The following is a 57,671-nucleotide window of genomic DNA, read 5'->3' as shown; positions in this document are numbered from 1 at the left end:
GCCATGCCCCGCGCGGCCAGCCATTGGCGGCAGACGTCAAACAGCTCGTTGGCCGCCGCCTGGTCGTCGATGCACTCAAAAAAGCCCATGCCGCCCACCGGCTGGGTGGGGTCGGTTTGGGGCGTGTGGCGGTTGATGAACGCCGCCACCCGGCCGATAACCGTACCGGCCGCATCGGTCAGCACCCACCTGATGGCCTCGCCGTGGGCAAAGTTAGGGTTCTTCTTTGGGTCGAACACTGCCTCAATTTCGTGGTCGAGGGGTGAAATCCACTGGAGTTGATTCTGGTAGAGGCGGGCAGGCAGGTCCAGAAACTGCCGGACCAGCGCGGGGGAAGTTACTTCGAGCAGGGGCATGAGGCTGAGTATCAGAAAGGCGGAACAAGAGCCGCTCAGGCCGGAAAAGAAAAGGCTAGCCGTGGCGGCCAGCGTTACCGCGTGGGCCGGCGTAGCACCGACAGCAAGGTAAGGCCATTTACCCGCCGAAAGTACACGGGCCGGCCCACAGAGTCGGGGTAGGGGCCGGGGTGCCAGCGGTAGGTGGTGAGGAAATACCGGGCCTGGGCCACCGGCACCATGCGCAAGCGGGCCCGCTCGGTGGGAGGCAGCAGCAGTTGGGCGTTGTGCAGCATCAGGGCGGTGCGGGGCTCGGTAGCCACCGGCACCACGGCGCTGGAGTCGTGGGCCAGTATCCACTCCACTCCCTCCCGCCCCGACAGGCCCCAGTAGTCGCGCTCAAACAGGCGCTCCGCCACCGGGCCCGGTAGAAAGCTGAAATACACGTTCTGGTAGGGGTGGTCGAGCACCATGCGCAGCAGCGTGTGGCCCAGGCCCAGAGCAAGCACCGCCACGGCCCCGTAGCCCCCCCGGCGCAGGGCCGGGCGCGAGGTAGCATGCCAGCCGCGCCACAACGCCTGTGCGCCCCGGCCAGCCAGCAGCAGCAGCGCCGGATACACGAAGTACACGTGTCGCCACCCATCGTACACCACTGAGCGCAGCACCACAATGGCTACCAGCGGCCCCAGCAGCCACGCCAGCACCAGGGCATCCTGCCGGCCGGCGGTAGTGTGCAGCCAGGTGCTCAGGCCCCGCATGGCCTGCCGGCCCACCACGGCCAGCCCGGCCAGCAGCAGGGCTACGTAGGGCAGGGGCGTCGTGACCAGCATCCACACGGGCAGGTAGTGCCAGGGCAGGTCCCGCACCGATAGTTCCTGGCCCATGTATACCGTCAGCATATCGGCCCGGTAGCGGCTGAAGCTGGTAAAGGCGGCTACGAAGTGCTGCACCGGGGCTTCCCACAGATACGGCCACCCCATCACGATAACCACCGCCAGCACCGACACCAGCAGCAGAAAGCTACCGAACAGTTGCCGCCGGATGGCGGGCCGGGCCCAGCCTTCCAGCACGGCAAATCCCACCGTGAAGCCCACCAGCAGCACCGCCATAGTACGTACATCAATGGCCGCCCCCACGACGGCACCGTGCACGGCGGCCCGCCCCCAGCCCGGCCGCCGCAGCCACCACCACAGCGTGCCAATGCCCAACGCGAAAAACCCGATGAACACCAGGTCCTTATAGTTGTAGAACGACTCAGCAAACAGCCTCGGCGACAGGACCAGCGCCCCGGCCACCAGCAGCCCCCAGGGCCGGCTGCCTAGGTAGCGGGCCGCCACCCGGTACACCACGTAGGTGCCCGCCACGCAGGTAAGCCAGATAACCAGGTGCCGAAAAAAGTACACGTCCCGCGAGTCCTCCACGCCCACCACCTTCTCCAGCACCACCAGCGGCAACTGATACAGCACCCCGTGGTCGGCGTCCTGGTTGTCGCGCATGTCGGGTATCTGGGCGAAGGTAGCCTGACGGCGGGCCAGCTCGGGGGCTAGCTGCAGGGCTACGTACTTGGCGTTGATGATGCCGTTGAGCCGGTCCAGCTGCTCATCCCAGCCTACGCCGTAGTCGCGGTACAGGGCCACGCCCAGCAGCGTCAGCAATCCAAAAAATGCGCCCACCACCCAGCTGAACCGGCGGGGGCGCCACAAGGTGGGGAAAAAGCTCATCGGCGTCGTATGCTCAGGAAACGCCGCTAAATTCGGCAATTCATCCGCAACCTTATCCCGCTGCTCGTGCTGCGCTCCATTCCTCGATACGTATGGCCGGTGGCCGCTTTGCTGCTGGTGCTTCGGCTGGCGCTCAATTTGGGCCTGAATCCCGGCCTGGAGTGGAACTACGATGAGCGCCGCAACGGCCGCATTGCCGATAACTACCTGGCCGGCCGCGGCTACGTGAGCTTGGACCCCGAGCGCCAGCAACTCCGGCCCGATGCCTTCCACGCCAGCTTCCCGGTGTTCGTGTACGTGGGCTGGAGCCGGGCCGGGCTGCCGCGGCACTACCTTACGCTGCTGGTGTACGCCGCCGCCGCGGGGCTGTATCTGGTGGGCGGGCTGTACGTGCAGCGCACCTTGCAGTACCTGGGGCTGCGGTTGGAGGTGGGCTGGCTGGGGGCGTTGCTCTGGGCCGTGTCGCCGGGGGTAGTGTACTACATCGGGGCGTTCTGGTGGTTTGAAAACCTAGCCCTGCCCCTGTTGATTCTGGTGGTGTACAAGCTGTTACGCCTGCACGGTGGCCGGCCCTTGCGCTGGCCCGATGCCCTGCTTATTACCGGGGCTGTGGTACTCTCGTGCCTGTTGCGGGGGTATCTGCTGGCGGTGTACGGGCTGCTATTTGCCGTGTGGCTGGGGTTGATGACGCGGCAGCCGGCCCGGTCCCGGCTAACAGCCTGGGCCCTCAGCCTGGGGCTGCTGCTGGCCCTGGTAGCGGCGCACACGCCCATCTTCCTGAAAAACCACCGCATGTTTGGGGCCTACACGCTCAGCAACCAGGCCGGGTTTGAGCTGCTGCAGGGCCACAACGGCGTTACCCAAGGGCGGTTTATGTTCGACTGGGACGACCGGCAGGGCCCGTTCGACCGGTTTGTGCGCCGGCATATTCCGCAGCTCGATTCCCTGAACCAGTACCAGGAAAGCCAGGCCCGGGCCCGGCTGGCCCGGCAGTGGGTGGCCGGGCACCCCGGAGCGGAAGCCCGGCTGATGCTGCGCAAAACCCTGCTGTTCTTCTCCCCCGAAAACTTCATTGCCGATGCCCCCCGCACCCCGTGGAACCCCTTCACGGCCCTCACGCTGCTGGCCTTCGGCATGGCCCTGCTGCTGACGGTGGTGGGCTACCGGGGCCTGCGCTTTCAGTCGGCCGATTGGCTACTGCTCACGCCGCTGGTGGCCGTGTGGCTGCTGAGCCTGGTGTTTTTTGTGGGGTTCCGGTGGCGGTTCTTCGCCGAGCCAGCCCTGCTGCTGTTCCCGCTGGTAGTGGTTGGGCGGCTGGGCTGGCTACCCGGCCACCACCGGGCGCGGCAGTAGCTGAAAAACAAAAAAGGACTGCCACTTGTGGCAGTCCTTTAATTGGTGGGAGATACTGGGTTCGAACCAGTGACCCTCTGCTTGTAAGGCAGATGCTCTGAACCAGCTGAGCTAATCTCCCGAGGGGGTAAGCGTACTCTAAAAAAGTGGGAGATACTGGGTTCGAACCAGTGACCCTCTGCTTGTAAGGCAGATGCTCTGAACCAGCTGAGCTAATCTCCCAATGGGCGTGTCCTGTTTGGGATGGCAAATATGGGGGGCTGTTTTCGAAAACGCAACTCTTTCCCCCATCTTTGGCTGAAGATTTTTTGCAGTTGTTCGTTTGCTTATCGGCAACTAACTGCCAATCAGAAATTTCAGCAGAAGGAAAAGCGTGCGTCGGTTTCTGAAAATTTTCAGTTTTTCGTTATTGGCTGTGGTTGGGGTAGCCTGGCTGGGGTTGCTGGTGGGGCAGGATGCAGTAATCCGTCTATTCGTAAATGGCCTCAACCGTTACCTGTGTGTGCCGGTCCACGCCCGCCGGCTGGAGGTATCGGCGCTGGATCAGTTTCCGCGGCTTTCCGTAACGCTGCACGATGTAACGGTGCAAGGTTCGTTGCCCACGGATACCGTGCGGCTGGCCCAGGCTCGGCGGCTGTATTGCGCCTTCAATGCCTGGGATGTGGTGAGCGGGCACTATCGTATTCGGGAAATTACCCTGTCGGATGCGCGGGTGCGGGTGCGGCGCAACCAGCAGGGCGTAGGCAATTACCACGTCATCTGCCCCGATACGGCCATGCCCCGGTCTGGCGAAGCCCCTTTCGAATTGGCCCTGGAAGGCATTCGGCTGGAGCGCGTGCGGGTAGAGTACGAAGATGCCGGCCGGCAGCAGAAGGTAGCCTTTTTCGCGCCGAATCTGCAGGCGCAGGTAAGTATTGCCGGGCCGATAGTGACCCTAGCGGCCACCGGCGCTGCCGAGGTACAAGCCGTGCGCCTGGGTTCCGACGACTACTTTCAGCAGAAACAAGTGCAGCTGCGGGCTGCCGTCCGTATTAACCGGGCGCGGCAGCAGCTGACCATTCAGCCTTCCTCTATTGGTATCGGGCTAGCTCGCTATGAACTGGCCGGCACCATTGCGTACCAGACCGCACCAGTATTGCAGCTACGGTACCGGGCTACCGGGGCCGATGTACAATCGGTGCTGGCGCTGTTGCCGCCGCGCCTTTCGCGCCCGTTGGCGGGCTACCGCAGCCGGGGGCAGGTGTATTTCGGGGGTACGGTGCGCGGCGAGTGGTCGGGGCAGCGGCAGCCGGGGGTGCAGGTGGAGTTTGGGTGCCGGGACGCTTCCTTTTTTCACCCGAAATACCGGCAGACGCTGGACCACGTAAGCCTGACCGGCACGTTCAGCAACGGCCCGGCTCACGCGGCCCGCTCGGCGGTACTCACGCTCCGCAATGTGCAAGGGCAGCTGGCGGGGCGTAAGCTGGCCGGTGAGCTGCGCCTGGAAAACTTCGAAAATCCCCGGCTGAAGGCGCACGTGCAGGCGGCGGTAGACGTAAGCCGAGCCCTGCAGTTTTTTCCGGTGTCGGCCGTACGCGCGGGCCAGGGCGAGGCACAGCTGAATTTGCACCTGGATGGGCCGTGGCAGGCAATCCGGCAGCGGCCCACCGCCCGGCAGGCAACGGGGGAGCTCACGTTCCGCAACGTGAGTCTGCACCTGCGCGACTTCCGGCAGTCATTCACTAGGCTGAGCGGCCAACTGCAGCTGCGTGGGGCCGATGTGGCCCTGCAAAACGTGCGTGGCCGGCTGGGTAGCTCTGATTTTCAGGCCAACGGCACACTGCGCAACGTGGCTGGCTGGGCCACCCGCGCCGGTCAGCCGCTCAGCGTAGAGGCTGCCATAACCTCGAACCTGCTTGAGTTCAACCAACTGTTATATGTGTATCAGCCTGCGGGCAAGCCGGCGCCCGGCGCGGCTGCGGGTGCTAAGGAGCCGGGCCTGCACGTGCCGGCTACCGTGGCCCTGAATCTGCAGGTTCAGGCGCGGCACGTGCGGTTCCGGCGGCTGCAGGGCCGGGAGCTGCGTGGCAATCTGCAGCTGCGTAACCAGGTATTCAGCTCGTCGGGCGTGGCATTGCGGGCGGCCGGGGGGCTGGTAAGCGTGCGGGGTAAGGTAGATGCTCGTCGGAGCAATTTGCTGAAGGCCAGTACGGTGGCCAGTTGCCAGCAGCTGCCGCTGGATAGTTTGTTTTACGTGTTTGAGGACTTTGGCCAGCACTTTCTCACCGCCCGCCACTTGCGCGGCCACCTTACCGCCACGGCCGAGTCGGATACGTATTTTGATGGGCACCTGACCCCGCTGACGGAGCGGCTGGAGGCCGAGGTGCACGCCACCATCCACGACGGGCAACTACTCAACTTTGAGCCCCTGCAGCGGCTGAGCCTAGTGGCCGACCGGGCTACGCTCCGGCACTTGCGCTTTGCGGAGCTGCGCAATAGCCTGTACGTGCAGAGCCGCACCGTTTACATTCCGCAGATGGAAATCCGTTCCAATGTGCGGGCGGCCTCGCTTATCCGAGTGACGGGCACGCACACCTTCGACCAGCAAATGGACTACCACGTGCAGATTCCGCTGCTGCCCGGCCTGTTGCCCCGGGCCGCCGCCCGCGCCGACGGGCCGGGTCTGCGCCTGGCTATTCAGGGCACCGAGGACCGGTTTACGGTGCGCTACGAATCGGGGACTACTCCGGAGCGAACCGCCGCAGGACCGGCCGTCACTGCGCCAGCCCACGTGCCGCCCGCCAATGCAGGACCCCGGCCAGCCTCCAAGCCTTCCTTTGAGCTGAAAAAGCCGACAAAGCAGCCAGCCCTGCCCCAGCCCGGCGAGTACTTCGAATTTTAGGTGAAGAGGGGCCGCTTTGCTCCAACCTCAGCCGCTGCCCCTGCGTTAAGACCCGAGAGTGCATTCCTTTTCTCTTTTCTCCTCTCGCCATGAACGATACGCAGTTACTTCAGAATTACTCTGACCAGGAAAAAGCCGCTTACCTTAGCGTTATTGCCAGCCTGGCCTCCGCCGACCGGGAAGCTTCGGCCGCCGAAATAGAGTTTCTGCAGCAGCTGGCCCACCAGGCCGGCCTGAGCGGTGGAGCCACCCAGCAGGTACTGGCTTCCGCCAAAGATGCTACTAACGAAAGCATCAAAGCCAACTTGGATGCGCTGAAGGGCAGCGACCTGCGCTTTTCGTTGGTAACCGACCTGATCAGCTTCGCCCGCGCCGATGGAGCGTATGCCAACGACGAAGAGGCCATGGTAAATAAAATTGCCTCCTACCTCGGCATCACGCCCCAGCAAACCCAAACCCTGAACCAGGTAGTGGACCAGGCTGCTCAGGTGCCCCACTCGGCCAGCGACCCGGCCAAGCAGGGCTTTTTCAGCGGTATCTCCGACAAGCTCGATAACGCTGGCATTCCCAAAGGTGCTCTGATGGCCGGTCTGCTGGGCGTGGTGGCCCCCATGGTTATCTCGAAGGTGATGGGCGGCCGGGGTCAAAGCTCCGGTATGGGTGGCGGCATGATGGGTGGCTCCATGGGTGGCCTATTAGGAGGCGCCGCCAATAGCGGCATGGGTGGCTTGCTCGGTGGTCTGCTGGGCGGCGGCTTGCTCAGCGGTGTGCTGGGTGGCGGTCAGCAGCAGTCTACTGATACCTATGGCAACTATCCGCAGCAGGGCTCGCACGTGGGCAGCGGCGGGCTAGGCTCCCTGATGTCTATTTTGGGCGGTCTGGGTGGTCAGCCTAACTCCCAGCCCCGCAGCAACGGCGGCGGCGGCCTCGGCGGCCTCATGAACGGCGGCATGGGCGGCCTGCTGGGTGGCTTGTTCGGCGGGCGGTAAACTATAGTGCCGCAGCCGGTGTAAACAGCGAACTGGCTGCACATCACAGAAAGGCAAAAGCCCCTGACGTTCAGCGCAACGTCAGGGGCTTTTTGTGTGTAGCTTCAGGGTAAGGTTTCTTAACTCGGCAAGCCGTTCACCTGCACAATGGTGGTGCCGGTGCTGGCGAAGGTGCCGCCGGCCTGCTCCACAGTTTCCACCAAGCGGTAATTCAGCTCTTCTTTCACCTCCAGGTACTCGTCGTAATTGGTGGTTTCCACAAAGTACTGTACCGTAACCTCCTTGGCGGCGGGTGTGAGGGCTGAGAACTGCATCTGTACTTCTTTGGTTACTAAAGGGTTGTCCTCAATCAGGCGCTTGCCCTCCTGCACAATGCGGTGGAGCTGCTGGCTGGTGGTGGCGTGGCTTAGGGCCAGGGTGAAGTTCACGCGCCGGGCCGTGCGCAGGCTCAGGTTGTCCAGCGGCTTGTCAATCATGCTTTTATTGGGCACCGTTACGTAGCTTTTCTCGGCGGTGCGCAGGCGGGTGCTGCGGAAGCCCACTTTTTCCACGGTGCCCGTCACGCCGCCCACTTCCACCAAATCACCCACGGCAAAGGGCCGGTCGAGGAAGATGGTAAACGAGGCAATCAGGTTTTCCAGGCTTTCCTTGGCGGCGAAGGCCACGGCCAGCCCCCCGATACCCAGGCCGCCGATAAGGGCCGTTACGTTTACCCCAAACACTTTGCTTAGCATCACCAGAAATGTGATGGTAAGCACCAGCACCTTCAGTAAATCCTTGGCGAAGGGAATAAGTTGGTTGCTGAGGCGGGAATGGCTGCTTTCGGAGCGGCGCTGGAACACCAGCACCAGAAAATCAATAATGCGCAGCCACACCCAGCCAATACCCCAGATAACGGCCATCTGAAACAGCCGGAATAATAAGCGTTTCGCCCAGGGCTCGTTATGCTCAAGCTCGGAGCTGCGCACCGGATAATCCAGCACCTGAAACGCGAAGTAGGCCGTAATCAGGAAGATAACCACGGACAGCGGCTGAATCAGCAACGCCTGAAACTGCTGCTCCGATACGCCCTCGGTCCGCTTGCGAATAAACCGGAACACCAGCTTTGAGAGCAGTCGGGAAAGCAGCGTTTTGAAGATGTATCCAAATAGCAAAATGCCCGCGCACCACAGGTACGCCGCCACGTTATTGCCCAGGAAGCGGTAATTAAGGATTTCCTGAAGGGTCATGAATGAGGGACTTAGGAGACTCAGGGACTTAGTTTACGGTTAGATGGTCACTAGCACATGGGTGCACCAGCAGAACATCAACCAAGTCCCTGAGTCCCGATTATACCAACTGCCGCAACGCCATTTCAAACGACTTCTGGGCAATGCCACTGGTGGCGTCGCTTTGGTGGCGGGTGCGCTCCAGGGCCGCCCGAATCACGCGGGAGGTATCCTGGAAAATGGCCTGGTCGGTAATTTCGGCGTTGGATTCCATCAGGTAGGCAAATACCCGGGCCATGCCGCAGTTGGCAATAAAATCGGGGATAACGCTGGTATGCTCGTCGGCAAACTCGCCGGTGGGGCCGAAGAAGATTTCCGGGTCTTGGAACGGTACGTTGGCTCCGCAGCTAATCACCTCCAGACCACCCGCCACAAGCTGCTCCACCTGCTGGCGCGTAACCAACCGGGAAGCCGCCGCCGGAATGAAAATCTCAGCGCCCGACGACCAGATGCGCTGGTTTACCTCGTCAAACGACAGCAGATTGTCGGCCGTAAGCGCGTTGCCTTCGCGGCGCAGAAACAGCTCCCGAATTTCCTCCAGCGTAAAGCCATCTTCCTTGATCAGGCCGCCGGCCCGGTCGATAATGCCGGTGATGCGCGCGCCCTGGCTGGCCAGGTAGTAGGCGGCTGCCGCGCCCACGTTGCCCCAGCCCTGCACAATGGCCCGCTTGCCTTGTACCGTGCGGCCGCCCCACAGCTCATAATAATGGCGCACGGCCTCGGCCACGCCGTAGCCGGTAATCAGGTCGGCCACGGTGTATTTGCGGCTCAGGTCGGGCGTGAACGTGGCGTCTTCCAGCACCTTCACCACGCCCTGGCGCAACTGGCCTAGCTTCTGAATCTTCTGGGGCTCGGTGGCGCGGTAGTGGCCGTTCACAATGCCCTCCTGCGGGTGCCACAGGCCGTAATCCTCCGTAATCGGAATCACGTCGTGAATTTCGTCCACGTTCAGGTCGCCGCCAGTGCCGTAGTAGTTCTTGAGCAGCGGAATAACGGCTTTGTACCAACGCTCTAGCACGCCGCGTTTGCGCGGGTCCTGGGGGTCGAAGTTGATGCCTGATTTCGCGCCGCCAATGGCCGGCCCCGACACGGTGAACTTCACCTCCATGGTTTTGGCCAGGCTTTCTACCTCCCGCTTATCCAGGCCCTTGCGCATGCGGGTGCCGCCGCCGGCCGCCCCGCCCCGCAAGGAGTTGATTACCACCCAGCCCTCGGCTTCGGTTTCGGCGTCTTTCCATTCAAATACAATTTCGGGGCGCTTGTTCTCAAACTTGGCCAGCAGGTCTTTCATCGGGGGTAGTAGATGGGGTGGGGTGGAACTCAGTGCCGCAAAGGTAAGCAGCCCCGGCGGCCAAGACGCATTCATTCGGCTACCTCGCTGAGTGGTAATTCGTATAGAATAAATTATATGCTTAATAGAATCATCATGCCCCATGTTGCCATTGCGCAGCCTTGCCGGTCCAGGCTCGTCTGTAGGTAACCGAGAGCCGTAAGAGGGCCTGCGGGTACAATTTCGGCACTTTTATAACTTTTTTTTGCCCCTGGTACGTTGGGAGGAACTTTGCGGGGTTCGAATATCGTATTACCCATATTCCTGCATATCCACCCACTGGTACCACCACCGTTGTAACGACATATGAAACCTTTGCTTTCCCGAGTAGAATCCAAAAAAGTAGATAAGGCCGCCGCTATGCTGAAAGTGCTGGCCCACCCCAAGCGGCTGGCCATTGTGGACCTGCTGGGCAAGGAGGAAAAAATGACCGTCACGGAAATTTACCGTTCTCTGGATTTGCCACAAGCCATTGCTTCCCAGCACCTTATCACGCTGAAAGACCGGGGCATTCTGTCGTCGTTCAAAGTGGGTACCAAAATCTACTACTCCCTGTCCATCCCCAAACTTCTCGACGTCATTGACTCACTGGAGGACTGCTGCGACACGATTTAATAGCTGCGCGGCCTTCACCAGCGCCATAGCTCAGAAAAGCCGAAGCCCGATCCTACTAGTAGGATCGGGCTTCGGCTTTTCTGTATCAGAAGTGAATGGTTACGCCACGTTGGGCTGGCGCTCCAAATCGAATAAGTCGGTGAGTACGTCGATGAGCTGATCGGCCTCGCCGCGCTTGCAGGCGGCTTTCAGCTGCAGCACCGGCTGCTTGAGGATTTTCTGCATCAGGGAGCGGGTAATGTCGTCCATGCGCTTGATTTCCTCGGGGCTCATCTTCTTCTGGTAGCGGTCCATTTCTTCCAGCCGAATCTGCTCCAGGGCATTCTTCAGCTTCTGAATGGTGGGCGACACCAGCATTTCCTTGCTCCAGTCCTGCAGGCCCACCATACTTTCCTCGATGATGGCGCGCACCTGCGGCACGGCGGCTAAGCGGCGCTCCAACGCCGCCGAAGCTTTACTCTGAATGGCGTCGATGTTGTAGATCAGCACGCCGGGCACCTGCTCCACATCGGTGGCAATGCTGCGCGGCACGGAAAGGTCGATAAAGAACTTGTAGCTCAGCACCTCCAGCCGCTCCACCATGTCGCGGGTGAAGAACGGGTCTTGGCGGGAGATGCTGCTGATGATGACATCAGCGTCCTTCATGCCCTGCACCAGGTTCTCGAAATCCAGTACCTGCAGGCCACATTCCTCGGCCAGTTCATCGGCCTTAGAGCGGGTGCGGTTGCAAATAGTTACGTCGCTGAACACCTTGCTGTCGCCGAGGTGGCGGCAAACGTCGGCCCCGATTTCGCCCAGGCCTACTACCAGCACGCGCGGGTTGGCTACGTCGGCGGTGAGTTCCTCCACCAACTCCAGCGCGGCGTAAGAGGTAGAAGCGGCGCCGTCGCGGAAGGAGGTTTCCTGTTGTACGCGCTTGTTGGTGAAGAACACCGTGTGCAGCAAGCGGTGCAGGAAAGGGCCAGCGGCGTCCTCATCGGCCGACCATTGGTAGGCCTGTTTTACCTGGTTGCTAATCTGCAGGTCGCCCACTACCTGGGCATCAAGGCCCATGGCCACTTCAAACAGGTGGCGCACGGCTTCCGTCTGGTCGTCCAGTACATCGAAGTACGGGAAGTATTCGGTTACCTCGGGCAGGTTTTTCAACTGACCCAGGGCTTCGATGATGGCCGGGCTCTGGTCTCGGTCGGCGGAGTAATAGACCTCCGTGCGGTTACAGGTACTGAGCACCAGCAGGTCGGAGAGGCCCAGCTCGTGGTGCAAGGTGTGCAGGAAACGCCGGCAGGCAGCCTCATCCAGGGCAATCAGCTCCCGTATTTCGAGGGGAGCTTTTTTGAAGGACAGACTTAGGGCCTTGAAAGGTTGAAGCATAGCGGTTGCTAGTGCGGAAATCAGGGGGCAAAAATACGTTACAAATTGCTAGGTAAAAACAGCTGGAACGTGCTTGGGGTTCGGAGGTAGCCGAAATTGGGACAGAAACCGGGTTTAAACCGGCTAATACACGATTATTCCGGCTGAAACTGACGAAAATCATTCGGCCGGCGTTGCTGGCCCGGTCCTGGCGGAGGCCGGAAACGTATCTTCGCCGGGGCGGCGGCCGTATCCGGCCCTGCTGACTTCCGAATTTTTGTGCCCGTGCTGCCCATTCCCATCTACGACCAAAAGTCCCGCATCAAGCTCGTTATTGTGGCCGTGGCCCTGCTGATTGGGGCGGCCACCGTTATCTACACCAACGTGCTGGTACAGCGCCTCTCGGAGCGGGAACAGGAGCAGATTGACCTGTACGCCAAAACCCAGCGCTACATCATCAACACCGAGGAAACCTCCAATCTGTCGTTTCTGATGGATGAGATTATCGGGGCCAACACTACTATTCCGGTAATTGTGACGGATGGGGAGGGCAATATTGTGGATGCCCGCAATGTGAACGTGCCCAAGGGCGCCTCCGAGCAAGCCTCCATTAAGCTGCTGCGCAAGGAAATTGAGCTGATGAAGGAACAGCACCCGCCCATCATCATCGAAATCGGGGCCGGGCTACGCAACTACATCTATTATAAGGAGTCGGATTTGCTTACGCAGCTGCGGCTGTACCCGTTGGTGCAGCTGGCCATTATCGGGTGCCTGGGGGTTATTGCTTACTTCGCCTTCAGCTACTCCCGCCGGGCCGAGCAGAACCGCGTGTGGGTGGGCCTGGCCAAGGAAACGGCCCACCAGCTAGGTACGCCGCTCAGCAGCCTAGTGGGCTGGCAGGCCTACCTGCGGGAGTCGGAGCGGTTCCGGGACGAGCCCATTGTGGAGGAGCTGGGCAAGGACATCCGGCGGCTGGAAATCATTACCGAGCGGTTCAGCAACATTGGTTCGGTGCCGGTGCTCAAGGACGAAAATATCCTGCGGGTAACCCAGAATGCCATTGCCTACCTGCAAAGCCGGGTTTCCCGGAAAGTAACCTTCGAGGTGAAAACCGACCTGCCTACCGATACGCCCGCCCAGGTGAACATTCCGCTGTTCGACTGGGTGATTGAAAACATCTGCAAAAACGCGGTGGACGCCATGGACGGCAAGGGCAGCATTACCATTCACCTGCGCCGCCCCATCCGCAACAAGTCGCAGATTGCCATTGATATAACGGATACCGGCAAGGGCATTTCCAAGAGCAAAATGGAGCGGGTGTTTCAGCCGGGCTTCACCACCAAAAAGCGGGGGTGGGGCCTGGGCCTAGCTCTGGCCAAGCGCATCATCGAAAACTACCACAAGGGTAAGCTTTTCGTGAAATGGAGCGAAGTAGGCCGCGGCACCACCTTCCGGGTAATTCTGAACGGGTAGTAGCGCGAAGCGGAGCTACGCGCTACTTGCCCCGGTTGGTTAGCTCTACGTAGCTGTTGCCCTGCACGGGGCGGCCGTGGTGGGTGCCTTCTACCCGGCACATGCCTTCCCAGTAGTGCATCTTGATGCCCGCGAAGAGCTTGAGCGTCAGCTCCTGGTCGGCTACCAGCGGGGTGATGGTGAGGTCGTACTCCTGGCTGGGGATGCGTAGGCGCCACTTGCTGGGGTAGCGCAGTTTAGAATGCGGGCTGGTCCAATAGTCGAGAACTTCGAGCTGGAAATCCTGGGCTTTGAGGTCTACGTTCTGGGTGGGGGCGCTGTAGGTGCCGCCGCTCACGCTCCGGTCGGAGTTTCGGTCGAACAGTAGGTACGTCATAATATCGTGGCGGGTGGGCGCTGCGGCGCCGGGTGCGGGTTCGTTCAGCTGCAGGGAAAACCAGTCCCAGCCGATGCCTTTGTTGGTGACGCTGTTGCAGTTCCATTGCCGGTCGTACCATAACTCACCTTCCACCTCGTGCACCTGGCCGTTCACTTCCAGCGTGCCGGAAGCTGTGAGGCGGGGGTAGCTGTAATAGCCGGCTTTGGCCACGTCGCCGTAGTTTTCGTAGCCGGTGCTGCTGTGCAGCAGCACGGGCTTGGCGGGGGTGGTACGCAGGTCGAGGGCGTGGCCCTGGCGGGCGGCCATGCGGCCCTGCAAGTGGTAGCGACCTTCCTGCCCGTCCAGGGTCCAGGTTTGATCCTTCTTCTTGGTCTGCAGGCTGATGGGTAGCTGTGGCTCCAGCAATTGCGGCAGGCGCTCCACCTTGTAGTCGTAGTGGAACTGCCGGGCTTGCGGATCGGTGAGGGCGAAGTTGACCATCTGCCAATCCCGCTTGCCGTTCAGGTTGAAATGGAAAAACACGTACTCCACCCCGAACTGCTCACCGGTTTTCACGTCGCGCAGGTGGCCGGTGAAGTACCACCACTCCAGGGAATTCTGCTTGTGCACGGCTTCCTCCTGCGGCAGCTGGGCCCGCTCCGTGAACACGTCGTACTTGTTGGTCGGCTTCAGCGCGCAGCCCGCCGCCGCAAACAGCAAAAAGATAGCCAGCAGGTAGTTCTTCATACTGCCGGAATAAGCCGTTTTAAGGCCGAAAGGTTTATTCCTTGTCAAACCTTTCGGCCCTAGCGCGGCAGCACCGGGCGCACCCCCAGCAGCGCCAGACCCAGCCCGAATACCGCTACCACGCTCAGCAGCAGCTTCAGCAAGCCGCGTTGGGCGGTGGCCAGTTCGGGTTGGCTGGTAAAGGAATGCTGGGGCTCCCGGGCAAAATCGGCGTGGGTGAAGGCGACTCTGCGGAACAGGAACGGGTAGTAGAAGGCCCGCAGCGCATCGTGGTAGCGGGTGGCGCTGCGCTGGAACGCCAGGTGAGTGGGCAGGTCGGAGCCGGCCAGGGCGTTGAAGCTGGTTTGGGCGTTGACGGCCGGGGACAACAGGTTGAAGCTTTCGGCCAGGTTGTGGCGCGCCTGCAAACCGGTGGCGTAGGCGGCCGCCTGCGGGGCCACGGCCAGGTCGCCGAGGTGCTGGAAGGCGTAGTACCAGCGCCACACAAACCGCTCCCGGATGGTGGCCGTGTCGCGGAACTGCGGGTAGAGGGCGAAGAAGCGGCTCATGGTTTCCATTTTGGGCCGGTCCCAGCCCCCGTGGATTTCCTCGCGCTGCCTGATGGTCAGCTCGATGCCCTGGGGCAACGGACGGGCCGCGGCTACGCCCAGGCTCAGCAGGCTGGGCACCAGCACCACCAGCAAAAGCCACACGCCCAGCAAGGCCACGGCATTCACCGCCGAAGTGCGCTGCAAAGCCGTGACCACCAGCACCACCCCAAACCAGAACAAACAATACAGGGTGCTCAGCGCCAGCCAGCTCAGCACGCGGCCATCCGGCGGTACCCCGGCCCACACCATCCCCACCCCCGACAGCAGCCCCACCAGCCCGAACACCAGGGCCATCCGAAAGGCGAGCTTGGCCCCGATAACCGTGGCCGGCCGGATGGGCTGGGCCAGTAGCAGGGGCAAAATGCCTTCTTCCCGCTCACTGGATAGCAAGTTGAAGCTCAGGGCAATGATGAGCAGCGGCAGCAAATACACCAGCACAAAGGCCAGGTCGAAGTTGCCGCTGAGCAGCTTCAGGGGGTTGGTATTATCGGTGGCGTAGAGCTGGTTTTGCAGGCCCAGCAGGCGCAGCTTCACGTAGCTGGGGTTCACGTCGCGCAAGCCTAGGGAGAGGGCCGCCCACGCATCGGGGTGGTGGACGGCGAAGGTGGAGTGAAAATAGCCGATGTCGCCGGCGTCGGCCGGGCCGGGAAACTTCTCCTTCATTTCCGCCACGTTGCGGCGGGTCAGCTCGGGCAGCGCGGCCAGCTGCTGGCGCTGCCGGGCTATTTCGGTGGTGCCGTAGTAGATGCCGTAGAGGCCGGTGGCCAGCAGCAGGCTGCAGAGCAATACCAGCCCTTTAGCGGCCCGGAAGTGACGCCACTCGGCGGCAAACAGTATTGAGAATATGCGCATTAGCTCAGGAAACAGACGTGTTAGAAATCAGCCGCAGCCCCAGCCAGCACAACCATACGGCCCACAGCAGCAGCGCCGCTACTGGCAGTAACAGGCGCGGCAGCGCCCAGCCCAGCGGCGGGGCCTGATAAGAAAATACCGGCAGCTTCCGCCAGGTGCTGGCATCCAGGCGCCGCTCTTTGTCGCCGTAGCCCATGCTGGCCTGCAGGCCGTTCAGGCGTTGCACCAGCCCGTAGCGGTAGGTTTCGGCGGCCTGCTGGAAGTGCACGTAGTGGGCAAAATCAGAGCCGGCCAGTCCCATTGACAGCGGCCGGATGGCCTGGTAGGGATTCAGCAAGCCGGCCCACTCCGACAGGCGGTTCTGCTGCTCGTAGGTGGCATTCAGCGCGGCGAAATGCCGCTGATACACTTTGGCCGAATACTCCTCCCCGGCCGCCATCTGCACCCCGGCCAGACTCACCGGCAGCTTCTCCTCGGAGTCAACCCCGTACTTTTTCAACAGGTCGGCTTTCAGAGCTGCGGCGCGCTGGTCGTGCGGGTCGTGGCCGTTGATGCCGTGCTGGGCCTCGTCGTGCACCTCGGCGTCTAGCTGGGCTTTGGTAATGGTGGGGTAGAGTGTGGCGCCCAGGTTGGCCGTGGCTTTGGGCAAGATGATGCAGCCCAGAATCCAGAGGCCCAGCAGCGTAACCAAGGCCGCGCGGGAGCTGGCCTGCCAGGCCGATACCACCACCGCGCCCACTACAAACAGGAAAAAGTACACCGCGTAGCTCACTACGAACAGTACCAGCCGGACTGCCAGATCAAGGCCGCCGGCAAACTCCTCACCCGTAAACAGCAACGCCGCCGCTAGGGCCAGGGCCGGTGCTACCACCAGCGCCACGGCCTGGCTATAGCCCCGAATCTTGCCCCAGGCTACCTGCCGCAGCGTGAGGCCCTGGCTGAGCAACAGCTTGAGCGTGCCCGTAGCGCGCTCCTCCGAGAAGGCCCCGAAGCACAGGAAAATGATGAGCAGCGGTACTAGCAGCTGCAGCACGAAGGCTACGGTCATCTCCCCGAACCGGATAAGGGAGCCGGCCTGCTGGGCCTGGCTGAAGTTGATGCTGTTCTGCTGGTGGGCTTCCAGGTACACGGCGCTGCCCGTAAACGAGTCCACGCCGCCGTCCAGCAAGCTCAGCCCCGATTTCGGCCGGAACGCAAACGAGCCGTAGTGGGCCACGCGGTGCGGGTGCCGGGCCGGCTGGTTCCGAAACTTATCATTGACGGTTTGCTGGGCCAGTTGCCGCTCCTGCTGCAGGGTGCGGAACGAGGCCCGGCCCACCAGCGTGGCGGCCAGCAACAGTAGTAGTACCAGGCCGCTGAGCACCGCAAAGCGCCGGTCGCGCAGGGTGCTGATAAATTCTTTTCGGGCAATGCTCCGGATCATCGGCTAGTGCATGTAGGTGAGGTAGAGCTGCTCCAGCTCCTGGGCGTTGAGGGCGGCAGTGGGGCGCACGTCCACCAGCTCGCCCTCGCGCATGATGCCCACGCGGGTGCCCACTTCCTTGGCCCGGAAGATGTCGTGGGTGGCCATGAGCACGGCCGTGCCCTGCCCGCTGAGCCGCCGCAGCAGCTCCGAAAACTCGTTGCTGGCCTTGGGGTCGAGGCCGGAGGTGGGCTCATCGAGCAGCAGCACCGTGGCGTGCTTGGCCACCGCAATGGCAATACCCACCTTCTGGCGCATGCCCTTGGAGTAGGTGCCCACCCGTCGCCGCACGGCCTCCGCCGGCAGCCCGGCCTCGGTGAGGTAGTTTAGCAATTCGCTTTCCGAATACTTGAAGCCCGCCAAGCTGCTGAACAGCGCCAGGTTTTCCAGCCCCGACAAGTGCGGGTAGAGCAGCACGTTTTCCGGGATGTAGGCCAGGTGTTTCTTGATTTCGAGCGGATTGGCGGCCACTTCCAGCCCGTTCACGAAGGCTGCGCCCGAGGTAGGCGCCACAAAGCCCAGAAACAGGTTGATGGTGGTGCTTTTGCCGGCCCCGTTCTGGCCCAGCAAACAGAAAATTTCGCCGGGCGCAATCTGCAGGTTCAGCCCGCGCAGGGCCAGCTTATCGGCGTACTGCTTGCGTAGCTCCCGGGCTTCGAGAAGGTAGGTCATGTAGTTAGGGTAGGAGGGTAAGAAGGTGGGCGGGTAAGCGGGTATGGGGATAGGAAGGGAAGGCGGCTTCTTTCCACCCTCCTACCCCCATACCCGCTTACCTGCCCACCTTACTCAAAACGTGTAGCCCAGCGTGGCCATGAAGTTGCGGGGGGCACCGGGGCTGGCCCGGAAGTAATCGTAGCCGCCCACGAAGTAGTAGGTGTTCAGCACGTTGTTCAGGTTCACGTGGAAGTTGAAGCGGTTGACGGTGTAGAACAGAGCCACATCGGCCACGGCGTAGCCGGGCCAGTAGGCCCACTCGTCGGGGCCGCCGTCCAGGGGTTTCACCTGGTTTTCGAAGCGGCGGCGCGTTACGAAGTTGCCGCCCACGGCCACGCCCAGGCCGCGTAGCGTCGGTGAGAGGAAGGTGTATTTGGCCCACAGGCCGCCGGAGTTGCGGGGCGCGTTGGCCAAGGGCTGGCCCAGTTCGGCCGCGAGGTCGGCTTTGGTTACCGCGGTGTGGTTGAAGGCGTAGCTGGTGTTCAGGCTGAAGTTGGGCAGGATATTGCCCGTCAGCTCCACCTCCACCCCGCGCGAGCGGGCCTGGTTCTGGCGGTAAATGGCGGCCCCCTCGGCCGTGAGCGAGCCGGTATTCACCAGCTGGTTGCGGCGCTCAATCTGGTAAACGGCCACGGTGGCAAACAGCGCCTTCTGGAAAAACTCGCCTTTCAGGCCGGTTTCCAGCTGGTAGCTGGTCTCGGGGCTGAAAGGCTCCGAGCGGCCGTAGCGCTGCGGAAAGCGGATCAGCTCGGGCCGCAGCGGTCGGAAGCCTGCACTGTAGCTGGCAAAGTAGTTCAGGTTGCGGCGCAGGGAGTAGGTGAGGCCCGCCCGGGGCAGAAACCTGGTCTGCGGAATGTTCGTCGAGCCGTCGCCGTAGTCCCGCTCATCGGCAAACAGCTCGTAGCGCGCCCCTAGCAGCAGGCCCAGGCGGGGCGTCAGCTCCAGCTGGTCCTGCACGTACAGGCCGGTGGTGTGGTACACGGCGTTGAGGTAGTCAAGGAAAAACGCCGGGGTGGGTCGGCGCACGTAGGTGCTCGGGTCGCGGATTTCGTAGGTTGGGTTGTTCAGGTCGAACTGCAATGGCACCACCCGCTGGCTGACTACGCCGTTGCTCACGCTGGTTACCACCCGCTGCCGCGCCTCAAACATGGCGCTTTCCTTATCGGTGTGGAAGCGGATGTAGTCGGCCCCCGCTACCACTTTGTGGGCCATCGGGCCGGTGCTGCGGTTCAGCACGAAGTAGGCCGACAGATTCTTAGTGTACTCTTCCACGCGGCGGTCAAAGTAGCGCAGGTTCATCACCGAGTTGGTGGGCTTGGTGGGGTCGGAGTTGTCGTAGGAGTTGAGGGTGCGGTGCTCACTCAGCCCCTCGTTGAAGGTAAAATCCAGGTAGGAGGCGTTGAACGAGAGCCAGTCGGTGAAGCGGTGGTTGAGCGAGGCGTTGAGGTAATAGGTTTTCGTGCGGAAATAGTCGCTCGGCTGGCTCAGCGTAAAGGAGCGGGGCACCCCGTACAGGTTGTTGCTCTTGATGGGCAGGCCCCGGTCCAGGAAGCCGTCGATGGCCGTGTACACCAGTTCCGCGTTGAGCGTAGTTTTGTCCGATACCAGAAACGTGACGGTGGGGGCCAGCATCAGGGAGCGGGTATCGTTCACGTCGCGGAACGTGTTGCTCTTCTCGTAGCCGGCATTGAAGCGGTAGAGCACGTTTTTCTGCTCCGTGAGCGGACCGGTAAAGTCGGCGGTGGCGCGGGTGGTGTTGAAGCTGCCCGTGGAAAACGTGAGGGCCTTGCGGTTGGTCTGCAGGGGCTTTTTGGTCACCATGTTGATGGTGCCGCCGGGGTTGATGTCGCCGAACAGGGCTGCGCCGGGCCCTTTCAGCACCTCCACCCGCTCCAGGTTCACCGTGAGCGGGGCCTGGGTGAATGCGTTACCGTAGCTGAAGCCCGAGCGCAACCCATTCAGCAGCCGGAAGCCGCTCTCGTAGCCATTGCGAAATCCCCGAATCGTGAAGTCATCGTAGTGCGAGTACTGCGCTACACCGGCCACATTCTTCACCGTTTCGGTGAGGCGCAGCGCCTGGCGGTCCTCCATCAGCTCCTTGGTCACCGTCGAAATCGACTGCGGCACGTCAAGGAGTTCGGTGGCCGTGCGCGTGCCCACAAAGCTGTAGTCGCTCTTATAGGTTTTCTCGTTGCGGCCCAGCACCTCCACTTCCTGCAAGGCCGTGGTAGTAGGGTGCAGGGTGAAATCCACCGTCAGCGCGGGTGTTTCAGTGGTCAGCACCACCGTGCGGCGCTGCTCCTGGTAGCTCAGGCTGCGGGTGATGAGCGTGTATTCGCCTAATGGCAGCGTGAGGGCAAAGTGGCCGTCGGCTCCGGTCAAGGCGGAGAAGCGGCCGGTGGCTTCCACCACCGAAATGCCTTCCAACCCGTGCCCGTTCGGCCCGGTTACGTGCCCGTCAAGGTGGCCCGTGGAAGATTGTGCCGCCCCCAGCAAAGGCCAGAGCAGCAGCAGACAGAATAGAATTCGTTGCATGAAAAAATGCGCGTACCCAGGCCCGGAGCCACAAAGCCGCCGGGTGGGTTGAAGTCAGGAAAATGAGAGGAGATGCGCCCCAGTAGGCGGCTGAGCGCGGGCGCGTAACGGCGCAATGACCGACAATCCAATCTGCGCAATTAGCAGATTGACAGGTCATAAGCGGCTACGCCTGGCATGGTAGGTACCAGCTACCCGGAACGATAAGCTGCGCCGGCTCCGCAGGCGATAAGCCAGGGGCAGAGCACGAGTAAGCCAGAAAGTACATTGGAGCCGGTTAAGCCCGGCCGGCGGGCGGACCGCGCAGGGAAGCGCCATCCAGGAGGTGGGAGGCCCGGCACACCGGAGCCTGCGGCCGGTACACGGCATACGCCCGCAGCTTCAGGGGCGCGGGCAGCAGCACCGGCCCAGCCGGCTGAAACGGGGCGTCAAACAGGTGCTCGGTCTGGCAGTGCTGGTGCTCGGCCGAAACGACGGCTTTTGCTCCCGCCTTAGCAGCGTACCGCGCGGTAGCGGTGTCGTCGGTGTGCTGGTGAAAGTGCGCACGCAACAGGGCTGCCTCGGGGGTGAGCACCCGCAGTAACAGCAGCAATAGCCACCAGGCAACCAGTTTACGCTTGTTCAGCACGCTTCACCGCCTCAGTTGATGAGCGGCAAAGGTAGACGTATAACTTGCAAATGCAACGTGGTTACATCTTAGTTGGCTTCACTTTATTCATTTGTAAATATTTAGGCTGGGATCTGAGGCTATAAATAGAGACACTGTAGTAGCCAGCAGGATGTTCTTCATACTGCTGGAATATGGTTTTTCGGGGCAGAAAAGTTTGTTCTGGCATTCCTCTCTGTTTACCGAAACTTGCCGCCAACAAACCGCTGATACTTTCTCAGGCGAATAATATATGTATGTCGTTGCTCTTCAAGTAGTACCCGCTTGCTGCCGTGCATGGGTAAAGAGGCTGATAGACTGTATCCGGCTTCAACGAGGCGAGCGGGCACGGTGAGCGAAAAATATCCTAGCGCGTTGGTATAAGTCCGTCGGCCGTTCAACGTCACCCGGGCATGAGACAACGGGCGTCCCCACCAGCTATGAACGGTTCCACTGATATGTAGGCTGTCCACAGCAGCAGGTGGCGTCCGTTCGTCAGCCACGGCTGGGTCGGGTCGGCGGGCCAGTTGTGGCAAAGCAACGTCTGGTATTTTCTGTTGGGCAGCTGCATCAGCGGCGGCTATTTCTCGAAGAGCCAATAGTGAAGCTGTAGCCGCCACCCACGTGCGCCACCGGGCAGATGCTGGCGGCAGCGGCACCAGCGGCCGCGCCAACTGTGTACGCTGGAACCGCCCGCACGAAACGTCTGGCCGCAGCTTCAGGAAAGCCAGAATTTCCGGGTCGCTCATACTGGTGAAATCAATAACCGTTTCCTGGCAGGCGGCGCAGTAGCGGCCCTGAGCAGCGGGCGTCATGGCGGCCCAATCCTCGGAGCAGGGTGAGGGTATCTGTAGTATCAGAGGAGTAGGCATTGGCAATAACGGATAAGCTAATGGGGCAAGATAAAAGGCTGTACCTACCGGAACAAGCCTGTTAGCCGCTGCCACACACCACGCGGGGTGCACCAAGCGGTGCGGTACGATTTCACGACAACCACTTCCCCGGTGAGCCTTTGGCTTTCGGCTACCAGAGCAACAGTAAGCGGCTGACTACCACTTAGTATAATGGTTTGCCGTTTGTAACCAATTGAAAAGAACTCGATAGGAGCATCGACAGCTAATGTACTGCGTAACTCAAACGTGCCATCCGAATTGGTGCTGACCCCAACTTGGGTATCCTTCAGCAATACTGTTATCCACGGTAGTCCCTCGCCGCTGCGGGAATCTGTCACCCTTCCCCGAATAACCCGGTCAGGGAGGGCAGGCGTTGGTGCCGCGGGCTCCCCCTGCAGCATCCGTTGCTCCTGCGGAGGGGTGGAGCGAGTTTGCGCCGCAACCGGCGTGGCGGCTCCCAGCCCCAGCACCGCCAGCGCAGCGGCCAGCCACTGCCGCGAAGCTGGTGCTTCAGTTGTTATCCGCAAAGGCCGTTGTAGTTGCTCTGCCCGAAACCGCCCGCAGCTTCGGCTGCTGGCCTGGCTGAGATAGGCTACTATTTCGGCGTCGGTCAGACGGGTGAAGTCCACCACTACTTTGGCGCAAGCGGCGCAGTGGCGGCCCTGGGCGGTGGGCGCCATATCAGCCCAGTTTTCATGGCAGGGCAGGGGAATTGTAACGGTGAGGGCGTGGGGCATGGCATGTCAGGTGAAGCTCTATGACTTGATGCCAAACCGCGTCGGATTCCACACGCCGCTACACTAAAAAAGGGGTGAGCCGCCGGCGGATTATCTGCCGCTATGGCTGTACCGTGCAGCCGCCCGGCATTATTCTGTATCTTTTGCCCCTCTTTCAACCCCTCCCCAACGCCTTGTCTACTCAGATTCCCCCTACCCGCTCCAGCGGCTTGTTCCGCCGCAAGAGCCTCGACGACCTGCTTTCCAACCCGCCTGCCGACGAAGACCTGCACGGCTCCCACCCCGGCGAAGGGGGGCTGGCCCGCCACCTCACCGTGCGCGACCTAACGGCTCTGGGCATTGCCGCCGTTATTGGGGCCGGTATTTTCAGCACCATCGGCAACGCCTCCCACGATGGGGGGCCGGCCGTGTCGTTGCTGTTTGTGTTTACGGCCATTGCCTGCGCCTTCTCAGCGTTGTGCTACGCGCAGTTTGCGGCCACTATTCCGGTGAGCGGCTCGGCCTACACCTATGCCTACGCCTCCTTCGGGGAGCTGGCCGCCTGGATTATCGGCTGGGCCCTGATTATGGAGTACGCCGTGGGCAACATTGTGGTGGCCATCAGCTGGTCGGATTACTTTACCGGGCTGCTGAGCGGGGTCGGCATTAACCTGCCGGTGTGGCTGACCATGGGCATGCAGAGCGCCCACAAATACTACAACGAGGTACTGGCCCTGATGCAGGCTGGCAAACCCCTGAGTGAGGCCTCGGCGGCGCAGCTGGAAGGCTACAACGCCTGGAGCGCCGCCCCCGAGCTGGGCGGTGGCCTGCGGCTGGTGCTGGACCTGCCGGCCGGGCTTATCACGCTGGCTATTACAGCGTTGGTGTACGTGGGCATCAAGGAAAGCAAGAATGCCAGCAACCTGCTGGTGGCCCTGAAGCTGGTGGTAGTAGCCGTGGTGATTCTGGTGGGTGCGTTCTACGTGCAGCCCGAAAACTGGAGCCCCTTCGCCCCCAACGGCATTGGCGGCGTGCTGAAAGGCGTGTCGGCGGTGTTCTTCGCCTACATCGGGTTTGATGCCATTTCGACGACGGCCGAGGAGTGCAAAAACCCCCAGCGCGACCTGCCCCGGGCCATGATTTACGCCCTCATCATCTGCACGATTCTGTACGTGATTATCACGCTGGTGCTCACCGGTATGGTAAACTACAAGGAGCTGGCCGTGGGCGACCCGCTGGCCTACGTGTTCAACAAAGTGGGCGTGAAGTGGCTGGGCGGCGTGGTGGCCGTATCAGCGGTGCTGGCCATGGCCTCGGTGCTGCTGGTGTTTCAGATCGGGCAGCCCCGTATCTGGATGACGATGAGCCGGGACGGGCTCTTGCCCCCAGTGTTTTCCAAGGTGCACCCTAAGTTCCACACGCCTTCGTTCAGCACCATCGTCACGGGCTTCTTCGTGGGTGTGCCGGCCATGCTTCTGAACATGGATCTGGTAATTGATCTGACCTCTATCGGGACGCTGTTTGCCTTTGCCCTGGTGTGCGGCGGCATCCTCATCATCGACCCCCACGGCCAAAGCGACGCCCGTTTCAAGGTGCCCTACATCAACGGGCAGTTTCTGGTGCCGCTGGTGCTGCTGGTGGGCGCGGTGCTGCTGCTGGTGTACAACCAGACGGGCATTCAGGAGTTCACCACGGCCCTGGGTAGTGGCTACGAGGAAGCCCGCCACTACATTCCGATGCTGGTATTTTTTGGGTTCTGCCTGGCGCTGGCCTGGCTTTCGTTTAGCCGGAAGCTGAGCTTGCTGCCGGTGCTGGGCCTGCTCACCAACCTGTATCTGATGACGCAGCTGGGCATCAACAACTGGCTGCTGTTCTTCGGTTGGCTGATTATCGGGCTGGCGCTGTACTTCAACTATGGGGTGAAGCACAGCAAGCTGGCCCTGAAGAAGGCCGCCCACTAGCACCCGACGCCTTTAGAGTAGCCCGGCACGCCCGACACGCCAGTCGTCGGGGTGCCGGGCTTTTTCTTGCAGAGGTAGGCGCTGCACCTTATACTTGATAAGGGGCGCTTACTGCCTCGTCTATTCTTCTGTTAGTATGGAATCCGGTACCGATTCATCCGCAGTTGCTGCTACTCTTACTACCCGCCTCGACGCTTCCCGCCAGGAACTGCTGGATCTGGGCCTGCGCAACCCGCTGCTGAATTTCCGCTTATCGAAAGCCCAGGGCGTGGCGGTAGTGCGCGAAGAATCGGCGCAGGTGCTCGATATTCTGGTGCGTCAGGGTAAAACCATGTACTTCTCCGCCGCGCCGGAGCCGCACTGGAAAAAGAATACCGAAGCTGAAACGGCTGCCGAAGTTCCGGGGCCGGCGCTGGCCTTGGCAACGAAGACGAGTGACGTTGGGTCTGGAGTGGAGCAGGTGCCGGAAGATGAGTTGGTTGACGTTCAGGATGCCGCTGCCGCCGAAGCCCACTCGCCGCTGGAAGACTACCTGGAGGAGCATCCGCCCGCAGCGCTTTCCGAGGCCGAGCAGCAGGCCTTGTTAACCGACAACAGACTGCAAACGGCCGAGCCGCTGGCCAAGCTGGAAACGCGGCTGCTCAATACTTACTACACCGCCCGCACCAGTCTGGAAGAAACCGGCGTCAATATCCTGTACCTGGCGCTCGGCCAGCTCAGCTGGTACGAGGCCGAAAACAGTGCGGAGCCGCGCCAGGCCCCGCTGGTGCTGGTGCCGGTAGTGCTGGAGCGCGGCACCGTGGCCGAGCGATTTAAGCTCACGCACTCCGGGGCCGAGGTGGAAGGCAACCTCAGCCTGCAGGCCCGTTTGAAAGCGGATTTCGGTATCAGCCTGCCCCTGCCCGACCCCGACAACCAGCCCCTGTCGGAGTACTTTGCCGCCGTGCGTGAGGCCCTGGGCGGCCGCCGCCGCTGGGCCGTGGAGGCCAATGCCATTGCGTTGAGCTTTTTCTCGTTCAGCAAGCTGATGCTCTACCGGGACCTGGACCCGGCCACCTGGCCCGCCTCGGCCACCGGTACCTCCACGCTGCTCGACCATCCGGCCATTCGCGCCCTGCTCGACCAGGAAACCGGCTTCGATGACGCCGCGCCAAGCATGAGCGAGCAGGCGTTTCTGGATACCGAAAGCCCGGCCCACGAGCTGCACCAGGTGCTCGACGCCGACTCGTCGCAGCTGCTGGCGCTGCTGGCCGTGCAGGAAGGCCGCAACCTCGTAATTCAGGGGCCACCCGGTACCGGCAAGTCGCAGACCATTGCCAACCTGCTGGCCGAGGCCATCGGGGCGGGGAAAAAGGTGCTGTTCGTGGCCGAGAAAATGGCCGCATTGGAGGTGGTAAAGCGCCGCCTCGACGCGCTGGGCCTGGGCGCCGCCTGCCTGGAGCTGCACAGCAACAAAGCCAACAAGAAAACCCTTCACGACGAGCTGCGCCACACCCTGGCCCTGGGCCGGCCCAGCGCATCCACCGTGCTGGACGAGCAGATAGCCCAGCTACCCCGCTACCGCCAAACCCTCAACGACTACGCCCTGGCCGTAAATGTGCCCATTGGCCGCAGCCGCCGCACGGCCCAGCAAGTGGCCGGCGAGCTGCTGCGCCTGACCGTAGAACGTGGTGCGGTGGAGCTGCCGCGCCTGGCTTTCCCCAACCTGGCCGCCTGGACCGACGCCGACGCGGCCCACGCCGAAGCCCTGGCTGCCCGCCTGCAAGCCACCTTGCAAAAAACCGGCGCGCCCAAATCGTTGCTTTTTTGGGGGAGCGAGCGGACAGTGGTGTTGCCCGCCGACCAGTCCAGCCTCACCGCCCAGTTCACAGCTGCTCAGGCCGCCGTGCAGGCGCTGCAAGCGCAGGCAGAAGCGGTGGCGGCGCAGCTGGGTGTGGCTGCCCCGCCCGACCGGGCCGCCGCCGAGCGGCTCCTGCCCGCCGCCCGCCACGCCCAGCTGGCCCCGCCCTTGGCTGGCGTGGCCGTGGCCGACCCAGCGTGGGTTCAGCAAGCCAGCCGCCTAAACGAAGTTCTGCATGCCGGGACTGCTTACGCGGCGCTGCACCAGCAGCACGACGCCACCTTGCTGCCCGAAGCCTGGAACCAGCCGCTATTCGCGGAGCGTGCCGCCTTGCTCTCCTACGGCAACAAATGGTGGAAATTCCTGAGCGGCGACTACCGCCGCGCCCGGCAGCGCCTGCAAAGCCTGTGGCGTGGCCCCCTGCCCAAGGATGCCGCCGAACTGCTACCCGTTATCGACGCCATCTATGACGCCGCTCGCCACCAGCAAACCCTGACCGAAGCCACCACCTGGGCAGGTGCCCTATTCGGTTCTGCCTGGCAAGGGCTGCGCTCCAACTGGCCGGCATTGACCAAAACGCAGGAATACCTGATCCTGACCCATCAGCGCATCAGCCGCGGCGAATTGCCGAAGGAGCTGCTGACGTATCTGGCTAACAATCAAGCATCGGCCTCCTCTACGACGGGAGATATGCAGCAGGCATTTCACCGGGAACCGGGGGGTGAGGCACACCCGCACAGCCTCGCCGGGGGGGGGGCTTCCCTCGAAACCGCCCTCACGCAGCACCGTGCCGCCCTCCAGGCCGTCGTCGATGCTCTGCAGCTTAACGAGGCCCGCCGCTTTGGGCCTGATGGGCGGTTGCAGTTTCAGTCTTTCGACGCTCAGCAGAAAACCCTGGCCGCCTGGGCGGCCGACGTGCCCGCCCTGCACCTGACGACAGAGTGGAACAACGTGGCCGCCACTGTGCAGCAGGAGCAGCTGCCGGAGCTGTTGCTGCTGGCCGAAAGCTGGCCGCATGCTCCGCACTTCCTGGCGGCCGCAGTGCGCCAAACCTGGCTGGAATACCTCCAGCGCCAGGCCCACGAGCAGCACCCAGCGCTGCGGCAGTTCGAGCGGGCTAGCCACGAGGAGCTGGCCGCCCGCTTCCGCCAAGCCGACCAGGATTCGCTCTACCACAACCGCATCCGGGCGATGCGCCGCCACCACGAGGGGCTGCCGCACGCCCAGGCCGGCGGCCAAATGAGCATCCTCAAAAACGAGTTTGCCAAGAAAACCCGCCACCTGCCCATTCGTCAGCTCATGCAGCGGGCCGGGCGGGTGGTGCAGGCCATCAAGCCGGTGTTTATGATGTCGCCGCTGTCGGTAGCCAGCTTTCTGCCGCCCGGCGCGGTGGAGTTCGACCTGGTGGTGTTCGATGAAGCCTCGCAGGTGAAGCCGGTGGACGCGCTGGGGGCCGTGGCCCGGGGCCGGAAGCTGGTGGTAGTCGGCGACTCCAAGCAGCTGCCGCCCACCTCGTTTTTCGACTCGCTGACCGGCACCGGCGAGGCCGCCGACGAGGAAAACGTGACGGCCGACATCCAGAGCATCCTGGAGCTGTGCAAGGCCCGGCAGATGCCCGAACGGATGCTGCGCTGGCACTACCGCAGCCTGCACCAGTCGCTGATTGCCGCTTCCAACCACCTGTTTTACGAAGACAAGCTGGTGATTTTCCCGAGCCCTGGCGGCCAGGGTCAGTTGGGCCTGGTGTACCATCATCTGCCCGAAACCTACTACGAGCGGGGCACCACGCGTACCAATCCGCAGGAGGCCCGGGCGGTGGCCGAGGCGGTGCTGCATCATGCCCGCACCACGCCCCGGCTCACGCTGGGGGTGGTGGCTTTTAGTACGGTGCAGCGCCAGGCCATTCAGGATGCGCTGGAAGTGTTACGCCGCCAGCACCCCGAAACGGAGGCGTTCTTTGCCGCGCACCGCCACGAGCCTTTCTTTATCAAGAACCTGGAAAATGTGCAGGGCGACGAGCGGGACGTGATTCTCATCAGCATCGGCTACGGCCGTACCAAAGAGGGCTACCTGAGTATGAGCTTCGGACCGCTGAACGGGGAAGGGGGGGAGCGGCGCCTCAACGTGCTGATTACCCGCGCCAAGCAGCGTTGTGAAGTTTTTACCAACCTCACGGCCGACGACCTGGACCTGAGCCGGACCCGCGCCCGGGGCGTGGCCGCGCTGAAAACCTTCCTGAACTTTGCCCAGCACGGCCGCCTCAACCAAAATGAGGAAACCGGCCGCAACATGGATTCACCCTTCGAGGAGGCGGTATACCGCGCCCTCACGGCCCGGGGCTACCAACTGCGCCCACAAATTGGCAGCCAAGGGTTCTACATCGACCTGGCCGTGGTGGACCCCGACCAGCCGGGCCGCTACGTGCTGGGCATTGAGTGCGACGGGGCCATGTACCACTCGGCCCGCTCGGCCCGGGACCGGGACCGGCTGCGTCAGCAAGTGCTGGAGGCCGTAGGCTGGCGCCTGCACCGCATCTGGAGCACCGACTGGTTTCGGGACCCGGCGCGCGAAACCGAACGGGCGGTGCAGGCCATCAAAGAAGCCCGCCGCCTGGCCGCCCTCGACGAGCCCGACGAGGTGGAAGAGGAGCTGCTACCCGAGCCCGCTACGCTGGAGCGCGAAGAACCCGCCGCGCCCGATAGCAACCCGGCGGTGGTACCCTACCAGGTGGCTCAGCTGCCGGCTGCCGTGGGGCACCGCGAGCTGCATCAGCACAGCCTGGGCCAGCTCGCCAACTGGCTCACCCAGATTGTACGCATCGAAAGCCCGATTCATCTGGATGAGGCCACCCGCCGCCTGGCCCAGGCCAGCGGGGCCACGCAGGTAGGAGCCCGTATGCGCAAAACCGGCCGCGACGCGGCCCTGCTGGCTTCCAACCTGCGCCACCTGCGCCAGCAAGGTGATTTTCTGTGGGACAACACTATGCAACAGCCGCCCCTGCGCGACCGAAGCCAACTGCCGGCCATTTCCCGCAAGCTCACCTTCGTGGCACCCGAAGAACTAGCCCTGGCCCTGCGCACGGTGGTGGAGCAGAGTTTTGCCCTGCCCCGGGAAGCCGTGTTTCTGCCCGCTGTGCGCCTGCTGGGCTTCAGTCGCCTCAGCGACGATATGCGGCAGCAGTTGGAACCTGCATTGGTTGGGCTGCTGGAACGTGGAGAAGTGGTGGAGTTGAATGGGGTGCTGCGCCCGGCCTAATTCAGAACAACTCTGCGCTCCTCTGCGAAACTTTCTGCATCCTCTGCGGGAACCCTCACCAGAACAGTATGTCAACTGAAACCATCCTGCTCACCCTGCGCCTGGCCGGCTCCATCCCGGCGCGGGCCGGCCGGGAGCTGCACGCCCGGCGCGTAGCCGCCCAGCAAACCGCCGACTCTCCGGAGGCGCACCGCCGCGCCGCTAAGCAGTTCTTTGCCGGTTTCGACGCCTTGCTGGATGCCCGCACGGTGGGGCCAGTGTACCTGGAACGGGAAAAGCTGGCCGAAATGGTAGCCGGAGAGCTGCTGATGCTGGAGGAACAGGGGCTGCAAGTGCCGTGCTTCGTGCTGCTGCCCAACCACCTGCACGCCATATTGCGCCTGCCGGCCGGCTCGGGCCTTTCGCTCTACAAAGCCGTGGAACTATTGCACCAGCGCACCGCCACCCAGGCCCGCCGCCTGCTGCGCGGCCAACTTCCGCCCGAGGCCGACTTCTGGCAAACCGGCTTCCATGAGCTGCCCGTGCTGGACGCCGAAGAACAGTCCCGCATGCAGAGGTATTTGTTGGCTCATCCGCAGCGCCTGGGTTTGCCCAAGCGGTTCCAGGAATGGCCGTACGTGTTTTTGCGGGGTGAGAGGGTTTTGTTGAAGGTGATGGACTAGAAAGAACGTCATTCCGAGCTTGCGAGGAATCTCGCGTGCTGACGTTGGGATAGTTATTCAACGAAGCGGTAGAGATGCTTCGACTTCGCTCAGCATGACGGATAGGTTGGCAACATCAGTACGCGAGATTCCTCGCAAGCTCGGAATGACGTTCTATCCCATTCCCCAAGTACTACTTCGCCCGGTTGATGATGAACACGCTGAGCAGAATGATGCCCATGCCCAGCAGGTGCCAGCCATTGATAACTTCCCCGTCCAGCACGCCCCAGGCCAGCGCCATAACGGGCACGAGGTAGGTATTGGAGGAAGCAAACAAGGCCGTAGACTGCTGAATGAGCTTATTGAACAGTACCATAGCCACGGCCGTGCTCATAGTGGCCAGCAGGGCAATGTAGCCAAAGGCCGTCCAGGCCCTGGGCACGTGCTGCAGCTTGTACAGAAACTCGGTACCCAGCAGCAGGTACAGCACCGCCGGCCCACCAATGAGCATGAGCAGCAGCGCCGTTACCGCCACCGCCGGAATGCCCTGGAAGTGGTGCTTGATCATGTTGATGCTCACGCCGTAGCCCATGGTAGCCAGCACAATGTAGAGCCCGTACCAGGCGTTGCCCTCCCCGGTGGGCGTAGCCGTGCCCCCGCTGCCACCCACGGCAATGAGCACCACCGTGCCTAGTAGCCCCACCGCAATGCCCGCCAGCCGCAGCCCCGTAATGCGCTGCCCGAAAAACAGGGCGCCCATTAGCAGGGTGAAAGCCACCGTGAGAGCATTGAGCACCCCAGCCAGCCCCGAGGCCATTTTGGTTTCGGCGTAGGCAAACAGGAAGGCTGGTAGCAAGGTGCCAATCACCCCGCTTAGCAGTAGCCACTTAAAGCGGCTGCGCTCCACCTGCCGCACATGGCGCAGGGCGAATGGCAGCAAAATCAAAGCTGCTACTGTTACGCGGGTGGCACCCAGCTCCACCGCCGAAAACACCGCCAGCCCCTTCTTCATCAGAATAAATGATGTGCTCCAGATGGTAGCCAGCAGCACCAGCAGCCCCCAGGCTGAGGCTGGAATGCGGTGGGGCGGGGGCGGCGCTACCGGCGGCGTTTCGGGAGCCGCCGTAACGGCCGGCGCGGGGGTGTCAATGGGCATGCGGGTGGGAGTAAAAAGGGAACCATAAGAACGTCATGCAGAGGCGCAGCCGAAGCATCCTGCCTGCTGATGTTGAGCCAGTAACCCAACAAAGAAACGGGCGAGATGCTTCGGCTGCGCCTCTGCATGACGTGCGACAATCCTTACTGCGCTAGCCTACCAAAACCGGCTCGGCGGCAATGATTTCGTCCATGATGGCGTGGATTTCCGCCGGGTCGTTGCTGTCCACGAGGCGGGTGCGCCACTGCCGGGCCCCTTCCAAGCCGCGGAAGTACTGCGCGTAGTGGCGGCGCATCTCAAAGATGCCGGCCCGCGGGCCCTTCCATTCCAGACTTTTCTCGAAGTGCATGCGGCAGGCCTGCACCCGCTCCTCCACAGTGGGCGGAGCCAGTAGCTCGCCGGTGGCGGCGTAGTGTTTCACCTCCCGGAAAATCCAAGGGTAGCCAATGGCAGCGCGGCCAATCATCACGCCGTCCACGCCGTAGCGGTTTTTGTACTCCACCGCCTTCTGGGGCGAGTCAATGTCGCCGTTGCCGAAGATGGGGATTTTGATGCGGGGGTTGTTCTTGATGCGGCCAATCATCTCCCAGTCAGCCTCGCCCTTGTACATCTGCACGCGGGTGCGGCCGTGTACCGTGAGGGCTTCAATGCCAATGTCCTGCAGGCGCTCGGCCACGTCCTCCACGTTCTTGGTGGAGTCGTCCCAGCCCAAACGGGTTTTTACCGTTACGGGCAGGTGGGTGTTGCGCACCACGGCGGCCGTCATTTCCACCATCTTCGGGATGTCGCGCAGCAGGGCCGCGCCGGCGCCCCGGCAGGCCACCTGCTTCACGGGGCAGCCGTAGTTGATGTCGATGAGGTCGGGTCCGGCTTCGGTGCTGATGCGGGCACACTCGCCCATCGTCTCCACGTCGGAGCCGAACAGCTGGATGCCGATGGGCCGCTCGTAGTCGAACACGTCTAGCTTCTGCCGGCTTTTGGCGGCGGCCCGGATGAGGCCTTCCGAGGAAATGAACTCGGTGTACATCAAATCGGCCCCACCCTGCTTGCACACGGCCCGGAACGGCGGGTCCGACACGTCCTCCATGGGCGCGAGTAAGAGCGGAAAATCGGGCAGGGCAATGTTGCGGATGTGTACCACGGCAGGCTATTCTAGTATTTTGCGCAAATTTACGACAATAGGATTTAGTGCTTGGTGCGTTGTGCCTGGTGCTTAGGCTATTCAGCGGCAGGGTGTGCGCATGCGCCCCTACTGCTAAGCACTATAATCCAGGCACTAAGCCCAAAACGCAATGAAAGGTTTCGTTTCCAGTCGATTACACCCGATAGCAAATCTGGGGTTGCTGGCCGTGCTGCTGCTGGCTACGTTCTGCGTGGCCAGCTTCCTGGTAATGGTATGCAACTACCTGTTTTTCGGGGTGGGCATGCAGGATCTGGGCAACATCACCCAGCGCCCCGCCGACTACCCCAACGGCTGGGGAGTATCCATGATGAGTCAGGGCGTGCTGCTGTTTGGGGGCCTGGGTGGGGCCGCGCTGGCGCTGGCCGCCCTCACCGGCAACCGGTTGAAGGAGTATTTCGCCCCCCGTCGCCCGGTGCCGGCCAACTGGCTGCTGGTGGCAGCGGTGCTCATCATTGTGAGTTTGCCGGCCATGTCGGTGCTGATTGCCTGGAACGCCAAGGCCCACTTGCCGGCTGCCCTGAGCGGCTGGGAGGAGGCGGCTCGCGAAATGGAAGACCGGGCCCAGAAAATTACCCGCTACCTCACCCAGTTCTCTACGCCGCTGCGGTTTGTGGTGGCCTTGCTGGTTATTGCCGTGGTGCCGGCCATCAGCGAGGAGCTGTTTTTCCGGGGCGTAGTACAGCGCAATTTGGTGCAGTGGGCCGGGCGGCACGTGGGCGTGTGGTTGGCAGCGGCCCTGTTTAGTGCCATTCACTTCCAGTTTTTTGGCTTCGTACCGCGCTTTGTGCTGGGGCTGGTGCTGGGCTACTTATATGAGTGGAGCGGCAACATTCTGGTGCCTATGGCCGCGCACTTTACCCAAAACGCCTTTCAATTGGTGCTCCTGTACGTGCAGCAGCGGGAGTGGACGGCCTCCGAGTTTGACCCCGATTCCACCGAGGCATTGCCCTGGTACTGGGTGCTGACCTCGCTGCTGCTGTGCGCCTTGCTGCTGCGCTACCTCTACCAGCAAACCCAAACGCCCCGCCTCACCGATTTGCCCACCGAAATGCACACGCTCGGCAGCCGAGGCGTAGCCGTGCATCAGCCCGAGGCTACCATTCCGGCCGCCCGTACCCTCAGCCACGACGGCGTAGACGCCACCCGCGCCAATTAACGGCTGTATTTTTCTTTCGCTTTCCTTTTACCCTCCCTTGACTACCTCTCCCGCCCCCGCGCCCGCCACCACCGAGCCCCCCGCTGATAAGCCCGGTATGTCCAACTTGTCCCAGCGCATCATTTTCGGGCTGATTGGGGCCGCGCTGCTGCTGGGCAGCGTGTGGTACAGCGCCTGGACGTTTGCCCTCTTCTTCGGGGCCGTACAGATGCGTATGCTGTGGGAGTTCTACCGCATGATGCGGCAGGCTGGGTATAAGCCCGCTGCCTTGTTGGGTGGGGGAATTAGCGCGCTGATTTTTGCCGGTGTACTGGGCGTGGTTGTAGTGAACAACGTTTCCGATTCCATCGGTCACGGTATGCATGTCATAGTAGGTGATGCCCGTTCGGCCGGCATCATACTGATGGGCATCCTGCTACTGCTGCCCACCATCCTCATCCTGCGGGAAATGATGGCCTGGCCTCGCGAGAATAAAGAACTGTCGCCCTTTGCCAACGTGGGGGTAGCCCTGCTGGGACTACTGTACGTGAGCTTGCCGATGAGCCTATTGAGCGTAGTGGCTTTTACCAATACGGGGTACGACTACCGCCGCATCTTCGCGCTGCTGCTGCTGGTGTGGTCCTCGGATATTGGGGCGTATGCGGCGGGCAAAACCTTTGGCAAGCACAAGCTGGCCCCTAAAATCTCGCCCGGCAAAACCTGGGAAGGTGCCGTGGGCGGCTTCCTGCTCACACTGGGTATGGGCTGGGCCCTGGGCTACCTGCTGCCCGAACTCTCCCTAACCTACCGACTGGTAGCGGCCGGGGTAGTTGCCGTGTTCGGCCCGCTCGGTGATTTGGCCGAGTCCATGCTCAAGCGCAGCGTGGGCGTGAAGGACTCCGGCCGCATCATGCCCGGCCACGGCGGCCTGCTCGACCGGTTCGATGCCTTCCTGTTTATCCTGCCGGTGCTGGCCTTGCTGCAACTGCTGCTGAGCTAGAGTCGAGCGTACGCAACTACCACTACATCAACGGGCAGCTTCTAACGGGGGCGGCCCGTTTTATTTCAAGAAAAGTTGTCGCCGAAAACTGTGCGAAATGGCAGGATTTTCGCGCAAACAATACGAACCGCCCCAATATTTCGTAGGGAAAGTATCAGCCCCGCTAATACCGAAAGGTAGGCCGATTCAAGGCCCCGCGCGTATGCCACAAACCGCTTACCTTTGACCACCCAAAAAGTTCCGCGCGCGGCCCGGTTGCCCACCAGCTGAGTTGCCGTAGTTTATTTCTCACCCACCCCAAACCCTTACCCCGTATGGCTGCCACCACGGTGTACAAAGAACCGGCTCCCCGCGTGGATGCCGAGAATCCCCTGGAATCGATGATGTCGCGCTTCAACGTGGCCACCGAAATCCTGGGTCTAGACGAAGAAACCTACGACGTACTGAAAGCCCCTGACAAGCAGGTTATCGTGCACATTCCCGTGACGATGGACAATGGCAAAGTGCGCGTGTTTGAGGGCTACCGCGTGGTGCACAACACCATTCTGGGCCCCTCGAAAGGCGGTATCCGCTACGATAAAAACGTGCACCTCGATGAGGTGAAGGCCCTGGCCGCCTGGATGACCTGGAAGTGCGCCGTGGTGGATATTCCCTACGGCGGTGCCAAAGGCGGTATCATCTGCGACCCGACCAAGATGAGCGCCGGCGAAATTGAGCGTCTCACCCGGGGCTACACGCTGGCCATGAAGGATGTGTTCGGACCCGACCGGGACATTCCGGCTCCCGACATGGGTACCGGCCCCCGCGAAATGGCCTGGCTGATGGATGAATTCAGCAAAACGGTAGGCGCTACTTCGCCGGCCGTGGTAACCGGCAAACCCCTGGTAATGGGTGGCTCGCTGGGCCGCACTGAGGCTACCGGCCGCGGTGTAATGGTATCGGCGCTGGCTGCCATGAAGAAGCTGGGCATGGACCCCGCCCAAACCTCGGCTGCCGTGCAAGGCTTCGGCAACGTGGGCTCCTGGGCCGCCAAGCTGCTGAGCGAACAGGGCGTGAAAATCAAGTGCGTATCCGACGTGTCGGGCGCGTACTGGAATGAGAACGGCATCAACATCGACGAAGCCGTAGCCTACAAAAATGCCCACAGCGGCCGTCTGGACGGGTTCACCGGTGCCACCCTCATGGACAACGCCGACGACCTGCTGACCTCCAATGTGGACCTGCTTGTGCCTGCCGCCGTGGAAGACGTAATTACCGAGCACAACGCCCACGCCATTAAGGCCAAGCTGATTGTGGAAGGTGCCAACGGCCCCACTTCGGCCTCCGCCGACCCTATCATCAATGAGAAGGGCATTATGGTAGTGCCCGATATCCTGGCCAACTCGGGCGGGGTAACGGTATCCTACTTCGAGTGGGTGCAGAACCGCCAAGGCTTCAAGTGGAGCGAGGACATGGTAACCGAGCGCGCCGACCGTATTATGACTGACGCCTTCGAGAAAGTGTACGCTACCAGCCAGAAGTACAACATTCCGATGCGTATTGCGGCCTACGTAGTAGCCATTGATAAAGTAGCCCAGACGTACAAGTTCCGCGGCGGCTTCTAATACCAGGAGTGAGGATGGAGTAGCTTGGAGAAAGTATCGGCGTTTGCCGCTAGCTCCTGCATTCTGTCTCCTAACTCCTCCTTATATTTGCTTTTGAATAGCCCGGGCCGGTGGCTCGGGCTATCTTTATGCCTGCTGTGCCCGCTGGGTAAAGGGGCAAGCGCAGAAACAGGCGGGCACTTTTATTCTCAGAAAGTCGTCTGAATCAGCGAAATCAACGTAATCAGCGCAAATCTGCGATACATGAAGATCCACAAAGAAGGACGACGAATTCTGTTCTTTACCCTGCTGGCCCTGCTGGCCGTGAACCTGCTCCTGTTTCGTTACAACGCTGAAAACGGCGGTTTCAACAAGGTTTTCGCCGGTGTTTCCGTCATCGTATTCCTCACGCTGCTGCAGTTTTTCCGCAGCCCGGCCCGCCGCCTGTTTACTCATGAGGACCTAGTAATTGCCCCCGCCGATGGTAAAGTGGTGGTAATTGAGGACGTGCACGAGCCGGAGTATTTCGACGACCAGCGCAAGCAGATCAGCATTTTCATGTCGCCGATTAACGTGCACATCACGCGCAATCCTATTTCGGGTATTGTGCGCTACTTCAAGTATCATCCCGGCAACTACCTGGTGGCTTGGCACCCCAAAAGCAGCACCAAAAACGAGCGTACCACCGTGGTAGTGGAGTCGGAAGCCGGCCCGTTCGTGCTGTTCCGTCAGATTGCCGGCGCTATGGCCCGCCGCATTGTGTGGTATGTGAACGAGGGCGACGAGGTAAGCCAAGGCGAGGAGTTCGGCTTCATCAAGTTCGGCTCCCGCGTGGATATTTTCGTGCCGGTGGATACCGAGGTAAAAGTGCAGATTGGAGAGAAGGTGAAAGGTGGGCAAACGGTTATTGCCCAGCTTAAAACCAGCGCCCCCAGCCTCTTCTAGTCAAAGGAACAAGCAGGCTAACCGGATTCCAGGAATTTGGTTCTACCAATAACGCAGCACGGCCGCTCCAACATTTGGAGCGGCCGTGCTGCGTTATTGGTAGAACCGTAAGAAGGCTCCAGAAAGTGGCTTTCAATGGAAAGCTAGCTGTATCAGCAACCTACCACAGTGAGCAATGGGCATTAGCCGGCAGTTTCCGGTGCTTCCTCTGATAACCGGTAGTGCAGCAGTATCATACCATCGGGCCAGGCTTGGTTGCGCAGCAGGTGCAGGGGCTGGGCATGGTCTTGGTGGCGCCACAGCGGAATACCCGCCCCCAGCACCCGCGGTACCACAAACAGCATGAGCTCATCAACTAGCCCCGCGGCCAGCAAGGGCGAGGCCAGCGTACTACCTCCAATCAGCCAGATGGTGCCACCGGGCTGCTGGCGCAGCTCCTGCACAAAGCGCGTGGAGTCGTCGGTAATGAACTGTACCGAAGGGTGCGCGGCCTCGTAGGGTGGGCGGCGGGTGAACACGTAGTTGGTGAGGGTGGGGTAAGGCCACTCGCCGAAGGTAGTAATCTGCTCGTAGGTGGCGCGGCCCAGTAGGGTAGCGTCGGCGGAGGCCAGAAAGTCGGCATACCCGTAATCTTCGCCCGGTGGGGGCGTGGGCAACCATTCCACTGAGCCATCGGGTGAGGCAATGTACCCGTCGAGGCTGGTGGCAATGTAGAGAACAACTTTACGCATGAACGTGGGTGGGATGGTTGGGAGGTGAGAAAGAACAGAGCGTAGCAATGGCTGGTAGGCCATAAGGTTGCTGCATACGGGAGCCTGCCCGGTACCGAACGGGCGTTGACATCAGACAGCAGCAAGAAAGCGGGTGGGTGCGCAGATAACTGGCTGAACAATAGCCAGTATCTGCGGCTGTAAAATACAACATCTTTCTGCCCTGCAAAGCCTCTTGGCTCAGGAATGCCGGGAAAAAATGCGGCCGTACCTTTGACTCAGCCAGCCGGCTCAACCTTGCCGCCGCCGGGCTGTTGCGTACCATTACTCCTTGCTTTTTCCAATATGGCCGAAGAACTGCACCTCGATACTACCCTCAGCAAAGCCGAACAATACCGCCAACTGCTACCCCAGATTGACGCCCTCACCACTGGTGAGCCGGACTTGGTGGCCAACCTCGCGAATACCGTGGCCGCTCTACGGCAAGCCTTTGGGTTTTTCTGGGTGGGTTTTTACCTGGTGAAGGGCGACGAGCTGGTGCTGGGCCCGTTCCAAGGACCCATTGCTTGCACCCGCATCCGGCGGGGTAAGGGCGTGTGCGGCAGCAGTTGGGCCCAGGCCGCCACGCTGCTGGTGCCTGATGTAGAGCAGTTTCCTGGGCACATTGCCTGCAGCTCGGAATCGAAATCAGAAATAGTGGTGCCCATTCTCAAAGATGGACAAGTGGTGGCCGTACTCGATGTAGACAGTGACCAACTCAACGACTTCGACCACGACGACCAGCAGGCCCTGGAGCAGCTGATGCCGCTGGTGGCCTCCTGGTTTTAGCGCTGCTTAAACACTACCTGTTTTTTTCGGTCTGCTGGAAGCTTGTACGCTGCTGGCAGGCCGGGCAACGGATATTAAATACCTCCCTGCTCCCTGGGCCAGCCTGCGTGGCCCAGGGAGCAGGGAGGTAAGGATTATAGAGTTGTCAAACTCAGCTGAGTTGTGCGGTCAGTGCCCCCGTCAGCTACACCAGCATCTTGTCCCAGTGGAGCGGCTTGGCCGTAACGGCCGACAGTAATACCAGCCCTACACCAGTCAGGCCGTGCTGTATCTGTGCTGTGCAGCCCTGGTAAAAACCGGTTGCAAGCTCCTGATGGACGTGGTGTTGCAGCCGATGAAGCCAGAACGCGTAGCCTTTCTGGTACGCCGGCTGGCCACTGATGGCGCTAAGCTTGAGGTAGAGGTAGGCTACCCCGGCGGCACCCTGATAAAATTGAGCAGTGGTAACCTGAGTTGATTGCATGCTGACACGTAGCAGCGTGTTGAGACCTACTAACTCGGCCACGTTGGCTAGTTCCGCGTCCTGCAAAAACTGGTGGGCTTCATACAGCAGCAATGACTGGCCTATGTCGCCTCGGGGCCAGCTTATTTCGTCGCTGAAGATGGCCTTTCCACTACCGGCTTCCAGCCAATCGGGGAATACGGAATAGCGCTGGTCCAGAAAATCCACTTCCCGCTTGACACCTAGCAGCAGCCGGATACCGTACCGCACGTACTGCTGAATCGGCTGGCTGGTAACGCCGGCCTTATGAATATGGAGCAGCACCAATAGTTTGGCGGCCAGACCATCATCCAGGCCCAGTGGTAGTCTCGGCGCATGGGGCTCCGCTGACAGCCAGGGCCGGGTAAGCGTAGTTTGCCTGGCCAACAGGTACTCAAGGTGAGCGGTGGCAGCCGGTGCCGGCAGCCGCAGATAAAAATAACGAAGAACGTGCACGATAGAGCCGGTATGCGCGTCTGATGGCTGAGTCAGCAGTTGATCGGCGGCGGCAAATATCTGCCTGTCCAGTTGCTCCAGTACCACTTCTGCCTCGGGTAGTGCCAGGTTGGTGGCTATAAGCTGCGCATGCAGCCACGCCACTTGGCATACGTGTGCCAAATGGCCAGGCGTGCAGGGTTTAATAATCTGCGCAAGTGCTTGACTAAAAAGGTGCTGCGCTAAGGCTGCATCGGCGGGTTGCCCAAAAACCTGGTAGGTGCAGAAATAGTATATGGCGGCCCCCGTCAGCTCCTCCGTTGTTAATAAAGCATCGAGGGTAGTAGCAATGGTATAATGAACGTGTTGCCAGGTTTCAGCAGGTGCATATGTAGCAGGCGGTGCAGGTGTGAAATCGGGCCGATGCTCGCCCGATGATGCGGTGTGGAAGTGATGGAGCCCGGTCATTCTCGTGGTGAATAAGGATACCTCTGTGAATGCTCAAAACACGGTACGCTCAGATAAGCAAATACCCGGCGGCAAGTGCCACCGGGTATTCAACTAGTAGCTTGTACATACTGCGCCGCGGCCGGAGCGGGCGGGCGCTGCTAGAAGCTAAAGTCGGGCCCGATGATGCTGGAAACCGTCGTTTGAATAACGGACGTGCTGCCGAAGCTGTCGGCGGAGCCGGGCTTGGTGAAGCGCACCACGATGGTTTTGTTGAGCTTGAATTTGGCGGACGTGTTGAGGTTTTTCATAGCGTTTGGGTTGGTAAGAAGTGAGTGGAACGATGCGCAGCAGCTCTAGCGGCCTTGCTTGAAACAAACGTAACCCACGCCCAGCCTCAACCAAAAACTATTACACCAACGCCCTGTTGCCCGGTACCAAACGGGGCTTTCTGCACTAAACTTGGGTGCCTGGGCGGAGTATGCTGGCTTGCTGCCGGCAACTCTTCTACATTCGTTGCATGCAATTCCGCTTCAAGCGCTCCTCCTATTTGCCGCATGTGCTGGTTTGGCTGGGCTTTGCCCTGTACGAGCAGTCGGTGTTCTTCTTTACCGATGCTTCCCAGATTACCATACTGCCGCTGATTCTAAACTATGGGTTGAACATAGCCTTGTTCTACACCAACAGCAACGTGCTGCTGCCCAAGCTGTACGGCCGGCGGCAGTACACCGGGTATGCCGCCGCGGCCGTGTTGCTGCTGGCGCTTTACGGGTTGCTGCGCGCCGAGCTGTATACCACCTGGCTACCAGCTGTGGGATACCCGGTTACGGGTCCGGCGTATTCCTATGGGCGCTTTTGGGTGCTGGCGGTGTACCGGGGCATGTTTTTTCAGCTGGTGAGTACCGGGTATTGGTTTGCCCTGAATGCGGTGCGCCTGGAAAAGCAGCGCCGCCAGCAGGAGGAGCAGCTGCGGGCTACCGAGAAAAGCCTGCTGGAGGCCAATATTGCCTTCCTCAAAAGCCAGATTAACCCGCATTTCCTGTTCAATTCACTCAATTTTCTGTACGCCCAGGTGTACCCACACTCCGAAAATGCGGCCAAAGCCATTCTGCTGCTTTCGGAAACCATGCGCTACGCCCTGCACGAAGACAACAACGGCAAGGTGATGCTGAGCCAGGAAGTCAAGCACCTGCAGAATTATATTGCCATCAACCAGCTGCGCTACAACAACCAGCTCCAGATTGACTTTGTCATAAGCGGAAACGTGCAGTTTCTGATGATTTTGCCCCTGGTGCTCATCACCTTTGTGGAAAACTGCTTTAAGCACGGCGAGCTGGCCGACGCACAAAATCCGCTGGTTATTCGCCTGACCACGGTACAGAACCAGCTTACCTTTCAGACGCGCAACAAGAAGCGGCTGGGCCCCAAAGAGCGGAGCACGGGAATCGGTTTAGTAAACACCCGGCAACGCCTGGAAATGCTCTACAAAGACCGGTATACGCTGCTGATAAATGATGAGCCAGATTACTATACTTGTACCCTGAACATCGAGCTATAATCCATGATTTCCTGCCTGATAGTGGATGATGAACAAGGTGCCATTGACATTTTGCGCACCTTTATTGAGAAAACGCCCTTTCTCACGCTGGTGGGCAGCAGCACCAACCCCGTAGAGGCGCTGAGCCTACTGCAACGGCAGCCCGTGGACCTGCTGTTTCTGGATATTCATATGCCGCAGCTGTCGGGGCTGGATTTCATGCGCCTTATTCAGGGCAAAACCAAGGTTATTCTGACCACAGCCTACAGCGAGTTTGCCGTGGAAGGCTTCGAGCTGGAGGCCCTGGATTACCTGCTGAAACCCATTGCCTTCGAGCGGTTTCTGAAAGCCGCGCAGAAAGCCCTGAACACATCTATTGAGCCCTCTGCCCGCTGGCAACCCGCCGAAAAGCCCGACGACTACATTTTTGTGAAGACGGAAAGCAAAGGCAAGATGACGAAGGTGAACTTCGATGAGATTGTATACGTGGAAGGGATGAAGAATTACCTGGCCATCCACACGGCGGAGGAGCGCATCGTCACGCTGCTCAATATCAAAGATCTGGAAGACCGGCTGCCACCCAAAAACTTCATGCGGGTGCACAAAAGCTACGTCGTATCCATGGATAAAATTAAAGCGCTGGATGGTAACCAGATCATGTTCAAGGATATGAAAGCCTACGTGCCGCTGGGCGACACTTACCGGAACGCGTTTTTTGAGGCACTCCAGGAAAAAGTAATGGGCGGCAAAAAATAGCCGCCCATTACTTTTTCCTGGAGTGTTACAGTGGTACCTGCTCCTGTTTCTGCTGCCGGGCCAGGCACGATTGATAGTGCCGGAACAGGAAGTCGTACAGCACGAGCTCGTGCAGGCGGGCTTCGGCGGGTAGCAGCCGGTTCAGGAGCATATGCAGGTAGCTGGCCAGCAGCTGGTCTTTGGCTATTTCCAGGCCGCCCTGCTGCTCCAGTTCCGTAATGCGGGCCGCAATAGCCAACAATTCGGCTGGCAGTGGCAGGGCGGAGTTGGTTACGGAACTGATGGCTTGCTGTACCAGCGGCCGGGCACTGCGGTATTTATCATCGAGCTGCAGCTTCAGCGCCTTGGTGTTGCCGAACTCCCGCGCAAATGATTCCTTGAGGCGTTTCGTCAGGATAAGTTTGCGCGGCAGCGAATAGTTGAAGGCGGTGAGCAGCTCCTCGATGGCACTGAGCCCCCACGGCCACAGCTCTCCAGGGGCTTCTTCCTCGGCGGCTTGTGCCATGCGGGCCAATAGAGCGTCGGTCTGGTAGCAGAACAGCTGCTCGGTGGCTTCGATGCTGCGAGAGCCGTACCGCTCCAGCTCCCGGCGGTACGTGTCCGTCTGGAGCTTCCAGACGGATTGGGTGGCTATAAAAGGAGCCAGATACTCGCTCACCAAGCGCACCACCTCTCCAATGCGGCCCGGCTCAGGCAGGTGCCAGCGCACCCGCAGGTGCATATCGGGGTCAGAATACCGCACAAAAAACCAGTTGTCAATCAGCCCCTGCTCGCGGAGCTCCGCAGTTAGTGGGGCAAGGGCCTCCAGCAATACCCGGTCGGCTACCAGCTGACCGCAGTATAGCTTGTAATACAGCCACTCAGAGCCCAGCGAAAAGCTCCGGATGACGGCAATCGGCGCTTCGGCTGTCAGCGGGGCGCCGGCCGCAAAATAGCAGGGCGTCTGGCGCACAAGCAGGGCAATGCACTGCGGTACAAACGGCTGGCCGGCTATGTCCCGAACCGGGCTGGCGGCGGGGTCAAACAGAAATTCCTTGAGCTTACTGGATGCGCGGCCACGCACGGCCGATAACCAAACGCTCACCAGTAGCTGATTTTCGAGGTCAATGAGTAACTCGTTGTCGCCATCGGCCAGGGTGAAGAAGCGCGGGAGCTGCCACTGATGCCGGAAAGCCGCCAGTTGGTGCGGTAACTCAGCCGGGCTGGCTGCCAGCAGGTCGTGCAAATCGGCTTGGGTGAATTGCCAGGTGGCCGGAGCCAGCACCACCGCGCCGCAGCTCAGGCGTGGCAGAAAGGTAGCGGAGCCGGCCACTGCCTGCCAGCTGAACCCCAGACTGGGCTGTACGCCCTGCGTTTGCAGGTCGCACAGAAACTGGTACACGGGTAGCATGTCGCCGGCAAAATTGTGCGCCGTGCTCAGGCGCGGCACAATTACCTGGTTGCGGCGTCGGCAGCGCAGCACCAGTTGGCCCGCCCGCACCGATAAGGTTAGGTCTTGCACCCGCACCTGCGCATCGGGCGGCAAGGTTGATTGGGCCAGGTAGGGAATTTCCAGCGCCCGGAAGTGGGGTCTTTGCAGCAGGTTGCCGGTGCGGCTGGCCGGAAGATGGCATATTTCGGCAAATGCCACGTCGGGGTTATGTGCCTGCTCCTGGCGGGTTATATCCTGGATAAGGCTTTGCACGGCCGGCTGCGCGTGGGCAAAGCGCCCCAGCAGGTTGACGGCGCTGGAGCCACCCACGCTTTCCAGAAGTAGCTGGCTGGCACCGGTTGGCCGGAACAGCAGTGGCACGGAAGGCGGCAGGGAGCGGGTTTCGGGTTCGAAGCCCTGACTGCGCAGCTCAGCCAGGCTAATCTCCACGGTATACTGGCGGTGGCGCTCCGCGGCCTGCAGGCGCTGCCGCATATAGTGCTGGGTACGGTTGTGCGCGGGCGTCCGGTGGTGTCCGGGTTCTTCTAGCACCAAGTCGTGCACCAACTCCGAGAAACGGCTCTTGCCGTAGCTGGAATACGACAGGCCACTTTCGTTATCGAGGGCCTCCAGCAGCGGTACTTCCTGCTCCTCGTAGCGGTCCTGAAACCGGCGCATAAAGTCGGCGAGGCGCGGGTTTTCGGCGCTGGGCGTCAGGTAAGTCAGCACCTCCAGGGCCTCCAGCAAGTGGGCCTGGTGGGCAACATCCAGCGTAGGCGTGGTTGCCTCGGCCAGCCCACACACAGCGTCCGTTTGGAATAGCTTGCCTGCTTCCACGGGTACGCCCAACGGCTGCAGGCTGTCGGCAATGCGCTGGTAGGCGCTGGCCGAATTCATGGGAGCCGCATCCAGCGCCACAAGCTGCTGGTGCACGTGTGCCAGAGTTTGTGCTACCGCTTGCAGGGCCGGCTCCGGATGCTGGGTAGCGAGCTGTTGCAGTACCTGCCGGATATGCTGAAAATACTCGTCGCCAGTAACGGTAGGCTCCAGCTCACTCACTAGCAGCTGAGCCTCCACTAGCGCCTCCACAAAGGCAGCCGCTTCGGGTTGGTCGGCTTCATCCTCCACCAGAGTGGCGGCCAACTGTAGAATGGTGGCCCCCTCGCGGGCGGCGCTCAGCACTTGTGCCAACGCTTCGGAGGCCCCTACCGCGCTGATTTGGTGCACGCGCGTGGTGGGGGTGTGTATGTACTCAACGTAGCGAATCTCCTGCCCGGCCTGATAAAGGCTGGTAGAGGGCCAATAGCGCAGGTGAGGCCGAACGGTCGGATGCGCCGCCAGATGCTGAGCTAGGGCGCAGAGGTAATGCATATCCAGGCGCGTGTGGCGGCCGTTACGGGCCGTGTTCAACTGAATGTGGCTGTGGGCGCCCCATTTCACCAACGTACAGCTCGCAAACAGCCCGAACGGCGTACAGCGGCTGCTGCGCCGCATGAAGTAGCGGGTTAGCGTGCTCTGCAAGCGTTCCAACTTGCGCGGTTCCGTCAGCTCGCCCAAGCGCCATTTCTCGCACTCCTCCAGCAAGGAAGGTGAGGCCAGGTAGATGGCCTCCCGAAACTGCTCGTCGTGCAGGGCGGCTTGGATGGTGGCAGCATCAACAGCTAAGGTAAAAGGAGCGGCCGGCGTGCGTAATACTACATGCGGATGAAACTGGTAGGCGTGGGCCATACAACCGGGTTACTGGATTTACTGGGGTGGATAACACTAGGCACTAACTGCGGTAATTCCGCGTAATCCGGCAGTATGCTTCACGAAGTAGCTGCTGACCATCAGATTATTCCCCTACGATATAGAAAATAACCAGCAAACCAAAACCGGTAGCCCGTCCGGCGCTCCTCCTGAAAGAGAAGTGCCAAACGGGCTACCGGGTTGCAATAGGCCCTACGCTATAGGTATCGGAGCAAGCAGGCGGCGAAAAGCGGCCTGCTTGCAGTATCAGGCGGCCAGCTTTATCACCTTGCCCATGCGGTCGAGCAGGTGGGCATCAGAAAACTGCTGGATGGTGGCAATGAGCTCAGCTTGCTGCGGCACCGGCTGCTGGCGAATAGCCCAAATAGCCTGCGCCAGCAGGTTAGCCCGGAATACGTCGTAGTTAGGCGTAATGTCGGGGTCGGAGAGGAACTCCAGCACGTTCCGGAAGAATGCCTCGGGCCCTTGCTCAAAGTAAGATGCTTTGGCGTACAGCCAGTTGTGCAGCACCAGGCGGTTGTAGGTAGTGGTGGCCAGGTCGCGGAGCAAGTCGCGCAGATAGTGCTGGTAGTAGAACTCGTTGCCGTAGGTGGGGTGGTCCATGAGCTGGGTGTTGTGGCCGGCCATGCGGCCCAGGCTGTCTTCCAGAGTAGCTTCCTGAAACAGCTTCACCCGCCCGAGCAGGGCTCCATCCCAATCCGCAATAAACAGCCCGCTGGCCTGGCCTGAGTGCACGAAGGTGAGCGTGTTTTTTATCAGGGCGTGGGCCTGCTCATACTGCTGCTGCTTGAGGTAGATGGTCGCAATATTGTGCAGCTGCTCAATGCGCCGGTGGATAAACACCTCGTAGCCCTCCTGCTCCAGCCGGGCGCTGATGCTCAGCCCATGTAGCAGCGTATCAATGCCCCGCGTGCCTTCCCCGTTTTTGTAGTAGTAATTACCCCAGGCCGAGAGCTGGAACAGCGTCACAAACTCAACGGCCGGGGCGGGCAGGCCAGCCTGGCGCGCATCCGTGAGATGCAGCTGGGCCAGGGCCGCCGTTAGCTCGTTTTTGCGGCACAGCTGCACGGCTTTGTAGTAATGCGCTACCAACTGGCTGGCCTGTTCGGCCACCTCGGGCCCTACCTGCGCTTTGAGCTGGTTGTTGAACAGGGCCGTGAACAAAGCCTGTGTATCGGGGGTGCGCAACTGCTCAGGAGTGGTGCGCGAGTAGCGCAGGGCGGTGAGTTGCTCAACAAAGGCGGGAATAAAGCTGCTCATAGCGGTAGGGAATAAAGAAGGGAGAGTGAGAATAAATCAGTTACCGAGTTCCAGCTGGTTTTTAATCAGCTCGTAGTAGTAGCCCCGCTTGCGCACCAGCTCTTCGTGGCTGCCCTGCTCTGTTACTTCGCCGTTGTTGAGCACGATAATGTTGTCGGCGTTTTTAACGGTGCTGAGGCGGTGGGCCACAATTACCACGGTTTTGCCTTGGAAAAACTCGTTGAGGCGCTCCATAATCACCTTCTCATTGTGGGCGTCCAGGGCGCTGGTGGCCTCGTCCAGGAAGATGTAATCGGGGTTTTTGTACACCATGCGCGAGATGAGCACCCGCTGGCGCTGCCCCCCGCTCAAGCCTTTGCCATCTTCCCCAATTTTGGTGTGCAACCCCAACGGCAGACTGCGGATGTACTGCTCCAGGTTGGCAATATGCAGGGCTTTTTCGATGGCCGGCTGGCTGCGGTGCTCGGCGTTGATGGCAATGTTGTTGCCAATGGTATCGGAGAAGATAAACCCGTCCTGCATCACAATGCCGCAGTGCTGGCGCCAGTGCTGAGGGCTGATGCGCTCCAGCGGCATGTCTTCTACCAGCAGTTGGCCGTCGGTGGGGGTGCAGATGCGGAGCAGGAGCTTGAGCAAGGTAGTTTTGCCGCTGCCGCTGGAGCCCACAATGGCGGTAGTCTGGCCTTCGGGTACTCGGAAGCTGATGTTCTTCAGCGTAGGCTTGTTGCCGGCCCCTGGGTACACGAACGATACGTTTTGGAGTGTAATACTACGGCCCGTGGGCAAGTCGTGCACGTAATCTTTGCTGGGGGCCTCTTCTTCTTCCAGCACCTGTACCTGGCCCAGGCGCTCCATGCTGATGCGGGCATCCTGATAGGTCTGCAGAAACAGGGCCAGTTGGGCAATTGGGCCGTTCATCTGACCCACAATGAACTGGATGGCCATCATGTCGCCCAGGGTCATCTGGCCGGCCATTACTTGGCGGGTTGCCAGAAACAGGATGAAGATATTTTTGGCTTGGTTAAGGAAAGTGGAGCCTACCTGCTGGTACTGACTCAGGGCCAGGGAGCGGACGTTGAACCGGAATAGCTTGGCCTGAATACCCTCCCACTCCCAGATTTTCTGGGTGCCGCAGTCATTAATCTTGATTTCGTAGATGCCGTTGATGAGCTGCAGGGTTTTGGCGCGGTTCTGGGCGGCTATTTCAAAGCGGTTGAAATCCAGCTTTTTGCGGCGCTCCAGAAACAGGTAAATCCAGCCGCAGTACAGGGCGCTGCCCCCTAGGAATACGCCGCAGATAAGCGGATTGTAAGCGTACAGGATGGCCCCGAACACGCTGAAGGTTATCATGGAGAACAGCGTGTTCAGCGAGCTGCTGGTCAGCAGGGCTTCAATGCGCTTGTGGTCCTCAATGCGCTGCAGAATGTCGCTGGTGAGCTTGGTATCAAAGAACGACAGGGGCAGGCGCAGCAGCTTGTGCAGGAACTCCGACAGCACCGCCACGTTTACGCGGGCCGTAATGTGCAGCAGAATCCACCCCCGAATCAGCTCCACCGAGGTCTGGCCCAGCGTAAACAGCAGCTGCCCCAGCAGAATGATGTACACGAAGTTCAGGTCGTGCCCCTTGATGCCGATATCTACCAGGCCTTTGGTGAGGAACGGCAGCAGCAGCTGAATGGCGGCTCCCACCACCAGCCCGGCCATAAGCTGCTTCAGGAGAGCTTTGTAGTGCAGAATGTGGTCCAGCAGCTGCGTTACGCCAATGTGGCGGGTGGCTTCATCGTCCTCAGCCTTATAGAAGGAGGGCGTGGGCGTGAGCAGCATCACAATGCCGGCGGCCTTGTTGTGGATGTTGGTATAGGCCCAGTTGGCCAGAAACTCCTCGCGGGTGTAAGTATGCAGACCACTGGCGGGGTCGGAGATATATACTTTGTTGCGCTTGATTTTGTAGAGCACCACAAAGTGGTTGCGGCGCCAGTGAATGATGCAGGGCAGCAGCGCCTGCTGCTCCAGCTTCTCAAAGGTCATGTTGCCACCCACGGCCTGAATGCCCAGGGTTTCAGCGGCCTTGCTGATGCCCAGCAATGAAACGCCGGTTTTGCCTATCTGGCTAAAGGAGCGGATTTTCTCAATGTTGAAGATTTTGCCATAGAACTTGCTTATAATCTGCAGGCAGGTAGGCCCGCAGTCCATTACATCGTGCTGCTGATAGTGGGGGAAGCTGAGGGTAGCCATGGCCGATACCGGATTTACTAGGGTGATTATGCCAGCCAGATGAACTCATCCAGGGCGTACGTACCCCCGGACAGGGCCTGCAGCAAGGTGAGGCCGATGCCCGTGAGGCCCAAATTGAACCCTACCTGGGCCGTAGGGTGCTGGAAGAAGAAGGAGCTGAAATTCAGATACTCGTTGGGCTGGTTGGCCCGGGCGGGAATCTGCTCCAGCCAGTAGCGGGCGGCAGCGTTGAACTCGGCCAGGCCCGTGCGCTGGTAAAAAGCCGCGTACACCAGGTGCGCCCCCGATACTCCGTAAAAGATGGACGCGTCGTGCAGGTACGTGTCGGGGAGGGAGGTGCGGTGGGTGGTGCGCAGGGCAATGGCCGCGGCTTCGGCCCAGTACTCCAGGTTGCCCAGCGCGTCGGCGGCCCGCAGAATGGCGTAGGCCGTGCCCAGGTCGCCGTAGGGCAGGGAGAGGTTGTTGGTGCGGTCCTGCTTGCCCCGCCACAGCGGAAACGACGAGAGGTACTGCTGCGGGTCGAGGCGGGTGTTGAGCAGGAACTTGATGGCGTAATGCATCAGCACGGCGCACTCAGCCTGCCGAAACCCAACCTCATAAAGTGAGGTCAGAAAGTTGATAACCAGGGCGCTGCCGTGGGCCAGGCCGGTGTACACGCGGGGCTCCACAATTTGCCGGCACACCCAGTAGTAGCCCGTTTCCTCGTTGCCTTCGCGCTGGTCCTGCAGGGCTTCCAGCATCATATCCATTGTCTGCCGGGCCTTTTCGGAGTGCTGCACCCGCCGCAGGAAGTAGGTACCGATACCCACCGCACCATTGATGCGCTCCAGGTTTTTCTGCTCCAGCAGGTAGCGCAGGCGTTGGTCCAGAATGGTATCAAACTGCCCGAGCAGGCGCTCAGCATCCCATTCCAGGTGGCCGTTGCGGATGAGGTGGCAAATCAGGTTGCCCAGCTCGGCCAGCTCCTGGTAGTAATTGGTGCCAAAATCCGATTTGTAGCTGCCGGGGTTAAGCTGCCCGAGTACCTGCTCCAGCTGCTCCTGGGCTAGGGTGTAGTACTCAGTTTGGCCAGTGTAGGCGGCGTAGTGGCAGTTGAAGAGGATGGAGCCTCCCAGCCCCAGGCCTACGCCCAAGGTAGTGAGCTGCCCGGCCTGGGGCCCGTGGAGCTGGGCGGCTATGGCGTGCAGTAGCACGTCCAGCTCCACGGTAGTTGCAGTGAGTGTCTGGGTTTGCATAGCGGGTGCGGGCCTTACATGCCCAGGCGGTTCAGCTCGGCTGCGTTGCCGTTGGATTGAACCCGCTTGCTCTTCAGGTCCGTTTTGCCCAGCTTGTAGCTGAAGGCCAGGCGGACGCGGCGGGTGTCGTTGCGCAGGATGCCATCCGTCACGGCCGGGGCCACGTTGGAGGATACCCGGATGTTGGCTTGGTAGAACAAGTCGGCTACGTCCAGCTTCAGGAAGGCTTTCTTATCCCAGAAGGTCTTTTTTATCCCCGTCGATACGTAAGAGTAGGCGCTGTAATCGAGCAGACCGGTGAAGGAGGGCGAGTTGTAGGCCGCGTAGAGCTGGGCCGTCCAGCCCTTGCCCAGCGTGAAGGTGTTGTCCGAGGAAGCCGTGTAGTAAAACTTGCTCTTGGTGTCGAAGCGGCTGGTTTCGTTGAGCAGCGTTGGGTAGGTCAGCTCCTGGTACAGCAGGCTCACGTTGTTGTTCATCGTCCACCACTTGGCCGGCGTGAGGGGGGCCGTGAAGGTGGCGCTGCTCTGGTGACGCTGGCGGAAGTTGCGCTGGGTCATGATCAGGCGCAGCGTAGCCGGGTCATAGAGGTACACCGTCGACATGGCATTAGTCGTTTGGGTGTAGGCCAGCTGCAGGCCGAAACCTTTGTAGAGGTGATTCCAGGAGAAGGTGTGCACATACTCCGGCCGCAGGTAGGCATTGCCCTTCTGGGAGGTGTAGTTGTCCAAGAACAGCTCGTACGGAATCAGGCTGGCGTAGGAGGGCCGGTTGATATTCTTGGCGTAGGCCAGGGCCGTAGAGTACTGATCCGACACCTTATAGTCGGCGCGCAGGTTCGGGAACAGGCTGAAGTAGCTGGAGTCGATACCCCCGATTACCCGGTAGTGCGTCTGCTCGGCGCGCAGGCCCATTTGCAGGCCGAGCTTACCGCTGGTCCGGTTCACGCTCACGTAGCCGGCCGCAATGCGCTCCTGGTAGCCCAGGCGGGAGAGGGGGCCGGCGGGCTGCTCGTACCAGGTTCCGTCGTTCATGGTTTCCACTACTTGGCGGCTGCTGTTGCCGGTGCGGGTCAGCTTGGCGCCGGCTTCCAGGCGCAGCGTCGGCGAGAACACCTTGGTATAGTCGGCGGCGGCGGTGTAGATGTCGTAGTTGGCCGGGGCCGAGTTGCGGAAGTACGCTTTGGTCGGCTCCGTGGCCTGGGGCGTCAGCAACTCTTGGTCGAAGGTCTGCTGCTGGCTGCTGATGTAGTTGGCGTAGTTGCCCGATACCAGCACACTGGAGCCTAGGCTGTCCAGTACGCGGCGGTAGAACAGGTTGTAGTTGGCAAAATCAACCCGTAGCCGCATGTTGTTGAAACTGTTGGAGAAGGTGGTGCCCTGGGGCTGGTCGATGACGGCCTTCACGCGGCCCGAGCCATCGAGGCGGGACAGCACCTGGCTGACATCCACGCCCACCGTGTTGCGCTTGTTGAAGTGGTAGTTGAGGCTACCGCTCACGTTGCGGTTCTGAATGGTTTCGTCGTCCAGGTTTACATCCTGGGCAAAGCGGCCCACGGGCGTCAGGCCCTGGTACAATGTGCGGTTTTGGTAGCCCCGCTCCAGATTGCCGCGGCGGGTATAGCCCAGCGTAGCCGTAAAGTCAATTTTGGCAGTGCTCACGCGCAGCCCACCGTTGAGGCCGCCGGCAGTGCGGTAGCCCTGGCTTACGTTGGTGCCCACGTTGGCCGTCCAGCCCAGTTCTTTGCTGCGCTTGGTGTAGATTTCAATTACTCCGCCCGAGGCATCAGCATCGTACTTGGCGGAGGGGTTGCTGATGAGCTCAATCCGCTCAATCTGGTCGCCGGGGATGCTAGCCAGCACGCTCTCCAGGTTAGCGCCGGGCAGGCGCTTGCCGTTCAGCAAAATCAGCACGTTGCTTTTGCCCCGAAAGGAGAGGCGACCATCAATAAGCTGTACTGAGGGGGCCATGGCCAGCAGGCTGTAGCCATCATTGCCGGCAGCCAGCACACTCTCGCCTACGTTCATCGTCACCCGGTCCAGCTTCTGCTCAATTACCGGGCGGCGGGCCGTTACTACAACTTCACCCAGGTTATGAGCGGCCGTGCTCAGTCCCAGGGTACCCAGGTCCAGGGTGGGCGTACCGGGTGCCACCTGTACTTCCTTCACTAGGGTCGTGTAGCCCACCATCAGCACGTTCAACTGGTAGCTGCCGGCGGGGGCTTTCATCGAAAACGCGCCCGCATCATCCGCCAGCGTCGACTGCACTACTTTGCCTTCTGCGCCGGGTGCTTTCAGCACCACGGTAGCAAAGCTCAGGGCTTCTTTTTTATCCTGGTCGAGGGCACGACCGGTTACGGTCGTCTGGGCCAGGGCCGGGGAGTGCCAGGCCAGGAGCAGGCCCAGGATGGCTACAACGAGCCGAAGATTAGAGGAGGAAGAGTGTTTCATGGCAGCTGGGATAGTAGAACTGGAGGTTTGGAGTTTGCTGGAGATGGTTGCGGCAGGGCATGGGAAGAGGAGCAGTTAGTTGAAAAGTCGGGTTAGGATGGGGGTGCGGCGGCTGCTCAGGTGCAGGGTGCCCGTAAGGTTGTTAATGGTAGCCACGTGCTGGGCCAAGGCCGTATTGGAGGCGCTGTCGAGCTGGCCGGTGTAGGAAACCTGGCCGTTACGCACCACGGGGTTCACGTAGCCCAGACGGCCCTGCAAGTGCAGGCTGGTTTCGGTACGGCTGTCCAGCAGCACCTGAATCGGGAAAGCATTGTTGCGGCGGAGCTCGGCTACCTGACCAATATCCAGGCGGCCGCTAAACTGATAGGCGTTGTGCAGCGGGACCAGCATGCCTAGCGTATCGCCGGGGCTAACCGGAGTACCCGCCAAGTGCAGTAGTTGCAGCGTGCCGGCGAAGGGGGCGCGTACCGTATCGGTAGCCACGCGGGCCAGGGCTTGGCCGGGCTGTATTGCCTGCCCGGCTTCTACCAGCAGCTGCAGGGTACCGGCGGGCTGTACCAGGTAGTGCGGCTGGGCAGTGCTCCGGATAGAAACCGGCGTACTGTTGTGCTGCGGCACGCCTATCACACTGGCCCCAGTCAGCAGCAGGGCCAGCACCAGCAGCAGCACGCCACCTCCCACCCGAATGTTCCAACTGGGCGGCGTACCAATTATTTCGGTGATTTCAGCAGAGTACAAAGGGCGGTTTTCCATGGCTGAGCTACAGGGTTGAGGCGGGTTGCGCTACCGGTTGGCGCTGCTTGGTGCGGGCCAGGGCCGAGGCATAATACTTAGTGAGGTAGTGGTACACCACCAGCTCGTGCAGGCGCTGATCGGCAATGAAGATGCGGTTCAGGAACATGTGCAGGTAGCTGGGTAGCAGCTCGCTGATGCTGGCAGCTACGTTGCGGCCGGGGTAGTGCGTAGCCCAGGTACTCTGCAGCTCATCGTAAGCGGCGCGGAGAGCTACTGAGCGGTTGTTGAACAGGTCCACAGCCTCCTGGATATAGGGCGTGTCGTTGGCCGGGTCCAGGAAGCTGGTGAGCGTGCGGCTTACCTCCCGGTACTTGTCGTTGAGTTGGTGCTTCAGCTGGGCGTTGCCGTTGAACTCCTGGAAGAACGCTTGGTAGATGTGCTCGGTGAGGGCTAGCTTATCCGGCAGGCTCAGGTTGAAATCCGACAGCAGCTGATCCACGCCGCGCACGGCAAACAGCCAGCGGAAATGCTCTCCTTCGTCGCCCTCAATCAGGTTCAGGAAGCCCGCCACCGCCTTGCTGTCGTAGTGGAAAAAGGTTTCGCTGAAGCCGATGGTAGCCGTACCGTAGCGTTCCAACTCGCGGTGGTAGGTGTCGTATTGGATGCTTTGCACCACGCGCTCCTGCTGCAGCGGGGCCAGGGCCTGGTGGAGGCGGGCAATGATGGCGGCCAGTTGGCCAGGCTCGGCATCGTGCTGCAGGCGCAGGCGCAGGTGAGGTTTGGGGTCGTTGTAGCGGATGAAAAACCACCGCCGCAGGCCGTGCTGCGCCTCCAACTCCTGGATGCAGGGCAGCAGGTGTTCCGTCAGGATTCGGTCGGCCCATTTGGCCCCGCAATACACTTTCAGGTACGTCCATTCGCTCCCTAGCGCAAAGGTGCGCTGCACGGTAGTGGCGGGCCGCGTGGGCAGGCGCTTGGGAGCCGGTGCCGGCGCGGTATGCGCAAACGGAACAATAACTTCGTTCACGTAGCTGGCCAGTCCTTCGCCACCTACCAGGGTGGTATCGGGGCGGTGCACAAACTCGAGCAGGATAACCGGGCCTTTTTTCAGCTGCTGAGCCAGAATTTCAATAGCCAGCGGGCAGGCAAAATCCAGCAGCAACTCATTGTCGAAATCGGCCAGCACTACTTGCTCCGGTAGGTGGTACTGCTCCCGGAAAGCCCGGAGCTGCTCCGGCGTGCGCACGGCGGCTACCACCGGATGGGCAGTGGCCGGCAAATGCCAGCGGGCCCGGCTCAGAATAACGTGCTTGTACTCCACGCGCGGCAGGTAGGCCTGTTGCCGCAGAAAGTCCCAGTCCCACACCACTGTAAAGGGGTTTTGCTGGGCCTGCAAGTCGCAGAGAAACTTATAGATAGACAGGCCGTGGTTGTAGTTGTGGGCCGTGGTGAGGCGGGGCAGCACCTGCTTGTTCAGGCGCTTCGAGCGGAGCACTACCTTACCGTTGCGCACCGACACCAGCAGGTCGGAAGCGGGTAGCTGTTTATCCAGTGGCACGGAAGCGTTACCCAGGAACGGAATTTCGTATTCCCGCAGCTTGCTGCGCTGAATAACGTTACCGGTGTGAGCATTGGGGAGGTGGACAATTTCGGCCAGCAGGGCCTCGCCGTAGGTAGCCTGCTCGTGCTCCGCGCAGGCGGCCAGCTTCTCGGCCAGGGCCGGCTCGGCGTGGGCAAAGCGAGCCAGCAACGACATAGCCCCCGGCCCACTGTACGACATCAGGTTGAATTTGAACTCGCCGGCATCCAGGGCCTCGGCCGAAGCGGCCACCAGGCTACCGATGGCGAAAAGCGTAGAGGGCAGTTGCACCGGGTTATCAGCGGCCAGCGGAGCCAGGTCGTCATCAGTAAGCGTGATGGTGGTGAGCTGCCGGGCCTGACTCTCCAGGAACTTGCCCACAATCAGCTGCCGGTACTCCGACCAGTTGATTTTGCGGATGCCGGGCTTGCCCGGTGTGCGCACATCGTCTACCAGCGGGGTGTGGTTCACGCGCGCGCCGGTGGCTTTGCCATACCCCAGGCCGGCTTCACTGTCAAGGGCTTCCAGCAGCGGAATTTCCTGTTCCTCGTACCGCTCGTAGAAGTTCTTGATGAACGTCTGCAAATCGGGGGGCAGGGCCGCTTTGAACAGGTGCGTCAGCGCGTTCAGGTTCTGACTCAGCTCCGTTACCGCCTCCTTGTTCAGGGTGTTGGCGCTCATGTTCAGGCGCAGATCGGTCTGAATCAAGTCTTTGCTGGTAGCAGAAGGGAAAGCCTGGCGGATAATCTGCTCCACGGCTTGGTAGGTACCCGTGCCAATGGTGGGGCCTTGCAGCAGCGCCTGAATTTGCTGCAGTTGCTGCAGGCTAGGATGCTGCGGGCCAATGGCCTGTACTTTCTCTACCAGTACGTTAAAGAATTCCGGACCCGTTACTGTGGGCTCCAGCTCCGAGAGCAGGATCTGCCCGTCAATGAGCTGGTTCAGATAGCGTTGGGCACTATCCGGGGCGGCGCCGGCCTGCGTGAGCACCTGCAGCAGGTGCGCGTAGGTGGCCCCGGTGGCGGCAGCGGCCAGTATCAGCTCCAGGTAGCGGGAAGCCTTCACGGCCACGAGGTAATAATAGCGTTGCTTGTTGCGGATGCGGTACTCGTAGTAGCGGTACGCGTCGCGGGTTTTGTAGAGGCTGGTATTAACGAAGAAGGATAACCGGGTGCGCAGCTCGGCATCCGCTACTACCTGCTTGCTGAGCTCCGTGATATAGTTCATATCCAGGCGGGCATGCTTGTAGTGGCGGCTTGCCGGCGGCGCCAGCTGCAAGTGCGTGGGCTGGCTAGCCACGCGGCCGGTGCTGAAGCCGGCAAACAGGCCGTAGGGCGTGCAGCGGCTGCTCATGCGCAGCAGGTATTTGTAGAGGGTGAGCAGTAGGCGCTTATCATCGGGCTGCTGGCTGTCGGCGGGGCGGGCCAGCCATTTGCGCATCTCCTGGTATAGCTCGGGGCTTACCAGGTAAATGGCTTCCTGCAGGTCGGGGGCCTGATACAGCGCATGCATAGCGCCAGCAATGTCTTCTGATTGCTGCCAGGAAGCGTGGAGTCGCAGCAGCTCACTAATGGGCAGAAGCGGCAGGCGCAGCAGGTAAAAATCAAAAGGCGTTGTGGCGCTATGCATGATTCAGACGGTCAGACGGTGAGGAACTCTGATGAGGCGCTGTGGCGGGCGTCGCGCCGGGAAGATGAAGGCACTGAGCATCCGGCAGCCTGAAAATTCAGGTTGAAGGTGGGCTGAACCGGAAAGTGGGGTTGGCGCTCAATCGGCCGGGCGACGCCGGACTGCGGGTAGTTGCCAGGTAGCTCCTGGCCTAACAAATAGTCAACTAAATGCCTAACGCTGACAGAATAGAATATCGGCTGAGTACGACGGGCTTATTCGTCAATTTCGTTGGCTACATTACCATTGCAGGTCGTCGACCAGCACGAGGTCATGCCACCGGCAGCAGCGCCACCTTCAATTTCCTGCAGCTGCTCGTCACTCAGGTTGGCAATGATTTCTTTGTCGAGATTCAGCTGCTCGTTGAATTGTACCTTTTTCATAGTGGTAAGAAATTAAAAGTTGAAAATTGGAAAGGAGGAAATGATAGGCTGGTGGGTTTCAGGAAAACGCGCCACGGGCACGTTTTCCTGAAATGAAAACCAGAAAACTATTCTGCCTCAACCGATACCTGGCCATTGCACGAGGTGGACCAGCAAGAGGTGAAGTCGCCGGCAGCGGCGCCACCTTCAATTTCCTGCAGCTGCTCTTCGCTCAGGTTGGCAATGATTTCTTTGTTCAGGTCCAGTTG

The 57,671-nt window shown here is 60.9% G+C and carries 42 protein-coding genes and 2 tRNA genes (1 of these 44 running past the window's edge); 15 read left to right on the top strand and 29 right to left on the bottom strand.

Annotation, left to right across the window (positions count from 1 at the left end; all coding sequences use genetic code 11):
• Both LF252_RS19900 and LF252_RS19895 read right to left on the bottom strand, forming a co-directional pair.
• Positions 1 to 356, bottom strand: the start of a protein-coding gene (locus LF252_RS19900) for a GNAT family N-acetyltransferase (protein WP_226271345.1). Its footprint begins 817 nt before the window's first position; only the first 356 of its 1,173 coding nucleotides appear in the window; it begins with the start codon at positions 354 to 356; its stop codon lies beyond the left edge, outside the window.
• Positions 357 to 430: 74 nt separating this feature from the next.
• A complete protein-coding gene (locus LF252_RS19895; protein ID WP_226271344.1) occupies positions 431 to 2,056 on the bottom strand; it encodes a hypothetical protein in 1,626 nt (541 codons plus the stop codon).
• A 66-nt stretch (positions 2,057 to 2,122) separates the two neighbouring features.
• On the opposite strand from LF252_RS19895, the gene LF252_RS19890 reads away from it, so the two are divergent.
• On the top strand, positions 2,123 to 3,409 hold the full coding sequence (locus LF252_RS19890; RefSeq protein ID WP_226271343.1) for a hypothetical protein: 1,287 nt from the start codon (positions 2,123 to 2,125) through the stop codon (positions 3,407 to 3,409).
• A gap of 43 nt (positions 3,410 to 3,452) precedes the next feature.
• Here the strand turns inward: LF252_RS19890 and LF252_RS19885 are convergent.
• Positions 3,453 to 3,530: transfer RNA gene (locus LF252_RS19885), tRNA-Val, on the bottom strand.
• A gap of 26 nt (positions 3,531 to 3,556) precedes the next feature.
• Positions 3,557 to 3,631 (bottom strand) — tRNA-Val (locus LF252_RS19880).
• A gap of 187 nt (positions 3,632 to 3,818) precedes the next feature.
• Between LF252_RS19880 and LF252_RS19875 the strand changes: the two genes are divergently transcribed.
• Positions 3,819 to 6,290, top strand: a complete 2,472-nt coding sequence (locus LF252_RS19875; protein WP_262905034.1) for a YhdP family protein — start codon at positions 3,819 to 3,821, stop codon at positions 6,288 to 6,290.
• 89 nt (positions 6,291 to 6,379) lie between these two features.
• Positions 6,380 to 7,279 carry a TerB family tellurite resistance protein gene (locus tag LF252_RS19870; RefSeq protein ID WP_226271342.1) on the top strand — a complete coding sequence of 300 codons (900 nt, stop codon included), beginning with the start codon at positions 6,380 to 6,382 and terminating at the stop codon, positions 7,277 to 7,279.
• A gap of 119 nt (positions 7,280 to 7,398) precedes the next feature.
• Here LF252_RS19870 and LF252_RS19865 read toward each other — a convergent pair whose 3' ends face one another.
• Both LF252_RS19865 and LF252_RS19860 read right to left on the bottom strand, forming a co-directional pair.
• Complete coding sequence (locus tag LF252_RS19865) at positions 7,399 to 8,508, bottom strand: mechanosensitive ion channel family protein (RefSeq protein WP_226271341.1); 1,110 nt, start codon at positions 8,506 to 8,508, stop codon at positions 7,399 to 7,401.
• Positions 8,509 to 8,608: 100 nt separating this feature from the next.
• On the bottom strand, positions 8,609 to 9,838 hold the full coding sequence (locus LF252_RS19860) for a Glu/Leu/Phe/Val dehydrogenase dimerization domain-containing protein (protein ID WP_226271340.1): 1,230 nt from the start codon (positions 9,836 to 9,838) through the stop codon (positions 8,609 to 8,611).
• Between the two features lie 345 nt (positions 9,839 to 10,183).
• Here LF252_RS19860 and LF252_RS19855 point away from each other — a divergent pair, with 345 nt between their 5' ends.
• Positions 10,184 to 10,492 carry an ArsR/SmtB family transcription factor gene (locus tag LF252_RS19855; protein WP_125420772.1) on the top strand — a complete coding sequence of 103 codons (309 nt, stop codon included), beginning with the start codon at positions 10,184 to 10,186 and terminating at the stop codon, positions 10,490 to 10,492.
• Positions 10,493 to 10,591: 99 nt separating this feature from the next.
• On the opposite strand, the gene hemA is transcribed toward LF252_RS19855, so the two are convergent.
• Complete coding sequence (hemA, locus tag LF252_RS19850; protein ID WP_226271339.1) at positions 10,592 to 11,863, bottom strand: glutamyl-tRNA reductase; 1,272 nt, start codon at positions 11,861 to 11,863, stop codon at positions 10,592 to 10,594.
• Between the two features lie 264 nt (positions 11,864 to 12,127).
• Between hemA and LF252_RS19845 the strand changes: the two genes are divergently transcribed.
• Complete coding sequence (locus LF252_RS19845) at positions 12,128 to 13,315, top strand: ATP-binding protein (protein WP_226271338.1); 1,188 nt, start codon at positions 12,128 to 12,130, stop codon at positions 13,313 to 13,315.
• Between the two features lie 22 nt (positions 13,316 to 13,337).
• Here LF252_RS19845 and LF252_RS19840 read toward each other — a convergent pair whose 3' ends face one another.
• The 8 genes from LF252_RS19840 to LF252_RS19805 all read right to left on the bottom strand — a co-directional run bounded on the left by LF252_RS19840 (position 13,338) and on the right by LF252_RS19805 (position 22,849).
• A complete protein-coding gene (locus LF252_RS19840) occupies positions 13,338 to 14,420 on the bottom strand; it encodes a lipocalin-like domain-containing protein (RefSeq protein WP_226271337.1) in 1,083 nt (360 codons plus the stop codon).
• Positions 14,421 to 14,479: 59 nt separating this feature from the next.
• Complete coding sequence (locus LF252_RS19835; RefSeq protein WP_226271336.1) at positions 14,480 to 15,862, bottom strand: ABC transporter permease; 1,383 nt, start codon at positions 15,860 to 15,862, stop codon at positions 14,480 to 14,482.
• Between the two features lie 4 nt (positions 15,863 to 15,866).
• Positions 15,867 to 17,285: an ABC transporter permease gene (locus LF252_RS19830; RefSeq protein WP_226271335.1), complete on the bottom strand. Its 1,419-nt coding sequence runs from the start codon at positions 17,283 to 17,285 to the stop codon at positions 15,867 to 15,869.
• A 3-nt stretch (positions 17,286 to 17,288) separates the two neighbouring features.
• On the bottom strand, positions 17,289 to 17,996 hold the full coding sequence (locus tag LF252_RS19825) for an ABC transporter ATP-binding protein (protein ID WP_226271334.1): 708 nt from the start codon (positions 17,994 to 17,996) through the stop codon (positions 17,289 to 17,291).
• A gap of 114 nt (positions 17,997 to 18,110) precedes the next feature.
• Entirely contained in the window at positions 18,111 to 20,573 is a 2,463-nt protein-coding gene (locus LF252_RS19820) for a TonB-dependent receptor (RefSeq protein WP_226271333.1), read from the bottom strand.
• A 277-nt stretch (positions 20,574 to 20,850) separates the two neighbouring features.
• On the bottom strand, positions 20,851 to 21,201 hold the full coding sequence (locus LF252_RS19815; protein WP_226271332.1) for a hypothetical protein: 351 nt from the start codon (positions 21,199 to 21,201) through the stop codon (positions 20,851 to 20,853).
• Between the two features lie 218 nt (positions 21,202 to 21,419).
• Complete coding sequence (locus tag LF252_RS19810) at positions 21,420 to 22,034, bottom strand: carboxypeptidase-like regulatory domain-containing protein (protein WP_226271331.1); 615 nt, start codon at positions 22,032 to 22,034, stop codon at positions 21,420 to 21,422.
• A gap of 101 nt (positions 22,035 to 22,135) precedes the next feature.
• Positions 22,136 to 22,849, bottom strand: a complete 714-nt coding sequence (locus LF252_RS19805) for a carboxypeptidase-like regulatory domain-containing protein (protein WP_226271330.1) — start codon at positions 22,847 to 22,849, stop codon at positions 22,136 to 22,138.
• Between the two features lie 173 nt (positions 22,850 to 23,022).
• Between LF252_RS19805 and LF252_RS19800 the strand changes: the two genes are divergently transcribed.
• The 3 genes from LF252_RS19800 (at position 23,023) to LF252_RS19790 (ending at position 30,546) form a co-directional block, all read left to right on the top strand.
• Positions 23,023 to 24,789: an amino acid permease gene (locus LF252_RS19800; protein WP_394370413.1), complete on the top strand. Its 1,767-nt coding sequence runs from the start codon at positions 23,023 to 23,025 to the stop codon at positions 24,787 to 24,789.
• Between the two features lie 136 nt (positions 24,790 to 24,925).
• On the top strand, positions 24,926 to 29,884 hold the full coding sequence (locus tag LF252_RS19795; protein ID WP_226271329.1) for a DUF3320 domain-containing protein: 4,959 nt from the start codon (positions 24,926 to 24,928) through the stop codon (positions 29,882 to 29,884).
• Between the two features lie 68 nt (positions 29,885 to 29,952).
• Positions 29,953 to 30,546, top strand: a complete 594-nt coding sequence (locus tag LF252_RS19790) for a hypothetical protein (RefSeq protein ID WP_226271328.1) — start codon at positions 29,953 to 29,955, stop codon at positions 30,544 to 30,546.
• A gap of 172 nt (positions 30,547 to 30,718) precedes the next feature.
• Here the strand turns inward: LF252_RS19790 and LF252_RS19785 are convergent, their stop codons facing one another.
• Together LF252_RS19785 and dusB are read right to left on the bottom strand one after the other, a co-directional pair.
• The gene (locus LF252_RS19785; protein WP_226271327.1) at positions 30,719 to 31,681 is read right to left on the bottom strand and encodes a DMT family transporter; all 963 of its coding nucleotides are present in this window, start codon (positions 31,679 to 31,681) and stop codon (positions 30,719 to 30,721) included.
• Between the two features lie 151 nt (positions 31,682 to 31,832).
• Positions 31,833 to 32,822, bottom strand: coding sequence for a tRNA dihydrouridine synthase DusB (gene dusB, locus LF252_RS19780; protein ID WP_226271326.1), 990 nt, complete (start codon positions 32,820 to 32,822; stop codon positions 31,833 to 31,835).
• Between the two features lie 151 nt (positions 32,823 to 32,973).
• Between dusB and LF252_RS19775 the strand changes: the two genes are divergently transcribed.
• The 4 genes from LF252_RS19775 to LF252_RS19760 all read left to right on the top strand — a co-directional run bounded on the left by LF252_RS19775 (position 32,974) and on the right by LF252_RS19760 (position 37,527).
• Positions 32,974 to 34,020, top strand: coding sequence for a CPBP family intramembrane glutamic endopeptidase (locus LF252_RS19775; protein WP_226271325.1), 1,047 nt, complete (start codon positions 32,974 to 32,976; stop codon positions 34,018 to 34,020).
• 37 nt (positions 34,021 to 34,057) lie between these two features.
• Entirely contained in the window at positions 34,058 to 34,999 is a 942-nt protein-coding gene (locus LF252_RS19770) for a phosphatidate cytidylyltransferase (RefSeq protein ID WP_226271324.1), read from the top strand.
• Between the two features lie 314 nt (positions 35,000 to 35,313).
• Positions 35,314 to 36,603 (top strand): Glu/Leu/Phe/Val family dehydrogenase, encoded by a 1,290-nt coding sequence (locus LF252_RS19765; RefSeq protein WP_226271323.1) that lies wholly within the window; start codon positions 35,314 to 35,316, stop codon positions 36,601 to 36,603.
• A gap of 243 nt (positions 36,604 to 36,846) precedes the next feature.
• Entirely contained in the window at positions 36,847 to 37,527 is a 681-nt protein-coding gene (locus LF252_RS19760; RefSeq protein WP_226271322.1) for a phosphatidylserine decarboxylase family protein, read from the top strand.
• 182 nt (positions 37,528 to 37,709) lie between these two features.
• Here LF252_RS19760 and LF252_RS19755 read toward each other — a convergent pair whose 3' ends face one another.
• A complete protein-coding gene (locus LF252_RS19755) occupies positions 37,710 to 38,258 on the bottom strand; it encodes a dihydrofolate reductase family protein (protein WP_226271321.1) in 549 nt (182 codons plus the stop codon).
• Between the two features lie 324 nt (positions 38,259 to 38,582).
• Between LF252_RS19755 and LF252_RS19750 the strand changes: the two genes are divergently transcribed.
• Positions 38,583 to 39,065, top strand: coding sequence for a GAF domain-containing protein (locus tag LF252_RS19750; protein WP_226271320.1), 483 nt, complete (start codon positions 38,583 to 38,585; stop codon positions 39,063 to 39,065).
• A 184-nt stretch (positions 39,066 to 39,249) separates the two neighbouring features.
• On the opposite strand, the gene LF252_RS19745 is transcribed toward LF252_RS19750, so the two are convergent.
• Both LF252_RS19745 and LF252_RS19740 read right to left on the bottom strand, forming a co-directional pair.
• On the bottom strand, positions 39,250 to 40,449 hold the full coding sequence (locus LF252_RS19745; RefSeq protein ID WP_226271319.1) for a glycoside hydrolase family protein: 1,200 nt from the start codon (positions 40,447 to 40,449) through the stop codon (positions 39,250 to 39,252).
• Positions 40,450 to 40,589: 140 nt separating this feature from the next.
• Positions 40,590 to 40,739 carry a hypothetical protein gene (locus LF252_RS19740; RefSeq protein ID WP_226271318.1) on the bottom strand — a complete coding sequence of 50 codons (150 nt, stop codon included), beginning with the start codon at positions 40,737 to 40,739 and terminating at the stop codon, positions 40,590 to 40,592.
• A 209-nt stretch (positions 40,740 to 40,948) separates the two neighbouring features.
• Here LF252_RS19740 and LF252_RS19735 point away from each other — a divergent pair, with 209 nt between their 5' ends.
• Together LF252_RS19735 and LF252_RS19730 are read left to right on the top strand one after the other, a co-directional pair.
• A complete protein-coding gene (locus tag LF252_RS19735) occupies positions 40,949 to 41,986 on the top strand; it encodes a sensor histidine kinase (RefSeq protein WP_226271317.1) in 1,038 nt (345 codons plus the stop codon).
• Between the two features lie 3 nt (positions 41,987 to 41,989).
• Positions 41,990 to 42,721, top strand: a complete 732-nt coding sequence (locus tag LF252_RS19730; RefSeq protein ID WP_226271316.1) for a LytR/AlgR family response regulator transcription factor — start codon at positions 41,990 to 41,992, stop codon at positions 42,719 to 42,721.
• Between the two features lie 25 nt (positions 42,722 to 42,746).
• On the opposite strand, the gene LF252_RS19725 is transcribed toward LF252_RS19730, so the two are convergent.
• The 9 genes from LF252_RS19725 to LF252_RS23185 all read right to left on the bottom strand — a co-directional run bounded on the left by LF252_RS19725 (position 42,747) and on the right by LF252_RS23185 (position 57,662).
• On the bottom strand, positions 42,747 to 45,860 hold the full coding sequence (locus LF252_RS19725; RefSeq protein ID WP_226271315.1) for a lantibiotic dehydratase: 3,114 nt from the start codon (positions 45,858 to 45,860) through the stop codon (positions 42,747 to 42,749).
• Between the two features lie 267 nt (positions 45,861 to 46,127).
• On the bottom strand, positions 46,128 to 47,141 hold the full coding sequence (locus LF252_RS19720) for a hypothetical protein (protein WP_226271314.1): 1,014 nt from the start codon (positions 47,139 to 47,141) through the stop codon (positions 46,128 to 46,130).
• A gap of 36 nt (positions 47,142 to 47,177) precedes the next feature.
• Complete coding sequence (locus LF252_RS19715) at positions 47,178 to 49,376, bottom strand: peptidase domain-containing ABC transporter (RefSeq protein ID WP_226271313.1); 2,199 nt, start codon at positions 49,374 to 49,376, stop codon at positions 47,178 to 47,180.
• A gap of 26 nt (positions 49,377 to 49,402) precedes the next feature.
• A complete protein-coding gene (locus LF252_RS19710) occupies positions 49,403 to 50,611 on the bottom strand; it encodes a lanthionine synthetase LanC family protein (protein ID WP_226271312.1) in 1,209 nt (402 codons plus the stop codon).
• Between the two features lie 14 nt (positions 50,612 to 50,625).
• Positions 50,626 to 53,058 carry an outer membrane beta-barrel protein gene (locus LF252_RS19705; protein WP_226271311.1) on the bottom strand — a complete coding sequence of 811 codons (2,433 nt, stop codon included), beginning with the start codon at positions 53,056 to 53,058 and terminating at the stop codon, positions 50,626 to 50,628.
• 75 nt (positions 53,059 to 53,133) lie between these two features.
• Positions 53,134 to 53,811 carry a hypothetical protein gene (locus LF252_RS19700; protein WP_226271310.1) on the bottom strand — a complete coding sequence of 226 codons (678 nt, stop codon included), beginning with the start codon at positions 53,809 to 53,811 and terminating at the stop codon, positions 53,134 to 53,136.
• A 7-nt stretch (positions 53,812 to 53,818) separates the two neighbouring features.
• Positions 53,819 to 57,001: a lantibiotic dehydratase gene (locus LF252_RS19695; protein ID WP_226271309.1), complete on the bottom strand. Its 3,183-nt coding sequence runs from the start codon at positions 56,999 to 57,001 to the stop codon at positions 53,819 to 53,821.
• Positions 57,002 to 57,255: 254 nt separating this feature from the next.
• Positions 57,256 to 57,423, bottom strand: a complete 168-nt coding sequence (locus tag LF252_RS19690; RefSeq protein WP_226271308.1) for a class I lanthipeptide — start codon at positions 57,421 to 57,423, stop codon at positions 57,256 to 57,258.
• A 107-nt stretch (positions 57,424 to 57,530) separates the two neighbouring features.
• Entirely contained in the window at positions 57,531 to 57,662 is a 132-nt protein-coding gene (locus LF252_RS23185) for a class I lanthipeptide (RefSeq protein WP_226271520.1), read from the bottom strand.
• Positions 57,663 to 57,671 lie beyond the last annotated feature (9 nt).

The organism is Hymenobacter pini, assembly GCF_020421205.1.
Lineage (GTDB): Bacteria > Bacteroidota > Bacteroidia > Cytophagales > Hymenobacteraceae > Hymenobacter > Hymenobacter pini.
The sequence above is the reverse complement of the archived record's forward strand: the minus strand, read 5'-3'. Positions and strand labels throughout refer to the sequence as shown.

What these genes read in the sequence shown, in the direction of transcription:
- LF252_RS19895 (WP_226271344.1), bottom strand. Translation starts at nt 2,056, where the DNA reads ATGAGCTTTTTCCCCACCTTGTGGCGCCCCCGCCGGTTCAGCTGGGTG.
- LF252_RS19870 (WP_226271342.1), top strand. Translation starts at nt 6,380, where the DNA reads ATGAACGATACGCAGTTACTTCAGAATTACTCTGACCAGGAAAAAGCC.
- LF252_RS19865 (WP_226271341.1), bottom strand. Translation starts at nt 8,508, where the DNA reads ATGACCCTTCAGGAAATCCTTAATTACCGCTTCCTGGGCAATAACGTG.
- LF252_RS19860 (WP_226271340.1), bottom strand. Translation starts at nt 9,838, where the DNA reads ATGAAAGACCTGCTGGCCAAGTTTGAGAACAAGCGCCCCGAAATTGTA.
- LF252_RS19855 (WP_125420772.1), top strand. Translation starts at nt 10,184, where the DNA reads ATGAAACCTTTGCTTTCCCGAGTAGAATCCAAAAAAGTAGATAAGGCC.
- hemA (WP_226271339.1), bottom strand. Translation starts at nt 11,863, where the DNA reads ATGCTTCAACCTTTCAAGGCCCTAAGTCTGTCCTTCAAAAAAGCTCCC.
- LF252_RS19840 (WP_226271337.1), bottom strand. Translation starts at nt 14,420, where the DNA reads ATGAAGAACTACCTGCTGGCTATCTTTTTGCTGTTTGCGGCGGCGGGC.
- LF252_RS19835 (WP_226271336.1), bottom strand. Translation starts at nt 15,862, where the DNA reads ATGCGCATATTCTCAATACTGTTTGCCGCCGAGTGGCGTCACTTCCGG.
- LF252_RS19830 (WP_226271335.1), bottom strand. Translation starts at nt 17,285, where the DNA reads ATGATCCGGAGCATTGCCCGAAAAGAATTTATCAGCACCCTGCGCGAC.
- LF252_RS19825 (WP_226271334.1), bottom strand. Translation starts at nt 17,996, where the DNA reads ATGACCTACCTTCTCGAAGCCCGGGAGCTACGCAAGCAGTACGCCGAT.
- LF252_RS19820 (WP_226271333.1), bottom strand. Translation starts at nt 20,573, where the DNA reads ATGCAACGAATTCTATTCTGTCTGCTGCTGCTCTGGCCTTTGCTGGGG.
- LF252_RS19810 (WP_226271331.1), bottom strand. Translation starts at nt 22,034, where the DNA reads ATGACGCCCGCTGCTCAGGGCCGCTACTGCGCCGCCTGCCAGGAAACG.
- LF252_RS19805 (WP_226271330.1), bottom strand. Translation starts at nt 22,849, where the DNA reads ATGCCCCACGCCCTCACCGTTACAATTCCCCTGCCCTGCCATGAAAAC.
- LF252_RS19795 (WP_226271329.1), top strand. Translation starts at nt 24,926, where the DNA reads ATGGAATCCGGTACCGATTCATCCGCAGTTGCTGCTACTCTTACTACC.
- LF252_RS19790 (WP_226271328.1), top strand. Translation starts at nt 29,953, where the DNA reads ATGTCAACTGAAACCATCCTGCTCACCCTGCGCCTGGCCGGCTCCATC.
- LF252_RS19785 (WP_226271327.1), bottom strand. Translation starts at nt 31,681, where the DNA reads ATGCCCATTGACACCCCCGCGCCGGCCGTTACGGCGGCTCCCGAAACG.
- LF252_RS19775 (WP_226271325.1), top strand. Translation starts at nt 32,974, where the DNA reads ATGAAAGGTTTCGTTTCCAGTCGATTACACCCGATAGCAAATCTGGGG.
- LF252_RS19765 (WP_226271323.1), top strand. Translation starts at nt 35,314, where the DNA reads ATGGCTGCCACCACGGTGTACAAAGAACCGGCTCCCCGCGTGGATGCC.
- LF252_RS19760 (WP_226271322.1), top strand. Translation starts at nt 36,847, where the DNA reads ATGAAGATCCACAAAGAAGGACGACGAATTCTGTTCTTTACCCTGCTG.
- LF252_RS19755 (WP_226271321.1), bottom strand. Translation starts at nt 38,258, where the DNA reads ATGCGTAAAGTTGTTCTCTACATTGCCACCAGCCTCGACGGGTACATT.
- LF252_RS19750 (WP_226271320.1), top strand. Translation starts at nt 38,583, where the DNA reads ATGGCCGAAGAACTGCACCTCGATACTACCCTCAGCAAAGCCGAACAA.
- LF252_RS19745 (WP_226271319.1), bottom strand. Translation starts at nt 40,449, where the DNA reads ATGACCGGGCTCCATCACTTCCACACCGCATCATCGGGCGAGCATCGG.
- LF252_RS19740 (WP_226271318.1), bottom strand. Translation starts at nt 40,739, where the DNA reads ATGAAAAACCTCAACACGTCCGCCAAATTCAAGCTCAACAAAACCATC.
- LF252_RS19735 (WP_226271317.1), top strand. Translation starts at nt 40,949, where the DNA reads ATGCAATTCCGCTTCAAGCGCTCCTCCTATTTGCCGCATGTGCTGGTT.
- LF252_RS19730 (WP_226271316.1), top strand. Translation starts at nt 41,990, where the DNA reads ATGATTTCCTGCCTGATAGTGGATGATGAACAAGGTGCCATTGACATT.
- LF252_RS19725 (WP_226271315.1), bottom strand. Translation starts at nt 45,860, where the DNA reads ATGGCCCACGCCTACCAGTTTCATCCGCATGTAGTATTACGCACGCCG.
- LF252_RS19720 (WP_226271314.1), bottom strand. Translation starts at nt 47,141, where the DNA reads ATGAGCAGCTTTATTCCCGCCTTTGTTGAGCAACTCACCGCCCTGCGC.
- LF252_RS19715 (WP_226271313.1), bottom strand. Translation starts at nt 49,376, where the DNA reads ATGGCTACCCTCAGCTTCCCCCACTATCAGCAGCACGATGTAATGGAC.
- LF252_RS19710 (WP_226271312.1), bottom strand. Translation starts at nt 50,611, where the DNA reads ATGCAAACCCAGACACTCACTGCAACTACCGTGGAGCTGGACGTGCTA.
- LF252_RS19705 (WP_226271311.1), bottom strand. Translation starts at nt 53,058, where the DNA reads ATGAAACACTCTTCCTCCTCTAATCTTCGGCTCGTTGTAGCCATCCTG.
- LF252_RS19700 (WP_226271310.1), bottom strand. Translation starts at nt 53,811, where the DNA reads ATGGAAAACCGCCCTTTGTACTCTGCTGAAATCACCGAAATAATTGGT.
- LF252_RS19695 (WP_226271309.1), bottom strand. Translation starts at nt 57,001, where the DNA reads ATGCATAGCGCCACAACGCCTTTTGATTTTTACCTGCTGCGCCTGCCG.
- LF252_RS19690 (WP_226271308.1), bottom strand. Translation starts at nt 57,423, where the DNA reads ATGAAAAAGGTACAATTCAACGAGCAGCTGAATCTCGACAAAGAAATC.